Origin of the sequence: Sphingomonas ginkgonis (genome assembly GCF_003970925.1) — a bacterium.
GTDB classification, from domain to species: Bacteria; Pseudomonadota; Alphaproteobacteria; order Sphingomonadales; family Sphingomonadaceae; genus Sphingomicrobium; species Sphingomicrobium ginkgonis.
In genome coordinates this window covers 1-53,964 of the sequence record NZ_RWJF01000002.1, presented here as the reverse complement: position 1 = coordinate 53,964, position 53,964 = coordinate 1, and the positions used below count along the sequence as shown (strand labels likewise).

Genomic DNA, 53,964 nt, shown 5'->3' with positions numbered 1-53,964 from the left:
AGTCATGCTGTACCGCTTCCGCAGCGGTGACGCGAATATGCGCTCGGTTTGGATCTGCTCGCGCAACGATGCGATCGGCAATATCGCCGTGGTGCTGGCCGCAGGCGGCGTCTTTGGTCTCAACAGTGCCTGGCCTGACCTTTTGGTGGCCGCATTGATGGCGGTGCTGGGTCTTTCGGGGGGCTTCCAGATCATGCGACAGGCGCGTGCCGAACTGCGATCCAGTTCCACGCCTGCCCCTTCCACTTACAGGCAGCCGTTACATGGCAATTGGTAAGCTGCTAAGGCGAGGGCCGATGCACCGGCTATCCGCCTTGTTCCTTTGTTTTATGCTTATGCTGTCGCTTGGGCTGGGATCGGTCGCGCACGCGACCGAAGGTGTAAGATGCGTCGATTCTACCTCCGCCAGCTCGCTCGAACATAGCAATGGTGACGGGGACCAGGTGCCGGCCGACGCCGACAAGGCCTACCCGCACCATCATGGCGGATGCCACGGCCATCATATCGGCGTGCCGTTCGAGCCTAATCTTGCTGCCTCTCTGAGTGGGCTCCCTATGGCGCCGGTCGCGTGGAGCCACGACCCGATGGCACCAGTGCCTTCGGACCCCGCCCTGCGACCTCCCCAAGCCTGACGAGCGCCTCACCCGCCGGGAGCTTCCCGAGCGGCTTCCCAGGTTCGTCAGGAGTTCGTCATCATGTCCCGTATTATCGCGGCCGTATTGGCCGTGGCGTCGTGCGCATCGATCGCGCACGCGCAATCATCCGAACCAGCATCGACCAGTTCCCCGCTCACGCTCGAGCGGGCGCTGGCGCTCGCCGGCGCAACTGCGCCTAGCCTTGAAGCAGCCACGGCAGGGGTGCGGGCCGCCGAGGCGGGGCGCACCGTCGCAGGCTACCGCCCCAACCCGTCGATCGTCGCCGAGACCGAGAACATCGCCGGCAGCGGCCAATATCGGGGTCTCCGCAGTGCGGAGACAACAGCCGGCCTGGCGCTCCCGATCGAGCTTGGAGGGAAGCGCTCGGCCCGGATCGCGGTCGCTGACGCGATCGGCAACCGGGCGCGGATCGGAACGGCGCTGGCCGAGGCCGATCTGCGGCTCGCCGTCACGCAGATCTACATCCAGGCAGCATCGGCCGAACGCCGCCTCGTCACAGCCCGCGAACAGGCCGGCATCGCCCGGGAAGCGCTACGTGCAGCCGGTGTACGCGTGCAGGCGGGACGGGCGTCACCGCTCGAACAGCAGCGTGCCGACGTGCTGCGCATCAACGCAGAGACGGCCGTGGAGCGTGCCCAGCGGCTTGCCGAGGTAGCGCGAGACAATCTCGCGCGGCGGATCGGCCAGCCAGTGGCCGGCCCGCTGGACCTCGCATGGTATGATCGCGTCGAGGGCTTCGGACCGGCAAGGCCGATCGAACCCGCCGGCACGCTGGCGCTGGCCGCCGCCCGTGCCGACGCAACGACGGCGGAGGCGCAGGTGCGGCTCGCCCGATCGCAGCGCGTTCCCGATGTGACGTTGAGCGCCAGCGCACGACGGCTCGAGGCGACCAACGACGTCGCCGCGGTGTTCGGCGTGTCCATTCCCTTCCCCGTTTTCAACAACGGCAAGGCAGCCATCGCCCAAGCAAGCGCACAAAGCGATCAGGCGCAGGCCCTGCGGCGTGCCGCCGAGCTGGACGCGGCGCAGGACATCGCAAACGCTCAAGCGGAGGTGGCGAATGCGGCCACCTCCGCACGGAACGCGAGCGGTCCGGTGCTGGCTTCGGCAGCCGAGGCCGCTCGCATTGCGCGGATCGGCTACCGCGAGGGCAAGTTCGGCCAGCTCGATTTGCTCGATGCCGAGCGGACTCTGTCCGAGACGCGGACCGCCGCGATCGACGCGCTCGCCACCTACCATGACGCAAAGGCACGCCTTGAACGGCTCGTTGTCGCCGCGCCCTCTCCTGAGGAAAGCAATCAATGACGAAGATCATCATGCGCGCGCTGGCGCCCGTAACCCTGGCCCTCATCCTTGCCGGATGCGGCGGGACCAGCAGCAGCGGTGAAGCCGGCGAGAAGGCCGGAGCCGAAAAGACGGAAGGTGCCGAAGCCAACGAGGCCAACGAAGGTCCGAAGGATGCCGTCACCCTGTCCGCCCAGCAGATCGCAGACGCCGGTATCGAGGTCACGCGGCCCACGGTAGGTGGCGTCGCCGGTGCGATCGAGCTTTCGGCGACGATCGAGGGCGATCCGCAGGGCGTGCAGGTGGTGTCGGCATCGGTGGGCGGGCGTCTCGTCTCGCTGACACGCAATCTCGGACAACCCGTCGGCCGCGGCGATCCGCTCGCTATCATCGAGAGCCGCGAAGCGGCTTCGCTCAAAGCCGAGGTGGAAGCCGCTCGCGCGCGTGCCGCCCTTGCGCAATCGAACCTCCGTCGCGAGCAACGCCTGTTCGCCGAGCGCGTCTCGCCGGAACAGGATCTCGTAGCGGCGCGGACCGCCGCCACGGAAGCCAGCATCGCGCTTCGCCTGGCGCAGCAGCAACTGTCCGCAACCGGCAGCGGAGGCGGTGCGCTCAACCGCATCGCTGTACGCTCGCCAATTGCCGGCCAAGTCATCGCCCGTTCCGCCACGCTCGGGCAGACGGTCGCAGCCGACGCCGAGCTTTTCCGGGTCGCCAATCTTTCCAAGGTCACGGTCGCGACTTCGCTGGTGCCCAGCGATGCGGGCCGGGTGAAGCCCGGCGCGCGTGTCGAGGTGACAGCCGCAGGACGTCGTCAGGAGGGGCGCGTCACGTTCGTGTCCCCTATTCTGGATGAGACGACGCGCTTGGTGCCGGTGATCGTCACGCTCGATAATGCCGGCAGCACATGGCGCGTCGGCGAGACGGTCAATGTGTCGATCCTGGTGCCCGCAAGCGGAGACCGCACTGTCGCCGTGCCATCGGCCGCGGTCCAGATGATCGATGACAAGTCGTTCGTCTTCGTGCGGACTCCCACAGGCTTCCGGGCAACGCCGGTGACATTGGGCCGCACCAATGGGGGCCAAGTTGTCGTCACGTCCGGGCTGACCGGCTCGGAGCGGATCGCCTCCACCAACAGCTTCACGCTCAAGGCCGAACTCGGCAAGGGCGAAGGCGGGGACGAGGACTGAGCCATGATCGGTCGCATCGTCACCCTCTCCGTCGAGAAGCGCTGGCTTGTTCTGCTTCTCACGATCGCCGCGGCTCTGCTCGGGATCGGCGCGCTGCGCCAGCTGCCGATCGACGCCGTTCCCGACATCACCAACAACCAGGTGCAGATCAACGTCGTCGCCCCTGCCCTCTCACCCGACCAAATCGAGAAGCAGGTCGCGTTCACGGTCGAGACCGCGCTCGCGGGCATCCCCGGCCTCGAATATACCCGCTCGCTCAGCCGCAACGGCTTCGCCCAGGTCACGGCCGTCTTCACCGAGAAGACCGATATCTACTTTGCCCGTAGCCAAGTCGCGGAGCGGCTGCGGACTGCGGAGGAAGACCTTCCCGAAGGCGTGAACCCCGAAATGGGGCCGATCGCGACCGGGCTCGGCGACATCTTCATGTGGACCGTCGAGTACCGCGAACTGGATCAGGTTCATCACCGCAACGGCGAGCCGGGCCTGCAACGCGATGGTAGCTACATCACCCCGGAAGGCGACCACCTCGTCAGCGAGGCCGACAAGGCGACGTACCTGCGAACCGTCCAGGACTGGATCGTCACTCCCCAGCTCAAGAGCACGGAAGGACTGGCGGGGGTCGATTCCCTCGGCGGATATACCAAGGAATATCTCGTCGTCCCCGACGTGCAGCGCATGGCCGCCATGCGGCTCACACTGCAGGACCTCACCACGGCGCTGGAGCGCAACAACACCAGCGCTGGTGCCGGTGTTGTTAATCGCAATGGCGAAGGGCTCGCCGTCCGATCCGATGGACGTGTGCGCAATGCCGACGAGCTTGCCCGCACCGTCGTTGCCACCCGGGAGGGTGTGCCGATCCTGCTCAACCAGATCGCGACCATTCGGATCGGTCAAGCACTCCGCATGGGTTCGGCGTCCGAGAACGGCCACGAAGTGGTGGTCGGGACGGCGGTCATGCGGATCGGTGAGAACAGCCGCACCGTCTCGACCGGGGTCGGCGAGCGACTGACGCAGATCGGGCGCTCGTTGCCGGTCGACGTCGTTGTGAAGCCGGTGATGAACCGGACCGAGTTGGTGAACTCCACGATCTCGACGGTTGCCCGCAACCTCGCCGAAGGCGCGCTGCTGGTCATCGTCGTCCTGTTCGCTCTGCTCGGCAACTTCCGCGCGGCGCTGATCGCGGCGCTCGTCATCCCGATCACGATGCTGCTCACCAGCATCGGCATGTTGAAGGTGGGCGTCTCGGCCAATCTGATGAGCCTCGGCGCGCTCGATTTCGGCCTGATCGTGGACGGTGCCGTCATCATCGTCGAAAACGCATTGCGACGCCTCGCCGAAGCCCAGCATGGGCGCGAGGGCGAGCTGACGATGGAACAGCGGCTTGGGCTGGTTGCGGCGTCCGCCCGCGAGATGATCCGACCGTCCGTTTACGGCCAGGCGATCATCATCCTCGTTTACGCGCCGTTGCTCACCTTCACCGGCGTCGAAGGCAAGATGTTCGAGCCGATGGCGCTCACCGTCATCATCGCGCTCGTGTTCGCCTTCATCCTGTCGTTGACCTTCGTGCCCGCGGCGATCGCCATCTGGCTCAGCAAGCGGGTAGAGGAGAAGGAAAGCCGGGCGGTGACGTTCCTCCGGCAGCGCTACGAACCGGGGCTCGACGCCGCCATGCGTCGGCCGACGCTCACCGTCGGCGTCGCGATCGGCGCGCTGGCGCTTGCCGGCGCCGCCTTCACTACCCTGGGCCAGGAATTTTTGCCCCAGCTCGATGAGGGTAACATCCTCGTGCAGGCCGTGCGTATCCCCGGCACGTCGGTCGACCAGAGCCAGGCCATGCAGTTCCAGGTGGAGAAGGCCTTGGCGAAGGCGCCGGAGGTCCGGTTCGCATTCTCGCGCACAGGAACCTCCGAGATCGCGTCGGACCCGATGCCGCCGAACGCCACAGACACCTTCGTCATTCTGAAGCCGAAAGCGGAGTGGCCGGACCCCGGTCTCTCCAAGGAAGAGCTGGTGGAGCGCCTGGAGAAACGACTCTCCACCCTCCCTGGCAACGCCTACGAGATCACCCAGCCCATCCAGATGCGCTTCAACGAGCTGATCGCGGGCGTCCGCGGCGACATCGCGATCAAGGTGTTCGGCGACGACTTCGGCGAGATGAATGCGACCGCCGATCGGATCGCCGGCATTCTGCGCCGGACGCAAGGTGCTGCAGACGTGCGGGTCGAGCAGACCGAAGGCCTACCGATGCTCGACATCCGGCCGAACCGCACCGCCATGTCGCGGGTCGGAGTAACCGCCGGCGATGTGCAGGACACGGTCGCCGCAGCAATCGGCGGCCGACAGGCCGGCGTGATCTTTGAGGGGGACCGCCGCTTCCCGGTCGTGATCCGGATGGCGGAAAGCACAAGGTCGGACCTGACGGCCGTCGCCCAGGTGCCGGTGCCGACCGCGGGCGGCGGTTTCGTACCGCTGTCGACCGTCGCCGAGATCTCCGTTGTCGACGGGCCCAACCAGATCAGCCGGGAGAACGGGAAGCGGCGTGTGGTGGTGCAGGCCAACGTCCGTGACCGCGATGTTGCCGGCGTGGTGGCCGATGCTCGGGCAGCCATTGATGCTCAAGTGAAGCTACCAGCAGGGACGTACCTTGAGTGGGGCGGTCAGTTCGAGAACCTTGCATCTGCCCGTGACCGGCTCAGCGTCGTTGTCCCCATCTGCTTCATCGTCATCATGTTCCTGCTCTACGGTGCGCTCGGCTCCGTCAGGGACGCGCTGATCGTGTTCACCGGCGTTCCGCTTGCCCTGGTGGGCGGCATTCTCGCGCTGGTGCTGAGAGGCATGCCGTTCTCCATTTCCGCGGCTGTCGGCTTCATTGCGCTGTCCGGCATCGCGGTCCTCAACGGGTTGGTCATGGTGACATCCATCCATGATCTGATGCGGGAAGGTATGGATCGGGCGCTTGCGGCTCACCGGGGCGCGCTGGTTCGGCTCAGGCCAGTCGCGATGACCGCACTCGTGGCATCGCTCGGTTTCGTGCCGATGGCGCTGGGGCATGGTGCGGGAGCGGAGGTGCAAAAGCCGCTGGCGACCGTCGTCATCGGGGGCCTGATCTCCGCGACGCTGCTCACCTTGTTCGTGCTGCCGACACTTTATGCCCGCTTCGGCAGTCGTGAGCTGCCGCCAGCGGGCAATCGGCAGACAGCGCCCGTCGCGGAGGTGCCGGCATGAGTGAAGAGAGCTTCGATCTCGACACGGCCGAAAAGCGCCGGACGCTCTGGATAGTTCTGCTGCTCAATCTTGGGCTGGCGGCAGGCTTCGGCGTGTCCGGCGTGGTGGCGGATTCGAGCGCTCTGATCGCAAACGGCCTCGACAACGCCTCCGATGGGATCGTCTATATCATCAGCTTGCTCGCGCTCTCGCGTTCACAGGTCTGGAAACGAGGGGCGGCACTGACATCGGGCGTGTTGCTGCTGCTCTTTGCCGCCGGTGTGCTGCTCGATGCCGGGCGGCGCTACTTCTCCGGGAGCGAACCGCTCGGCCCCACCATGATCGGGATGGCGATCGTCGCGGCGTTCGTGAACGGTCTCTGCTTGTGGCTGCTGAAGCGGTTGCGCGAGCCCGATGTGAACATGCGGGCGGCAACGACCTTCAGCCTCAACGACTTCGTATCCAATGGCGGAATTATCTTGGCCGGCCTGATCGTGTTGTGGACTGGTCAGAACTGGCCCGACCTCGTCGTCGGCGTTGCTGTCGCCGCGATCGCGGTGAAAGGCGGCCTCGAAATCCTGCGTGATGCCCGCTCCGATGCGGACACAGAAGGAACAGATCAATGAGCGCAGGCCATGACCACGGCGGACACGCCCACGACCACACTGCTGGGGCGAACGCCAAGATGCTGAGCTGGGCGCTGGCGCTCACAACCGCCTACTTGTTCGCCGAGGTTGTCGGTGCCTTCGTCTTCAACAGCCTCGCCCTTCTATCCGACGCAGCGCACATGCTCACCGATGTGGCCGCGCTCATGATCGCGCTGCTCGCGATCCGGTTCGGGCAGAAGCCCGCCGACGACAAGCGGACGTTCGGCTACAAGCGGTTCGAGATCCTGGCCGCAGCCTTCAACGCCCTGCTGCTGTTCGGCGTGGCGATCTACGTGCTGGTCGAGGCGGTGCAGCGCTTCCGCCAGCCTGAGGCGGTCCAGTCGACGGGGATGATGATCGTCGCGGCGATCGGACTCGTGGTGAACCTCATATCGATGAAGTTGCTCACGTCCGGCAAGGACACCAGCATGAACGTCAAGGGCGCTTACCTTGAGGTCTGGGCCGATATGATCGGCTCCGTCGGCGTGATCGCAGGAGCGCTGGCGATCCGGTTCACCGGGTGGACGTGGGTCGATCCGATCGTAGCGGTCGGGATCGGGTTATGGGTGCTGCCCCGGACATGGGTGCTGCTCCGGGACACGACCAACGTGTTGTTGGAGGGCGTCCCCGGAGGGATCAAGTTGCCCGAGTTGCGTGCCGGCATCGCCGAATTGCCCGGAGTTGCCGGGGTCCACGACCTCCATGTCTGGTCGATGGCATCCGACGACATCAACTGCACCGCACACGTCACGCTTGCTGATGGCACCGATGCCGATGCGGTCAGGAAGAGGGTCGCGGACCTGCTCGATAGCCGGTTCGGAATCGAGCATTGTACGATCCAGACTGAGGCAGCAGCCGAGCCTTGCGAGGATACCGGGCACCTGCACCCGTGAGCCCGATGTGACGACAAGGAAGCGATGGCGATGGACGGAGGAAGCCGACGCAGAGCTTCGCCATCGGATTGTCACGAAACAGCCCTTGGCGACGATCGCCAGGGAGATGGGCAGAACCATGGACGGCGTTCGCGGCAGGGCGGCATCGCTACGGGTCGCTCTTCCGTCTCCTGCGCGGCCTTGGCGTGAAACAGTGAAGCGTGGTCCTAAACCGAAGCCGGTGAAAACCCTGCCGACCGGCGAAGAATGAGGCCACGTAGCTGAGGGCCAAACCGGCATGCCGCGTATTGTTCTACGGGCGGGGGGCTTAGCGGAGACGACCGATGCACCACCAGATGAGCGCCGAAATGCAGGCCTGCATGGATGCCTGCCACCACTGCCACATCACCTGCCTGTCGATGACGACCCAGCATTGCCTTCAGGTAGGCGGCGCGCACGCCGCGCCCGACCACATCAAGATCATGCTCGATTGCGCACAGGTTTGCGCCACCTCGCTCGACTTCATGGCCCGCGGCTCCGACCAGCATAAGCTCGTGTGCGGCATCTGTGCCCAAATTTGCCGGGCCTGCGCGGCGAGCTGCAAAGAGCTGGACGGCATGGAGGAATGCGTCGCTGCGTGCGAGCGGTGCGCGGAGGAATGCGAGAAAATGGCCGCGTGAGCGGCAAGGCGGGCGGCGTTCGGCCGCCCGCCCCTCACATCGCCGAAGCGGGTGGTTCGAGTGTTCCCAGCCATGCAACGAGCGCCAGGATCGCCCCTGCGCAGCTCGCCTCGACCGCAAGGCTGCGCCGCAGGGCGCAAAGCGCGCCGTGATGATCGGCCGCGGCGATCGCGCGCTCGAACGCCGGCGTAAGTCTAAAGCGGTTGAACGACGCGAGCGCGAGCATTGCGCCGAAGAGCGCGAGCTTGGCGATCAGAAGCTGGCCGTAGCGCGTAGTCGTGAGGTCCGGCAGATTGGCGAGGCCGACCAGCAGCCACGCGTTGACGACACCCGTGACGACGATCGTGCCGACCAGGATCGTGCCGACCAGCCCGAATCCATGCAGTGCGCGGTGCGTCAGGGTCAGATGGGCGGCGTCGACGCGGCCAACCGGCCGGGCGACGAGAAGCACGAACCCGAGCAGCGCTCCGGCCCAGGCCCCGCCGGCAAGCAGGTGGAGAATGTCGGCGCCCAGATGCACCCAGCCAGTAGCGCCCTCGTCCATCGCGCCGTGTCCCGTCCAGGCAAGTGTTGCGAGCGCCACGGCCGCAGCGAACGCCACCAGGCCGAGCAGAGCCGCGCGACCGGATGCCACGAGGGCCGCGATCAACGCCACCACGAGCGCAGCCATGCGCGCTTCCCACGCGGCGCCCGTCGCGGACCCGGAGAGGAGCATCCCGATCGCCTCCCAATCGATCGGCCAACCCGGCGCCCCGGCCATCGCCGCCGCCAGCAGCGCGAGGGCGATCCCGGAGAACAGGAGGCTGAGCAGGCCGCTTCCGACAAGCCAGGGGCGCAAGGCGAGTGCGTCGGCGCGCTCGCCTGCTTTGAGGCCGTAGAGACTGAAGGCCGACAGGCCGAACAATCCGCTCAGCGTTGCATAGAGCGCGAAGCGAACCGCGATCAGCGGCCAGTCAGTCTCCACCCTTACTTGACCGCGAAGGCGAAGTTTCCGGCTACCCGGTGAGTGTCGACCGAGACCACGTGCCACGCGACGCTGTAGCGCCCCGCGGCGAGCGGCGCCTTGGGCGTGACGATGAGCGTGCGGCCATCATCGGCGACCCCGGCCGCAGCCGCGACCTTCATGGGCGGGTGCGCGGCGCCGCCATGCGCTGTCATCATCAGGTCCGCGCCCGAAAACTTCGGCATCAGCTTTTCGCTGAACCGAAGCGCGAGACGCGCTGGCTTGGCGACAGTCGCGTTCGGCGCCGGTGAGGCGGACAGCAACTTAGGGTGAGCCTGAGCGGCGCTGGCGAGCCCGAGGATGGCAAGGGCGGCAGGGACTAGGTGTTTAGTCCCGGCATCTGGTGGATCGGATTGAGGATGAACCGGTCTGGATCCGAAGTCCAGATTTTGGCGATGTATTCGTAGGGTGTGAGGCCGCTGAGCGTTTTGAGCCGGCGGGCGAAGTTATAGGCAGCCATGAAGTCGGCGAGGTGCGTCCGTAGCTGGTCATGGCTCTCGTAGTGGAAGCGCTTGACGGTCGCCTCTTTGATGGTGCGGTTCATCCGCTCGACCTGACCATTGGTCCAAGGGTGGTTCGGCTTGGTGAGCCGGTGCTCGATATCGTTCGCCTCACAGATCATGTCGAAGCGCATCTGCCGCGACCAGGCGGTGTTACGGTTGCGCGGCTGCTCGGCAAACTGGATGCCATTATCGGTCAGGATTGCGTGGATGCGATAGGGCACGGCTTTCAGCAGGTGTTCGAGGAACTCCCACGCCGTTCGCCGATCAGCCTTGTCGACCAACTGGGTGACGGCGAACTTGCTGGTGCGGTCGATGCCGACGAACAGGTAGAGCTTGCCTTCGGCGGTCTGCACCTCGGCGATATCGATGTGAAAGAAGCCGATCGGGTAGCGCTTGAAGCGCTGTCGTTTCGGCTTGTCGCCCTCAATGTCCGGCAGGCGGGATATCCCGTGTCGCTGGAGACATCGATGCAGCGCGGAACGCGTCAGATGCGGGATCGACGGCTGCAAGGCATAAAGGCAGTCATCCAGCGGCAGTAACGTATGCCGCCGGAACGCCACAACCGCCGCCTCCTCGGCTTCAGTCAGGGTCGTGGAATGAGGGGCCTTCGGCCCGGTCTTCAGATCCTCAACCGTCGCCCGCTTACGCCACTTCGCCACCGTCTTGGGGTTGATCCCAAGCTCTCGGCTCAGCGCCGAGAGCGAAGCTTGCGATCGCTGTATTGCTGCTCTGACGGCGTGCGTGGTCGTGGCGCTCCCGTGACGTACCTGTCCCATACCGCTTCCTTCCATTCCAACGAAAGGATCGCACCATCAAACCGTGGGATCAAACAACTAGGGCGCGACGCATGAGGTTACTCCGTGATGTTCTGTCCATTCTACGCGGCACAGTCGCGCACCCCTCACGCGACCGATGAGGGATGATGGGCAGCGCTGCGTAACCAGTGTTAGAGGGGCGGAGTGGAAAACATGGATGATCTGGACAGAGCGTTGGCGAGATTGGCGGGAGCACCTGTTCCGGCCGCGCTGGACGACGTCGAAGCACGTGTTCTCGCCCGCATCGGCACCCGGCCGGTCGTGCGACAGGCCGGGCTCGGCATCGGTGTGGTGACGGTCGCGGCATTGGCGATCGGCATGATCGGCGCCGAGTTGCCGGCGACCGCGAGCCCCGCGGTGTCGCTCGCACCGCTCGGTGGGGCTTCGCCGCTCGCACCCTCGACTTTGCTGATAGGCGAGCCGTGACCTCGACCAAGCGCGTCGTTCTGTGTGTCGTCCTCGCCTTTGTTGCGGCGATCGGAGGCGTGTTCGTCGGACGTGCGCTGTTGCCCCATCCCAAGCAGCCGGGCACCGCGCTGCACGAGGTATTGCACCACAAGCTCGCGCTCGATGCCGATCAGCAGGCAAAGCTGAAGGTTCTGGAGGACCGGTTCGCAGTGCAACGGCGCGCTCTCGAGCTGGAGTTGCGCGCGACCAATGCCCGGCTCGCCGAGGCGATCGAGGCCGAGCACGGCAACGGTCCGCGGGTCACGGCCGCGGTCGATCAGAGCCATGCCGCGATGGGCGAGCTGCAGAAGGCCACGTTGGCGCATATCTTCGCCATGCGGCAGCTTCTGCGGACCGATCAGACCTCCCAGTTCGACGACGCGGTGGTGAAGGCGCTCACCGACGGCCAGGGGTGAGCCTCGATTGGACCACGCTGTCCGATGGCGAGCTGGCGACGCTCAGCATCGCGGGTCGGCAGGCCGCTTTCGCCGAAATCGTGCGACGCTACCAACAGCCGGTGTTCCGGCTCGCGCGGGCATGCGTCGGCGAACCCGACGAAGCGCTCGATCTGGTGCAGGAGACGTTCGTGGCCGCACACCAGGCCCTCCCGCGCTACGACGGGCAGCGCGCCATGAGAGCGTGGCTTTCGACGATCGCGATCAACAAATGTCGTGACTGGGCGCGAAAGCGCACGGTGCGCCGGTTCTTCTCCTTCGCGGCCCCCATCGATCATCGGGCTGAAGCTGTGGTGGACGATCAGGTGGCGATCGACGACGGCGCAGCCGACCGCCAGGAGCTGGACCGGGTAACAAAAGCCATTTCCGCTCTGCCCATGAATCTAAAAGAGGCTCTGGTGCTGCGCACCATCGAGGGTTTGAGCCAAGCCGAAACCGCCGACGTGCTGGGGATCAGCCAGAAGGCTGTCGAAACCCGCCTCTACCGTGCCCGCTCGCGCCTCCTCGAAAAGTTGAACACCGAACAAGGGATCGGCGTGCGGGACGCGTAGAAGGAGTGAAACGGGCCGGTAGCGGCCCACCTTGGAGGAGCTTTCATGTCGCGCGTTCTCGACCGCCGCCAAGTGCTGCGCGGTGCCACCCTAGCCGGAAGCGGCCTTGCTCTGTCGGCCTATATGCCGGCGTGGGCGCAGCCGGTGTCCGCGGGCATCGCCAAGCCGTTGCCGACAGTTTCGGGCGACGACATTACGCTAAAGATCGCTCACCAGATGATGATGATCGACGGGCGGCAGAGCCACGCGATCGGCATCAACGGCACCGTGCCCGCTCCGCTCATCCGCTTGCGCGAGGGGCAGAACGTGCGCCTCCACGTCGTTAACGATCTGGATGAGGAAACCTCTATTCATTGGCACGGGCTGCTGGTGCCCTTTCAGATGGACGGCGTGCCCGGCATTGCCTTTCCAGGCATCCCGGCAAGATCGACCTTCACCTACGAGTTCCCGATCATCCAGAGCGGCACCTACTGGTATCACAGCCACTCGGGGCTCCAGGAGCAGGAGGGGCACTACGGGCCGATCCTGATCGACCCCAAGGACCCCGACCCGGTGCAGTTCGATCGCGAGCACGTCATCGTGCTGTCCGATCACAGCTTCCAGCACCCGCACTACCTGTTCGACCGCCTCAAGAAGGAGTCGGGCTACTTCAACCGCCAGCGCCAGACCTTAAGCGGGCTGCTGGCGGGCAAGGATCAGCCGCTCAAAGAGCGGCTGATGTGGGGCAAGATGCGGATGGACCCCGCCGACGTCGCCGACGTGACCGCCTCGACCTACACCTATCTGGTCAACGGCCATGGTCCCAAGGACAATTGGACAGCGCTGTTCCGGCCGGGCGAGCGGGTCCGGCTTCGCTTCATCAACGCGTCGTCCATGACCACCTTCAACGTCCGCATCCCCGGCCTGCCGATGACGATCGTCGCGGCCGATGGATTGAACGTGCGCCCCGTTCAGATCGACGAGTTCCAGTTCGGCCCGGCCGAAACCTATGATGCGATCGTCACGCCGCCTGACATGCGCGCCTACACGCTGGTGGGCGAGAGCGTCGATCGCTCCGGCATGGCGCGCGCGACGCTCGCACCCCGCGAGGGCATGGCTGCCGAAGTCCCGCTGCTCCGCAAGCGGCCGCTCGCGACCATGAAGGACATGGGCATGGGCGGTCATGACATGAGTACCATGGATCACGGCTCCATGCAGGGCATGGAGAGCGGTGCGACTGGCGCGCAGGCCGGATCGATGGCGGGCATGGACCACAGCACGATGGACCATGGTGCGGGTGCCGGTTCGATGCAGGGCATGGACCATAGCCAGATGAACCATGGCGAGGCCGGCGCTGCTGCTGGCGCCATGGCCGGGATGACCGCGCCGCAGGCTCAGAGTGGCGCGATGGTCGGGATGGATCACGGATCGGGTGCGATGTCGATGGCGGGCATGGACATGGGCAGCATGAACATGCGCGATTTTTCGAAGGCCCCGGGTGTAAAGAAGGGTCCGGGTGTCCAGACCATTTCGGCCATGCCAGTCGATCGCACCGGCGAGCCAGGTCAGGGACTGGAGAACGTCGGGCACCGCGTGCTGACCTATCGCGATCTTGTTGCCCTAGACCGCAATCCCGACACGCGGGCACCCGAGCGCGAGATCAAGCTCCACCTGACCGGTAACATGGAACGGTACATGTGGGGCTTCGATGGCGAGAAGCTTTCGGAGAACCCAGATCCGATCACCCTGCTGCACGGCGAACGGGTGCGTGTCACCCTCATCAATGACACCATGATGGGCCATCCCATTCACATCCACGGTCACTTCTTCGACCTGGTGACGGGGAAAGGCGCTTACGCGCCCCGAAAACATACCGTGCTCGTCCAGCCAGGTGGCACGGTGAGCTGGGACGTGACAGGCGAGGAAGGCGATTGGGCGTTCCACTGCCACATGCTCTACCACATGCACGCAGGGATGATGCGCGTCGTCCAGGTCCGCAAGGCCGGGGAGGCGGCAGCGTGAACCGGTCGCTCCTTCTCGCCGGCCTCGCCTCGGCAGTCGTCGCCAGCCCAGTGGTCGGGCAAAGCATGGATCATTCCATGCACAACATGCCGGGAATGACCATGCCGGCTAAGCCCGCAGCCAAAGCGCCCCCCAAGCCCGCGCGCAAAGCAGCCGCGAAACCCGCGGCCAAGCGGAAGGCCCCTGTTCGACGTGCGGCCCCCCGTCATGCGCCGACCGCGCCGGCCCGGGCGGCCGATCCGCACGCCGGTCATGACATGAGCGGGATGCAGAGGATGAACATGGGGGGCCGCGGCCAAGCGGAAGGCCCCTGTTCGACGTGCGGCCCCCCGTCATGCGCCGACCGCGCCGGCCCGGGCGGCCGATCCGCACGCCGGTCATGACATGAGCGGGATGCAGAGGATGAACATGGGGGGCAGCAGCCCGCGCCCGCGCAAGATCCGCACGCCGGGCACGACATGTCCGCCATGCCCGGCATGAGTTCCCCGGCAGCAGCCGGGCAGGACCCGCACGCCGGGCATGACATGAGCGCGATGCCCGGTATGGCGATGCAGGGTAGCCAGGCAGGCGCCAAGGTCGGGACCGACCTTCCTCCCGGCAACAAGCCCGCTCCCGCGCCGTCCGACGATCATCTCGCCGATCGCTTCTGGGGTGCGAATGCCATGGCCAGCTCGCGCGAGAACGATCTGCGGCGCGAGCATGGCGGGATGACCTACTATCAGGTGCTCTTCAATCTCGCGGAGTATCAGGCCCGCAAGGGAAGCGATGGCTACCGCTGGGATGGCGAGGCTTGGATCGGAGGCGACATCAACCGGCTCTGGCTGAAGTCGGAGGGTGAAGGCAGCTTCGGTAAGTCACTAGAAAGCGCCGAGGTGCAGGCGCTCTACAGCCACGCCCTCGATCCCTACTGGAACCTTCAGGCCGGCGTCCGCTACGATTTCAAGCCGAACCCGTCGCGCACCTATGCGACGATCGGGATCGAAGGCTTGGCCCCCTACCAGTTCGAAGTGGAGGGTGCGCTGTTCCTCTCCGACAAGGGGGACGTGCTCGCCCGCGCCGAGGGCTATTACGACCAGCGCATCACCAACTACTTCGTTCTCCAGCCCAGGTTGGAGGTCAACTTTGCCGCCCAGGACGTGCGCGAAACCGGGATCGGCTCCGGCCTTACGGACCTGGAAGCCGGTTTGCGGCTTCGCTACGAGGGCCGCCGTGAGTTCGCGCCGTATATCGGCGTATCGTGGGAGCGGCAGTTCGGCGACACCGCCCGCTTCTCGCGGGCACGGGGCGACGACACCGGCGGCTTCAGTTTCGTCGCCGGCGTGAGGACCTGGTTCTGAGTCCCCGCCTTCGCCTCCATCTCGGAGCGAGCAAGATCCACCGCTGGCTTGCTCTCCTGATCGGCGCGCAGGCGATCGTCTGGTTCACCAGCGGGCTTGTGATGAGCCTGCTCTCGATCGACACGGTGCACGGCGATCACCGGATCGAACGGAACGCCGAGCCGGCGCTGTCGAGCACCCAAGGCTTCGCACCGTTACCTGCCTTGCTCGCGTCGGCAGGAGCGCCGGTCCGCCAGCTTCAGCACCGCATGCTGCTCGGGCGGCCGATCGTTGAGGCACAGCTTGTGGATGGTCGCATCCATCTGCTGGACGCTCGCACGGCTGCGCCGATCCCACCATTGGATGCCAGGGTGGCCGGGACGATCGCTCAGAAAGCGTATCGAGGGAGTGGTGTACCCGCGCCTACCATCGAACGGGTCGAACGAGCCAGCACCGAGTATCGCGGGGCGTTGCCGGCCTGGCGGGCCACGTTCGCCGACGATGACGCCACCCGCATCTATGTAGCAGCCGACACGGGACGTCTCACGTCGGTCAGGACAGGAACGTGGCGGCTGTACGACTTCTTCTGGGGCCTTCACATCATGGATTGGACCGAGCACGAGCGGTTCAACACGCCGTGGCTCAACGCCTTTGCCGCAGGCGGTCTCGTCTTCGCGGTGTCGGGCGCGATCCTTCTTTTCATGCGCTGGCCGAGACGGCCGCGCCGCAAAGCCGGGGGGCGTAATTCCAGACAGGGAGTCGCATGATGGACGAGCACAAAGGCAAAATGAACATGGGAATGGGCTACGGTCGCTTCGCGGCGATGGTGGCGACCTCGACCGTCGTCATGTTCGGGCTGATGTACGTGAACGTCTATGCCCTCGGGCATATCGAGTTCAGCCAGACGCGGTTCTGGATGGCCTTCGTGATGGGCGCGACGATGGCAATCATCATGCTCCTTTTCATGTGGTCGATGTACAAGAACAAGCGGACGAATGCCGCGATCATCGGCGGTAGCATCGTGGTGTTCGCACTCGCGCTGTGGCTCGTCCGCAGCCAGGAGACGGTGGACGACGTAAGCTGGATGAAAGCCATGATCCCGCACCACTCGATCGCGATCCTGACGAGCGAGCGCGCGCACATCAAAGACCCCGAGGTGCGCAAGCTGGCGGACGGAATCATCGATGCTCAGGTTCGTGAGATCACGCAGATGAAGCGGGCCATTGCCAGGCTTGAGGCAAATCCTACGCCTGCGAATGCGCCCGACCTGCCTTCCTATCGTGACAAGCAGGTCCCCCCTCTCCCGCCTGAAACTGATGAGAGCGTCGGAGTTAATACCCTTCAGCCGATCCGCTGAATTCGATCACGGGCGTGAGGGATACGGTCCGCGCGCCCGTACCTCTCCTGTGGGCGGGGGCGTTTACCTAGGAGAGACACGATGACGAAGATGACTGTTCTGGCCCTCGCGGCCGCGCTCGGCGCCGCTCCGGCCATCGCCCAGATGCAGGGCATGGATCATTCGGGCATGAACCACGGTCAGATGATGAAGCCGACGCCGGCGAACCCCTATCCGCCCTCTGAAATGCAGATGCATCAGAAGATGATGTCGGCCATGGGCGCCGATGCGACGGAGACCTGGGTCCGCAAAATGGTCGAGCATCATCGCGGTGGCATTGCCATGTCGCAGATAGTGTTGCGCGAAACCAAGGACGCAAAGGTCCGCCAGATGGCGACCAAGACGATCGCCGAGCAGAACAAGGAAGTCGGCGAGCTGAACACCTGGCTGCGGGCGCACGGCAAGGCTGCACAGTGATCGGCCCCCGCCCCACCGCAGGGTTTGCCTGTAGTGGGGCGAGCATCTAGGAATAGACATGACCCGCATCCGCCTTCTCGCCGCTGTTGCAGCGTTCGTAATGCCTGTCGCAGCCGTGGCTGCCGGGCCGGTGCTGATGCACCGCGATCCGGGCTGCCCATGTTGCGAGAAGTGGGCGCAGCAGGTGAAGGCTCAGTTCGGTCGCGCGGTCCGCGTCGTCGATGACGCGAACCGGCCCGCGTTTATGAAGGCCCGGGGCGTACCCGCGGACTTGGCCTCATGCCACACGGCCATCATCGATGGCATGACTTTCGAGGGTCATGTGCCGATCGCCGACATGAAGCGGGCTCTGGCGACGCACCCGAAGGGTGTGACGGGGCTCGCGGTTGCCGGCATGCCGATGGGCTCGCCGGGCATGGAGATGCCGGCCATGAAGGCCCAGCCCTACGACGTCGTTGCGTTCGGACCTGGTGGACGCAAGGTGTTCGCCCACCACTGAAAAGAAGGGAGGCGCAGACGCCTCCCTCCCCGGCTTACTTCTTGGGCATTCCGGACGTGTCGTGACCGGCATGGTCGCCGCCCTTCTTCATGTCCTTGCAGCAATCGCCCTTGCCGTCCTTGCAGCAATCCGAGCCTTCCTTGCAGCACGCCATGTCGGCGCAGCAGGAGCCGGCAGCGAACGCCGCGGTCGGGAGGGCGAGCGCCAACGCGGCGCCAATCAGCTTGAACTTGGTCATCAGTATCTCCGTAAATCGTGTGTGAGCCTGTTGAAGGATCACACGGCTCGCGGAGGCGGAGTGGCGGGCGGTATCGGCCACCCGATCATGATAGAGGCCCGCGACGGCCACGGCGCGATCGGGAATGAGGATAACGGCTCGACCCTCGCCAGGGCTTCCCCCGGGACGGCGATGCAGGGCGTCGCGCAGGCCGGCTGCGGCGCCTTCTTATCCGGTGCCGAAGAGCCTTTTTCCTCGCACCCAGCCATTGCCGAGGCGATCGGAGCTGCTTGAGCACTAGTTTCGCAGATCGGCCCCAACCGGACGAGCAGCATCATCGCAAGCACGGCCAGGACGGCCGTGCGAACGAAGCTGACACGAGGGCGAGATCCGGATTTCATGCCAGCTACCGGCAGCCTTTTGGACCTGAAGTCAACGGCTCAGTGCGGCATCGAGAGCGCAGCCGGGGCGATCACCATCCATAGCGCCATGGCGACCATCATCACGTTCTCAGTCAGCGACAGGAAGCCCAGAGGCACATTGCTGTCCCCGCCCACGCAGGCGCACTTGAGTTCGCGTTTGTCGACATAGACCGCCTTGATGACGGATACCGCACCGATCGTCCCGATAACGAGCGCGATCGGCACCGACAGCCAGGTGAGCACGCCAGCGGCCATCAGCACGCCCGCGGCACCTTCCGCGTATGGATAGACGTAGGAATACGGCACCCAGCGCTTTGCGAGCAGATCATAGTTGAGGAACATGCTTGAGAAGTTCTCGACGTTCTGGAGCTTCAGCATGGCGAGCACGCACATCGAGAAGGCGATGAACCACTCCCCGGCGCGGACCGTGAACGGCGTTCCGAAAGCGGCGTAGCTGGCCGCGAGCGCCATCAGCGCGGTCATGGCAAATACCACAACCACGGGTCGGTATGTGACAGCCTTGGGATCGCGCACCGCCTTGCCGAAGAAGCGACGCAGATCGTCATAGCCTCCTACCCGCTCGCCCCCAATGAAGGTCTGCGGCGTGGTCTTTACCCCGTGCTCCACCTTGAACGCGTCGGTCTCCTCACGCGTGCGCAGCCAATGGTCCTCGACCTCGTAACCACTCCGGCGCAGCAGATCCTTGGCCTTCAAGCCATAGGGGCAGGTGTGCGCCGGCATCACCATGCGATAGATCGTCGCTTTCTTGGGCGCCGCGGTCGCCATCTCACTTCTCCATCCTGTTCGCGGAGCCTATATAGGGTCCGTACTATAGTACGGAGTCAAGGCATGGCGACGCTGACGATTGCGGGTCTCGCGCGTGAAGGGGACGTCGGCGTCGAGACCGTGCGCTACTACCAGCGTCGGGGTTTGCTCGATACGCCGGACCGACCCGACGGCCCCGGTGCGAGCGGCGGTATTCGGCGCTACGGTGTCGATGATGTGCGCCGCCTGCGCTTTATCCGTTCGGCGCAAGCTGCAGGGTTCACGCTGGAGCAGATCGGCGAGTTGTTGGCCCTCGACGCAACCGACGATCGCGCCCGCGCACGCGAGCTTGCCATTGAGCAGATTGAGGCGCTGGACGCCAGGATCCAGGAGCTTGAGCGGGTGCGCGCCTCCCTTCGCCATCTCGCGAGAGAGTGCGGAAGCGGGTCAGCCGGGCCGTGTCCGATCCTTCAAGCGTTCGATCACGCTTGAGCGTCAGGCGCGCGCGATGGCGATGCTCGACAGGTCGGTAGCCACGTCGACCGGCACGCCGGCTTGCTTGCGCTCCGAATAACGATCGACGAGCTGGACCGCATGGGGGCGCAGCAGGACGGTGAAGCGTACCAGCTCCTCCATCACGTCGACAATCCGATCGTAATAGCTCGACGGCTTCATGCGGCCTGCCTCGTCGAACTCCTTGTAAGCCATGGCGACGGACGACTGGTTCGGGATCGTGAACATCCGCATCCAGCGGCCGAGCAGGCGCAGGGTGTTGACCGCGTTGAACGACTGCGATCCGCCCGACACCTGCATCACCGCGAGCGCGCGCCCTTGGGTCGGGCGCATTCCCTTCATTTCGAGCGGCAGATGATCGATCTGTGACTTCATGATGCCGGTGATCTGGCCGTGTCGCTCAGGGCTGCACCAGACCTGTCCCTCCGACCACATCGACAGCTCGCGCAGCTCGTGGACCGCAGGATGATCGTCGTCCTTCACCTGATCGGGAAGCGGCAGCGTCGATGGATCGAAGATGCGCGTTTCGGCTCCGAACAGGTGCAGGAGGCGCGCGGCTTCCTCGACAGCGAGCCGCGAGAACGACCGCTCGCGCAGGCTCCCGTAGAGCAACAGGATGCGTGGCGCCGGATCGAGGGCACCCAAGCCTAGCGCGGGTCGATGGCGAACGAAGGCGGGATCGAGCGCGGGAAAGCTGTCAAAATCGGTCAACGAACGAAGCGGCATCAGAGAGCTTTCACGAGATAGGCGGCCGAGGCGGGGCAGAGCGCGGTGAACTCGTGTGAGGCGGCAATGGTCGCCGGAGCGGACTCGCGGCTTGCATCGGCGAACCCGAGGCTCCGGAAGAACGATGCGGCCGTCGTCGTCAGTAGGTGGAGGTGCCCCACTCCGAATTCGCGAGCTTGCTGCTCGAGGGCGGCAATTATGGCACCGCCGATGCCGCGCCCTATGCGATTGGTGACGACGACGACCGAGCGAAGCAGGCGATCGGCTCCCTCTCCTTCCAGACCACCATATCCGATCAGACCTTCGGCATCGTCGAAGCGGAAGAAGGTGCGGCCGGGTTCGCTCAGGTCCGCGATCGGCAGTTTGGCTGCCGTCAAAGGGCCTGCCATCTCGGCCAGATCGCCGGATCGAAGCATGGTGACGACCATGCTCGTCATGCGAGGCTGATCCTGATCGCGAGCGCCGCGAGCGTGATGACCAGCACCGGCACCGTAAGCGTGACACCGACCCGGAAGTAATAGCCCCACCCGATCCGCACGCCCTTCTGGCCGAGAACATGGAGCCACAGAAGCGTCGCGAGCGAACCGATCGGCGTCAGCTTGGGGCCGAGATCGCAGCCGATCACGTTCGCGTAGATCATCGCTTCCTTGACCGCGCCCGTAGCGTGGGCCGCGTCGATCGAGAGGGCGCCCACCAGCACGGTCGGCATGTTGTTCATCACCGAAGACAGGACGGCCGCGATCACGCCGGTTCCGAGCGCAGCGCCCCACACACCGCCCTGGGCTGTGCGATCGAGCAGCGCGGCGAGATGATCGGTCAGGCCTGCGTTTCGCAAGCCATAGACGACCAGGTACATACCCAGCGAGAAGATCACGACCTGCCACGGTGCGCCGCGCAGCACTTTGCCAGTCTGGATCACGTGACCCCGGCCCGCGATCACCAGCAGCAGGATCGCGCCGGCAGCGGCGACGGCGCTGACGGGCACACCAAGAGGTTCGAGCAGAAAGAAGCCGGCGAGCAGTAGCGCCAGGACGATCCATCCGGCGCGAAAGGTGGCGGCGTCGCGGATCGCCTCACGCGGGGTCCGAAGCGCCCCCACATCGTAGGTCGCTGGGATGTCGCGACGGAAGAACAGCAGGAGCGCGCCGAGAGTCGCCGCGATCGAGACCAGATCAACCGGCACCATCACGCCCGCATATTCACCGAAGCCGATGTTGAAGAAGTCGGCCGACACGATGTTGACGAGATTCGAAACGACGAGCGGCAGGCTCGCGGTGTCGGCGATAAAGCCGGCCGCCATGACGAACGCCAGCGTCGCCTTGTCCTTGAAGCCCAGCGCCCGCAGCATGGCGATGACGATCGGTGTCAGGATCAGCGCCGCGCCGTCATTGGCGAACAACGCGGATACTGCCGCGCCTAGCAGCACGATGAGGACGAACAGCCTTCGGCCATGCCCCCTCCCCCAACGTGCAACATGCAGTGCTGCCCATTCGAAGAACCCGGCTTCATCGAGCAGCAGGCTGATGACGATGATCGCGACGAAAGCAGCGGTCGCGTTCCAGACAATGCCCCAGACCACCGGCACGTCCGAGAGGGTGACGACGCCAGCGAGCAAAGCGAGAACGGCACCGCCCATCGCGCTCCATCCGATGCCGAGCCCTTTCGGTTGCCAGATGACGAGCGCGATCGTGGCGACGAAGATCAAAGCGGCAAGAAGCATCAGGCGACGCGCTGACCCGAGACGTCCACGACTTGCTCGCCATCCTCCTTGGCGAAGGCGGCTAGCTGGCCTGTCGGCAGCAGATCGAGAACCGCTTCTGACGGGCGGCAGAGCTTCACCCCCAGCGGCGAGACGACGAGCGGGCGATTGATGAGGATCGGGTGCCCCATCATCGCGTCCACCAGCGCATCGTCGGAGAGCGCAGTGTCATCCAGCCCCAACTCCGCATAGGGCGTTCCCTTCTCGCGCAGCAGATCGCGCGGGGTGATGCCCGCACGGTCGATCAACTCGACCAGCAGCGCGCGCGATGGCGGGGTCTTAAGATATTCGACCACGTGCGGCTCAATCCCCGCATTGCGGATCAGGCCAAGGACATTGCGGGACGTGCCGCACGCGGGGTTGTGGTAGATGACGATATCGGTAGCCACAGGGCGTCCTTTCAGCAGCAGGGAGTGAGTTCCGCGAGGAGCGGCGCACACAGCTCGGGCGATCCGGCGCAGCAATCCTTGACGAGGAACAGCGTCAGTGCGCGCAAGCCGTTCAGGTCGGCGCGGTAGACGATCGAGCGGCTGTGCCGCTCGGACCGGACCAGGCCGGCACGTGCAAGAATACCGAGGTGCGCCGACATAGTGTTTTGCGGCACGTCCAGCTGTCGGGCGACCTCGCCTGCGGCCATGCCATCGGGTTCGTGTCGCACCAGCAGGCGGAACACGTCCAGACGCGTACCCTGAGCCAAGGCACTCAACGCAACGATTGCTGATTCGCTTTCCATATATCCAGCATAGCGGATATATGGCGGAGTGCTACTCGTTATCTCTCACTGAGATCTTCGCGGTTACGAGCCGCTGACTACGACATCCGTTTCCGCGTTGATGGCCTCCTGCTCCGGAGCAGGCAGATGGCGATAGAGCGTCGCTACCGACACGCCGATCGTCGGCGCGATCTCCCGCGCGGTCATTCCGGAGGCGAGAAGCTTGCGAGCGGCCTGCAGCCGCTTGGGCGTCATAACTGTCTTCCGGCCCCCTACTCTTCCATCGCGCTTGGCGATCAGGAGTGCGGCAGTGGTCCGCTCCCGGATCAGGTCGCGCTCCATCTCGGCCATCGCAGCCATGATGTGGAATACGAGCTTGCCGGCAGTGCCGGCTGTATCGATCCCGTCCGTTACTGAGCGGAGGCCGACCTTGCGCTCGGCCAACTCGGCCGCGAGATCGACCAGCCCTTTCATCGTTCGGCCCAAGCGATCGAGCTTCCAAACCACCAAGATATCGCCACTGCGTGCATGCGATAGCGCGTCGGCCAAGCCGGATCGGTTTGCTTTCGCGCCGCTCGCCTTGTCGGAAAACACCTTTTCGCAACCGGCCTCCCGGAGCGCCTCAAGTTGAGGCGTCAGGTCCTGCTCCGGCGTCGACACGCGCGCATAGCCAATCAGCATGGTTCGTTCTCAAAACTCATGTACGATGCCTATCATGCAGCCAAGCAATCGCGAAAGTGTTTTGAGACACGCGCCTGTCCTGTTACACATTCTCATATGAGGGCGCGTCAAAAACGATCGTTTGCGAGACAGGGGCGCGCCGCTTCCGCCGTTTGCCGCGAAGGTCCGCGAAAGCACGAAAACCGGTGTTTAAAGGGTAGCCTCCCCCTCTGTTACGAGGAGGCACAGCCCCTTCCTCGTGCTTTCACGGACCACGGCTTGCCCGCTTTCGTGCTTTCGCGGACCGGCCGCGCGCGGCTCTTTGTGGAAGTTGCGGCATGACTGGCCGGACCACAGGTCAAGGCGACCTGTTCGTCCTCGACAGTCCGTTGCTGACGGAGATCCGCGGCGAGCAATCGCTGATGGCATACCCATTTTTCGCGCTGACCAAGACGGCGTGGAAGCGGTCGCTCATCTACAAGACCGAATCCGTGTCGATCGAGATCGGCCCCGGTCCCCGTGGTGTGGCAACCATCTACGACAAGGAAGTGCTGCTTTATATCGCCAGCCTTCTGGTAGCGAAGCTCGACGCCGGAGAGACCGTCGCACAGGACTTTTACTTTACGGCCCACGACCTATTCCGCGTCACGGGCGTCAACGGCTCCGCGCGGTCCTATTCGCGGCTGTCGGATGCCCTGGAAAGACTGCAGGGCACGCAGATCAAGACCAACATCGAGGCGGGTGGCGAAGGACAGGCAGGTTTCTTTTCCTGGCTGTCGGAAGCTCAGCTTCATTACCAGAAGAACGCACGCGGCGAGAAGCGCCTGAAGGGCGTCAAGGTTCGCCTGTGCGACTGGCTGTACCGCGCGATCCTGCGCGATCGTCGCGTGCTGGAATATTCTCCCTCCTACTTCCAGCTAGGGCCGGTCGAACGTCGGCTTTACGAAGTCGCGCGATCCACGTGCCAAGACGGCGCGGTTCAGGTGGGGCTAGACGATCTGCGTCTCCAACTAGGCTACCAGAACTCGTTGAAGCACTTCCGCCACGCGATGAAGAGCATCGCGGAGGAGAACTGCATTCCGGACTACCATATCGCCATGGGCGAAGGTCCTTCTGTAGATACAGTCAAAGGAACCCGGCGAACCACTGCCGCTAGTACGGTGACGATCACACCCAAGGCATCGCTGCCAGTTTCCTAAGTGGGCTTACCGAATCGGTTTAGCGGTCGCAGCGTCGCTGGTCCGTCAAAGCACGAAGACTGGTCCGCGATAGCACGAGAGCTGGTCCGCAAAAGCACGAACGCCATTCGCTCGGGTCCGCAAAAGCACGAGCTTTTTCTGGCTTCGGTCCGCCAAAGCACGAATTGTAGTTGTTCGCCGGCGTCGTGATTTCTGCAAAAATCACCATCGTCGATCGCGAACGGCGGGCGGCGGAAAACAGGAAGCGGCCGTGACCACATAAACGAATGCCCGGCACGAAGGCCGGGCACCCTGGAACGTGATGAGCGATGCTTGGCGGCATCGATCGGGACGTAAGACACCCCTCTCATACCCGTTCCCGAGCCTCGGTTCAAGGGAGCGCGCTTCGCGCCACGCTCTAGTTTTGCCTGGTCCCGGCCCTACGGAGGGGACGGAAGATGGGAGCTGTTACACTCGCGCGGGCGAGCTTCATGGCGCTCGACCGCATCGAGCGGGCGCGGCCGAGGTCGCGATCGGGCGCACCAAATCCCACGCGCGCGCACGTCCATCCGAACAGTCGTAGAGCTGGCACTTTCGAGGACGACTTCTTCTACAGCTACGCAAAGGGTGAGACCGACCGGCTCTACAAGAAGGCCGTCGAGCTGCTGAAACGCAAGAACGCCATCCGCCGCCTCGCCCGCTCCGAAGCGCGTCAGCTCACCGAGGACGAACGGCTCGTCACGCTGATTACGCCCGCGGCGGTTCGAGTGTTTGAGCAGCTCACCACACTAGCCCGGACCTGCGCCGGCAAGGTGTTCCCGACCTGGGAGTGGATTGAGGCTGCGACCGGCTTGTCCCGCGCCAGCGTAGGGCGCGGGCTGTCGATTCTTGCCAGAATGGGTTTGCTCGACAAGCAGCGCCGGTGTGTGCCGATTGACCCTCCCGCTGATCGGCCGAAGGCCCGCAACGCACAGACGTCCAATGTCTATCGAATGAGCTTTCCTAACCGCCTCGCTCGTTTCCTTCCGCGCTTTCTCCGGCCCGCCCCGCTGCCTGACGACGTGATGCAGCGCGAGGCCGACCGCATCGAGGAGATCGAGGCGATGCGTCTATGGCGCACGCCCCGACAGGTCGTTGCCGAGGAAATCCAGGACGACGGTCTGCGTCGCGTGCTGGACAGCCTTGCCGCAGCGATCGAGCAACAAGAGTCTCAAAAAAATGGTCAACCGCTCCTAGATTCATATATTCTAGGGACAGATGGAGTTGGCCTAGACGGCCAACGCTTTGACGCCTGACGGCGAGCCCGTTCCGAAACAAACCGACGCATTCCACTCAAACACCAACATCAAGACGAACCGTCGGACGCGCCGCTTCGCGTCGCGGTGCTCCCGGGAGGAGCATGCGTTTTCTGTTGCGCTCAAATAACCGCGTTCGTGCCTGGTGCAGCCGTTTTTCGTCCTTCAATGCGGCCATAGCGCCAGTCCCCAGCGGCGGGTTGCGCGATCAAGCCGGCAGCTTTCCTTATCAAGCGTCTTTTCATCCCTTTTCCCTGCGACCGTGGCGAGCTGGCCGATCATCATGCGTCGCCGCGATCCATGTCCGGGCCGGCGCGAACCCCGCGCGAGTTTCAAGGCCGATCCCTTCCGAACGGCTAATCCTGAACTGATGGGAAAATGGGCGCTGGCCGCCTTCTACGATCAAGCAAATAACCGGCTGCGCCTACGGTTTCCGCTACGCAGACCCTCCGTTTTTTGGCTTGATCGCGGCGTCTGCACTCCCCTTCAATTCCCATCAGGAATGAGCCTGATCGATCGGAAGGACAGGACCATGCAGAACATCGCGGAGTTTCGGATCATCGGCCGGGTCGGGAAGATCACGGAGCACGACAAAGTGACCAAGCTGAACGTCGCCGCCAACTACAACCGCCAGGAGAATGGCGAGTGGGTGACGGACACGCATTGGAATGAGGTGACGCTGTTCGGCAAGCTGACCGAACGCGCCGCCAAGGCGCAGAAGGGCGACCTGGTGCATATCACGGGCCGCGTCCGTCAGAACTCTTACGATACGGCCGAGGGCCGTCGCTATACAGTGGAGCTGATCGCCGACGGCTTCGCGGTTCTCGCCAAGGGTTCGGAGGACCGCGACTAGGCGCGACCGGGGCCGCCTACCGGCGGCCCCTCTCGTCTGCGAAGCTCAAGCTCAACCGCCTCGCGTATGAAGTCGGCCTGGTTCTCACCATCCCGCAGCACCGCCTTCACCCGAACCAGTGTTCCGTCCGGAAAACGCGCCATCGTCTGGTCCGCGTTAATCCGCGGGCGACCGACCGATCCGGATTTGTTAGAGACCATCCTGTGCCACGCGCATTGTTGATACCACCTATTGACGCGATTTCGGATACCACTTATTACAGGATGAGCCTTTCATCAAGGCGACGGAGGCGAAGGCCATGTTGGGTAATCTGCTGACGATCGGACTGTTCGTCCTGATCGCTTGGGCCGTCCTCCGCGGCGGCGGGGGAGCGAACCCCGGCATCTGGAGTGGTGACACTCCCGACGAGGAGGCGCGTCGCAACACCCGCACGGATTCCAACTATCGCGGTTATGAGCACTGGAACAACAACTGCGATCGAGGCTGGTAAGGCGTGAAGACCATCGCCATCAATGTGGAGAAAGGCGGCGCCGGCAAGACCATGATCGCCTGTCATCTGGCGTGGGTACTCGCCGATGGCGGCCATCGTGTGCTGTTCCTTGATCTCGATCGCCAGTGCAATGCCACCGATGCGCTTGCTGAGTTTGAGAGCCTCGGCACGTGCAAGCCCCTATTCGAGCCGAACTATGTTCCCCCCGCTACGTTTCCCCGGCTCGCGATCTACTCCAATCGCATGGGTGGAGAGTATGATGCGAACTATCCGCGTGCACTCTCGGCCCTGAATGCCAATTTTCCGACGCTCGACTCGTATTTCGACTTCTGCGTCATCGATACGCCGCCCTCGTGGTCGTGGATCAACTTTGCGGCCTTGTTGGTGTGCAACCACCTGATCGTCCCAGTCGAGCTTGGACCGTTCGGGCCGGCAGCGACCAAACAGGTTTCAGACTCGATCCAGACCGTGAATCAGCGCCGGAAAACGCCGATCCACGTCGTAGGGCTCGTTCCCAATCGCGTTCGCGCCAACGACACTCACCAGATGAAGATGCTGGCAGCGATCAAGGAAAAAATCGGGAAGAACCTGTTCACGAACTATCTCCCGGAGCGCGCACACTACAGTCAGGCTATTCAAGAGCATGTGCCGGTGTGGCGGTTCGACAAGGACGTGCGAACCTCGCTGCCGCCCATGCGAGCGTTCCTTGAGGAAGCGATGACCCGGATTGGGAGCCATAAATGACCGACTTTTCCGGCTTCGACGTTTTCAGCGAGAAGGCTGCCGTAGCTGACGCTGATCGCGTCCAGCTTCTCGATCCCGAGCTGGTGTATCCCGATCCCGAGAACGTCCGCGGCGAGATTGATCCCGCCAAGATCGACGAAATGGCGGAGACGATCAAGGAGCGCGGTCAGCTTCAACCGATCACCGTTGCTCCGAAAGACGCCGAGGGCCGCTACCGGATCATGTTCGGTGAGCGCCGCTGGCGGGCGTGTCAGAAGCTCGGCGTGCAAGTCCGTGCGATCATCAGCAAGACGGATGACGTCGAGCAGGTCCGGATCGACCAGTTCATAGAGAACGATCAACGCGAGGATCTATCGACGGCCGACATGATCCGGTTTGTCACCGGACAGGTCGCCAACGGGCGCTCGCTTGCCGAGCTGGCACGGGCGACGGGCCGCAACCGTACCTTGCTGACCCGCTATCAAGGTCTCGCGAAGGCGCCCGACTATATCGCTGCGCTGTTTGCGGATATTTCGATGCGAAGTGCGGTCGCCCTCGCCCAGGCCGCGAAGACTGACGACGCGGCAACCCGGACCTTTGTCGCCAACACCGTGGCGGAGGACATGACGGTATTGGCGTGCGAGCGGTTCGCGCGCGAGGTAGGAGCAAAGAAGCCGGCAACGAAGCCTGCCCCTTCCGCGCAAGCCGAGACTTCCCAAACTCCCGCTGAGAGTGAGTCCGAGCCGTCGGTCGAGAGCCCCGCCCCGCTGCCTCCTACCGACACGATCCGCGACGAGGAAGCCGATCGCGCCCTCGACGAAGCGCCGGTGCCCGAAGGTGCGGCGGTGGTGAGTAGCGTCGTGACCGCGACCCCTGCCCCATCCCCTCGCACCCCGTCCAAGCAGAAGACGGGCAAGCAGCGGGTGGAGCGCCCGACGATCGAAATCGAGGGTAAGCGCGCGATGGTTGTCGAGGCACTGTTGCACTTCGATGGTGAAGCGGAACCGCGCATCGTGAGTTGGCGCTGATCGCGCTGGATTGAACGGAGAGCGCCGGCAGCGGGCGACGCTCGCGCCCAGGTCCAATCCTTCCTTCCGCGACTTCCACACTTCCAAGACGGATTGGGTGTGCCACGTGGCACACGTGAAGGCTGATTTTGGTGGGGGTTGTTTTATGGCAGGATAGGTATTGCTGCGTTTGCTGTATTACATTACCCTTGCAGGGTCATGTCGCTTGCGCCGCAATCTTCATCCCCCACCAAAGATTCAGCGATGTTGACGGCGCGCGTCGATCGCGAGCTGCTTGCCGCGTTTGACGCCGTGGCGGAGGGCAGGGGAGGGCGCAGCGCGCTCCTGCGCACCGTGCTTCAGCAAGCCTTGAAGCACGTGGCCGACGCGCCGCGGATCGCGCCACGCGCCGACAGCGCCGGCAATCGTGTGTCGCTCACCTTCACGGACGTTGAAACGGCCGTCCTGGATCATCGTGCGGCCGAGCGGGGCGTAGATCGTGCCGGATGGATCAAGGCGCTCGTGCGCCGGCACATTGCGCTAAAGGGGGGCGTCGACGACGGCCTGCGCGATGCCGTTGCGCCGATCCGGATGCAGCTCCAGCGCATTGGCCGCAACCTCAACCAGGCAATGAAGGCCGGCAACGCCGCCATGATGGCTGACAGCGGGTTGCAGATTGATCGCGAGCTGCGCCGCATTGCGGACATGCGCGCAGAGATCAACGAGCAGGTTACGGCGCTGGCGGACGTGCTGCGTGGTGAGACCACCTTTTGGGAGGTCGCCGACTGATGTCGTTCGGGGGTCGCGAGGACGAGCTTTGGGAGGCGATGAAGCCGAGCTTCAAGCCGCGCCTCGTTAGTGACCCGAACCTTAAATATGCCCGCCACCTGGTCAACGGCTCCGGGCCGTTCGCCAGCAGGTCACTGGCGACTTCGCGCACCCAAGGGGATGCACGGGCCACCTTGGCGCGCGTCGTGCGGCGCGCGCCGGAGGTGCTGGTCAAGGTAACGGGGCGGAAAAAGGGCGCCAAACATCTGGCCGCCCACCTCGATTACATCGGCCGCCATGGCGACATTCCACTCGAGACGCGGGATGGCGAGCAGATCGCGACGAAGGAGGAAGCCCATCGGATCGCGGACGAATGGTCCGATCCGCTTTACTGGCGACAGGGCACGACCGTCTCGGCCGTTGCGATGGTATTTTCGATGCCGGCGGGGACCGACCCCGAGACGGTCAAGCAGTCGGTGCGTGAGGCGGCCGAGAAGATGATCGGCGACAACCACGATTATCTCATGTCGCTCCACACGGACACGCCGCGCCCGCACGTCCACCTGACCGTCCAAGCCGAAGGGGTCGACCGCAAGCGGTTCGATCCGAGGCGCGAGGACCTGTTTCGGTTCCGGGAAGCGTTCGCCGAGGCGCTCCGGAGCCGCGGTATCGAGGCGGAAGCGACGCCGCGCTATACGCGGGGTCAGGGTAGGGCCGGCACGAGCATGGCACTGACGCAGTTGCGCGCGCGGATACGCAGCGGCGCTTCCAGTCAGCCGACCGAGGCCGATCTACGTCAAGCGCGCGAGGCGATGCAGGTCGCGCTTGGTAGGGCCGAGCAGCCCGTGTTCGTCTCCAAGACCCGCGCGAGATGGCAGGACACCATGCGGCGTTACGAAGCCGCAGCCGAACGGCTCGGTCGCAGTCCCGAGCATGATGACCGCGATCTGGCGCGTGACGTCCGGCAGTTCCTCCAGGAGCGGGCCAGCATTGAAACAATTCCTGACAGGATGCTGCGTGAAGCAGAAGCGCGCGTACGAGAAGCGCAGGAGCGAACTAGGAGCGACCCGGCGCAAGATCGGAGTGTGCCACGTGGCACACCTCCGCCCCCGACAAGGCGGCGCTAATTGCCGTGATAAGGTGCGCGCTCCAGCATCGAGCCGGGCTAACGGCAGGCCAGCAAAGCAACCGGGAATGGCGAGGTTTGGGGACTTTCCTGCCAGTCAGCTTTCAGGATCGGAACGGTTGAAAGCCGCCGGGCCGCGATTGCTGAAGCCGTAATGCATGTTCTGCGCGACGGCGTTGATGATGCCGACCGCCTTCGCGGTGCGGATCAGCTCGCGATAGAAAGGTTTCGCACCCAGAAGCGACGTGGGCCGATCTTGTCAGACGGCTTCAAATAGATGCGCAGCATTCCAACCCCGCGGTGCTGGACGGTGAAACGATCAGGCATAACGGGCCTTTCGATAGGAAGCAGGATCAGACGCGCGAGCGTCGGCGGGAAGCACGGTGCGTGCGGGCGTCACGCAGGGTCGCATCGGGTGTGAGGTGCGCAGCAGGCACCTTGGGGACTGCGACGCGCTGCGACAGATAAATGCCGTTATGACCCGAGCAAAGGTAGGCGACGAAGCATGCGACCGCGATCGGCACAGCATAGGCCGCCCCGAACAATTCGATCCCCATGAACGTGCAGGCAAGCGGCGTGTTGGCAGCACCCGCGAACAGCGCAACGAAGCCGATCGCCGCGAAGACCCCCGTCGGCACTCCGAACATGGGCGCGAGCGCATTGCCGAGCGCCGCGCCAATGAAGAACAGCGGCGTCACCTCTCCGCCCTTGAAGCCAGCGCTCAGGGTCACGACGGTAAAGAGCAGCTTCAGCGCCCAGCTCCATGGATGGGTGTCGGGACCAAAGAAGCTGGCGATGGTCAGGCCGTCCGATGTCGCGGCGAGCGTGCCAAGGCCGAGATAGTCGCGCGTTCCGAACAGCCAGACCAGTGCGATCAAGGCCACGCCACCGATGACGGGTCGTAGTGGGCCATAAGGCACCATGCGCTTCAGCCATCCGCCAAGCGCATGATTGGCCTCCGCAAAAGCTAGTCCGACCAACCCGAATACGACGCCCGCGACGCCAGCCTTGATGACGATTAGAGCGTCGACCGGCACTGTCGCATCGACATGGTAGATACCGTGGTGAATGCCCCAGGCAAGACAGGTCCAGTCGCCGACCAGTGCCGCGACCAGGCACGGCACCAGCGCGCGATACTCGACCCGGCCAATCGCCAGCACCTCCAGCGCGAAGACCGCTCCCGCAATCGGCGTCCCGAACACTGCGCCGAACCCTGCCGCGATCCCCGTCATCAGCAGGATGCGCGTAGCTTGCGTATCCAGCTTGAGGGCGCGCCCGAACCCGCCGGAAAGACTGCCGCCCAATTGCACGGCGGTGCCTTCGCGTCCCGCCGATCCACCAAACAGATGTGTCACGACCGTGCCGAAGAAAATGAGCGGGGCCATGCGCAGCGGCACGCCGCCCCCCGGTTCGTGGATCTGCTCGACGATGAGGTTGTTACCGCCTTCGACCGAGCGCCCTGTCAGATGGTAGAGCAGTCCGACCATGAACCCGCCGATCGGCAGCAGGTAGAGCAGCCAGGGAAAGGCAAAGCGAAGCCGGGTCACGGCATCGAGGCTCCACAAGAAGGCCGCGCAGAGCGTTCCCACCGTTGCGGCCATCGGGACCAGGATCAAAGCCCACCGCAGCACCGACATGGCATGGGTGCGGCGATCGCGAATGAACGCTGCCATGTTGAACTGGTCGTAGAGATTGCGAAATGTCGCGCGCACGATTCCTCCTTGCTGCCTTGCGGCGCCTGGTAGGAATCATCGGCCCTTGCGAGGGCGGTTCGGCCGAATGGCCCGGCGGAAATCCATCGCCGTGCCCGACCATATGCTGTCCGACGGCGACCTGGTCAACCAACGGCAGGGTCACGATGAGACCATTGTTTTGCTGAGGATCAATAATTGGCTCACCCATGGAATAAACCCCGACGGGCGTCGTCTACGCTTTCGAGACTGATGCGCCGGAGGCTTATGCGTAGACGAAATTGGATGCTGGGTCTGACTACTTCGGCCATGCTCACCGGCGCAGTCGCGGCCGCCCCCGCCAATGGCTACGCCAGCATGGTATCTGCCGCGATGGACCGGATGATGGCGGGCATGATGGTCAAGCCGTCCGGCGACGTCGACCGCGACTTCGTCGCGATGATGCTTCCGCATCACCAGGGCGCCATTGATATGGCGGTGGCAGAGCTGCGCTACGGCCATAACGAGCAGCTCAAGCGCATTGCGCAGGAGATCATCATCGATCAGCAGCAGGAGATCGCCGCCATGAAGTTGGCGATCGGTCAGCCGCTACCCCCTTCGACGCCAGCCCCGACGCAGGGCGGCGACCACCACAGCCATATGGAGCACTGACATGATCCGGACCATCCTGCGCGCGGCCGCCTTGCTGGTGAGCGCCGCCCCGAGCATCGTGATGGCACAGCAGGCGCCGTGGAACGCCAGAGACGTGCCCGTCAGCCACCGCGACCGCGTCTATGCATCCGAACAATTCTCCAACACGGTGTCGGTGACGGATCCGGCCGACAACAGGTTGCTTGGCGTCATCAAACTCGGCGATCCGCAGCCGATGAACTTCTCCCCGCTCTACAAGGGGCAGGTGCTGGTTCACGGACTCGGCTTTTCGCCGGACGGAAAAACATTGGCGGTCGTGTCGATCGGGTCGAACGCCGTTTCCTGGATCGACACCGCCACCAACACCGTCAAGCATTCGACCTATGTCGGTCGCAGTCCGCACGAGGCGTTCTTCACGCCGGATGGCAAGGAGGTGTGGGTTACGGTACGCGGCGAGGATTACATCGCCGTGCTCGACCCCACGACGTACAAGGAGACCGGTCGCATCAAGACGCCCGGTGGTCCGGGCATGACGATCTTCTCTCCCGATGGCCGATACGGCTATGTCTGTTCCTCGTTCAATCCGGTGCTGGCCGTGTTCGATGTCGCAACCCACGCGCAGGTCGGACAGGTGGCGCAGCCGAGCCCGTTCTGTCCCAACATCGCCGCGACGCCGGACGGCAAGCAGGTGTGGTTCACGCTGAAGGACATCGGCAAGACGGTCGCATTCGATGCCAAGCCGCCTTTCGCGATCCTCAAGGTGCTGGATACCGGGCCGATCACCAATCACGTCAACTTCGCCCGCACGGCGCGCGGGCAGTTCGCCTATGTCACGGTGGGCGGGGAAAACGCGGTGAAGGTGTTCCGCACGTCCGACTTCGCGCCCGTCGCCACCATCCCGGTCGGCAAGATGCCGCACGGCGTCTGGCCATCGGGCGACGGCCAGCGCATCTATGTCGGGCTGGAGAATGCCGATGAACTTGCCGCGGTCGACACCGCCGGCAACAAGGTCGTTGCCACCGTGCCGGTCGGACAGGCACCGCAGGCGATCGCCTATGTGCCGAACGCTGTTCCGACAGGCCCCGGCACCGACAATCTCCAGCCGCTCGGTACGGCAGGCAAGGCGGTGCATCTGACCATGGGGCCGGTTGGCGGCAATGGTGCGGCAAGCAGCATTACCCTCTTCGACCAGGGCATCATTCAGGTCGTGCAGAGTGCCGTTACCGGTCTGCAGCCCAAGAAGCCTTTCATGCTCGTGCTCACCGCCAACGCGGACGGCAGCGGTGCGGTAGAGCCGCTTGCGAACTTCATGAGCAATCCGGCAGGTGCGGCGATCGTCAACGCATCGGGTCCGATCCGGCAGATCGTTCAGGGCAGTGCAGCGGCACCCCGGCGTTTTCTGGCGGTCGCCGAGGTGGTGAACGGCGCTCCGGGCCGCATCGTGCAGGTGCAGCGCGACTGAGATGGACCCGCTTGCCGCCGCGATCGAGCCACTGATCCCCGGTCTGCGCCGCTATGCCCGGTCGTGGTTGCGCGATCAGGCGATGGCGGATGACGTGGTGCAGGATTGCCTTGAGCGTGCGGTCGGGCGCTGGCGGCAACGACGCGGGACGGAGGTTCGCCCATGGGTCTACGCGATCCTGCACAATCTGTTGGTCGACCATCAGCGGCAGCATAGCCGGCGAGGTACGGCGGTTCCGCTCCACCTCGTAGACGACGCTGCGCTCGGCCGCCCGGCCGATCAGGACACGGGTCTGCACCACCGCGACCTGTTGCGCGCCCTTGATGCGTTGCCCGAGGAGCAGCGGACGGTGCTGCTCCTCATTTCCGTCGAAGGTCTGTCATATGGGGAAGTCGCTGCCGTCGTCGGCGTGCCGCTGGGAACGGTGATGTCGCGCATATCGCGGGGGCGCGACCGTCTGGCGACACTCATCCGAGAGGGTGAACGGCCGCGATTGAGGAGTGTGCAATGACCAGCCCGATCGGAGAAGACGATCTGGCCGCGTGGATCGATGGAAGGCTGTCGCCCGAGCGGCAGCGTCTGGTCGACGCCTACCTTGAAGGCCAGCCGGACTTGCATGCCCGTTTGCGGGAGCAGGCGGAGCAGGCGCGAGCCCTTGCATCCCTGTTTGCCCCGATCGCGGATGAACCTATCCCGGCGACGATGCGCGTTGCAGCCATCAGGGGACGGCAACGCCAACCGCGTTGGCAACTCGCCATCGCCGCGTCGCTTCTGTTGACGGTCGGGTTTGGCGGGGGCTGGTCGAGCGCGCGTTGGAGTGGCGAACCCCGCGCGGGTATCGCGGCGCTGGCCAACGAGGCGAGTGACAATTTCCGTGTCTATGCCGCCGACCGGATACGACCAGCGGAGATCGGCCCCGACCAGCGCGCCATGCTGATCCGATGGACCTCCGCTCGATTGGGTGAGCGCGTCACGATCCCGGACCTCAGCGCAGCGGGTTACCGCTATGGCGGGGGGCGATTGGTCGCGACGCCCCACGGCCCTGCGGCGCTGCTCCTCTACGATGGACCGCAAGCGTCGAAGCTCGCGGTGCTGACGAGGCCCATGCAAATCGACAAGAGCGCAAGCATGACCAGCACGTCCAGCGGGACCATGGGCCGGGTCACATGGGCGGTCGACGGGATCGGCTATAGTGTGGTGGGGGAGCGCCCCGCTGCCGAGCTGCATCCGATCGCCAACGAGGTCCGGCGCCAGGCCGATGCGGCGCTTGTGTCCTGATAGCGCCTGGCCGGTTCTCAGCGCCGACAGGCACTGGGCGGACCAGCGGGATCACGGCTTGCGCTCGGCATCCTTCCGGTCGGCCTCTGCCGGAGTCAGCCTGGCCCGCTCGCGAATGCGACGTTCGAGCGGAGCGCCGACGAACAGTACGAGCATCGCAAGGCTCAACCCGCCGATGATGAGCGGCCACACCGCCAACCCTGCTGCCGCGCCGATCGTGGCTGTGACCCAGATGCATGCGGCGGTCGCCAGCCCATGCACTTCCTGACCCTGGCCGACCCGCAGCACAGCGCCGGCACCGATGAAGCCGACGCCGGACAGAATGCCCTGCATCGCCCGTCCTGCGGCATCGGCGTTCACATTTGGCAAGCCACTGTGCACGATCGCCTGCACGGCGATGCAGCTCGCCAGACCGACGAGGCCCAGCGTCCGCAAGCCCATGATCTGCCGGTTCTCGCGCGAGCGTTCCCAGCCGAGCACCATCCCGGCCGCGGTCGCAATCACCAGCCGGCCGATCGCATCGATCCAGAAGGCGATATCCGATGCAGCTGACGCTTCGGTCATTCGACCAGCACGTGTACGTGGTGCCAGGCGGTGCACAGATAGCCGGCGAAGTTCCACATCGTGTCCGGCCGTTCGGGCTGTCCCTGTCCAGCTTCGTCGAAGGCGCGCACGACAAGGTGCTGGCGACCTTTGGGGAGCGTGGCGTCGAGGGTCCAGCGCCGCCAACCCCAGTGCGTCTCCGGATCATCGGCGAACGTCGCCTGTTGCCAGTCACGACCGCCGTTCACCGACACTTCGACCCGGGAGACGCGGCGATCATAGGCGATGGCGTAACCCTCGATCCGCACCTCCCCGGCCGACAGGATTTCACCGGAGCCGGGCGAGCAGATCGCGGCGTTGAGCGGCATGGCATTGATCGTGAGACCCTGGTCCCACTCGACGGTGTCGCTCGTCACATCGGCGGGAAAGAGCTTGTAGTCGTGCGCCTGGATGGGTGCGTCGGAGGGCGTGTCGCGCACCTCGATCCGTGTCAGCCATTTGGCGCTGCGCACCCCGGCATAGCCCGGCACCACCATGCGGAGCGGTGCGCCGTGTTCGGGCGTCAGCGGCTCGCCGTTCATCGCCCAAGCAATGAGGACGTCGGGTTGCCGCGCCTTGCTCATGGCGATCGAGACCCCGAACAATGCTTCCTCGCCTTCGACGTCCACCTCGTCCGCCCCGGTGAACGCCACGAACAGGTCGGACGCATCCGGCGCACCGACGGCATCCAGTACGTCGGACAGTCGTACGCCGGTCCATTCCGCATTGCCGATCGCTCCCACGTCCCAGGGGTCGCCGGACGTCCGGGCGACCTGCTGAAAATCCGTGCGCCGGTTGCCGGCGCACTGGAGAACCGCCGTCACCGTCCGCTTGGGAAACGCGCTCTTCAGATCCTCCACTGAGAAGAAGCGGCTTTCGTTACTCGTTCCGCTCACCTCGATTCGGTGATCGGCGGGCAGATCGGGCACCGCGCCATGGCTGCGCACGTAGAACAGCGCCTGCGGCGTCAGGAACCGCTCGATCAGCGCGCCGGGCGTCGGCTCGGCGTTGTAGGGATCGGAGTTGCGCTCGATCATATCATTCATGGACGAACCAACGCCGCAAGCGCGCGGATCGCTTCAAGCCTTCAAGACTATCGCAGACGAAGGATTACCGATCGTTCCCATATCCAGATTGGAACAAACAGATCAAACGGTTGGTCGTATCGATCAGTTTGCGCGATACAAGCTGCATGACCCTGGAGCAGCTCAGAATCTTCGTCGGTGTCGCCGAGCGCGAACACGTCACCAAGGCAGCAGAGGTGCTGAACGTCACGCAGTCCGCTGCCTCCGGCGCGGTCGCGGCCCTCGAAGCGCGCTACGGGGTTCCTCTGTTTCACCGTGTCGGGCGTGGCATCCAGCTGACCGAAGCAGGCCGCGGCTTTCTGGAGGAAGCGCGCGCGGTGCTGGGGCGGGCAGCGCATGCCGAGACGATGCTGGCGGACTATGCCGGGCTTGCCCGTGGTTCGTTGCGGATCGTCGCCAGCCAGACGATCGCAAGCTACTGGTTGCCCGCAAGGCTTGCCGCCTTTCACGAGCGCCACCCGCAGATTGCGGTCGAGCTGGCGATCGACAACACTGAGGGCGCGGCAGCGCAAGTCCTCAGCGGTGCCGCGGAACTTGGGTTCGTCGAGGGCGAGGTGAACGAACCGGCGCTCGCCCACTGGATCGTCGGGCGTGACCCGATGGTACTGGTCGGCCGCGAGGACGTCGGGCATGTCGACGAGGACTGGCTTCGCACTGCACGCTGGATTGTCCGCGAGCAGGGATCAGGCACGCGTTCGACCTTCGAAGACGTGCTGCGAACGCGCGGGTTCGATCCGATGCAACTGACGGTAGCGATGACGCTGCCGTCCAACGAAGCAGTGCGCACCGCGGTCGAGGCAGGTGCCGGCGTCTCCGTATTGTCGCGATTGGTCGTCGCACGCGCGCTCAAGGCCGGCGATCTGGTCGAGCTGCCGCTTGGGTTGCCCGATCGCGCCTTCCACGCGCTGCGCCACAAGGAACGCTATCGCACCCGCGCGGCCGACGCGCTGACGGACCTCATCAAGGAGCAGGTCGCATGAATGCCGACACGCACTCCGTTCTAAGCGGCCTCAAGCCGCTCAGCCGGCTCGATCACCCCCGCGAGATGATCCGCCAGTTCACACCCAACTGGTTCGCCGCAACGATGGGCACGGGCATCCTCGCGCTCGCGCTGCCACAGGTGCCCGGCATCGGACCTGCGCTGAAGCCGGTCGGCGAGGTGTTGTGGTTCTTCAACATCGCGCTCTTCATCCTGTTCGCCGCTCTCTATGGCGCGCGCTGGGCGATGTTCGGGCACGAGGCGCGGCGCATCTTCGGGCATAACACCGTATCGATGTTCATCGGGACGATCCCTATGGGCCTCGCAACGATCATCAACGGCTGTCTAGCCTTCGGCATCGCGCGGTTCGGGGACGGCATTGTGCCGGTTGCTCATGTCCTGTGGTGGATCGACGTCGCCATGTCGCTCGCCTGCGGTGTGCTCATCCCGTACCTGATGTTCACCCGCCACGAGCACAGCCTGGACGGCATGACCGCGGTGTGGCTGCTGCCGGTCGTCGCAGCCGAAGTGGCGGGTGCCAGCGGCGGGCTACTCGCTCCGCATTTGGCCGATCCCCACGCGCAGATCGTGACGCTCGCGACTTCCTATGTGCTGTGGGCCTATTCGGTGCCGGTCGCGTTAGGCATCCTCGCCATCCTGATCCTGCGGATGGCGCTCCATAAGCTCCCGCACGAGAGCATGGCAGCATCCTCCTGGCTGGCGCTGGGGCCGATCGGCACCGGGGCGCTGGGTATGCTGGTGCTCGGGGCGGATGCGCCGGCGATCCTCGCCGCACACGGGCTGGCCGGAGTCGGTACCGTTGCGCAAGGGATCGGCGTTGTCGCCGGGCTCTGCCTGTGGGGCTTCGGCCTGTGGTGGCTGGCGCTCGCGACGCTTATCACCATCCGCTACTGGCGCGCCGGCGTACCGTTTAACCTTGGCTGGTGGGGCTATACCTTCCCGCTCGGCGTCTACACCGTCGCCACCTTCCGTCTCGGCACGACGCTGAACCTTGGGTTTTTCGGTATCGTCGGCACGGTGTTGACGATAGCGCTCGCGGCCATGTGGCTGCTGGTCGGCGCCAAGACGCTCGCCGGAGCATGGCGTGGCAACCTGTTCGTCTCGCCCTGCATCGCTACCCCGAACTGATCCGCTGTGGTGATCGGATCAGTTGATCCGATCACTTGCGCATCGACCCGTCTATCCGCCAGCCTGGCTGGCCACAGGAGAGCCTTGTCATGGACAATTTTGACGCCGCGCTGGCGAGTGAAACCAGTCGTCGCCGCTTTCTCAGGCGTACGGCGCTCGGCACCGCCGGCCTTGCCGCAGCACCTGCGCTGGCGCAGCAGCTCGTCGACCTGAAGCTGCCCGGCGGCAATGCCGAGCGGCCGATGACCAGCGCCTTTCCCGGCAAGGGCAGCATGATCCTCCAGCGTGTCCATCCGCCCTTGCTGGAAACGCCGATGGACGTGTTCGACAAGTCGGTGTTCACGCCCAACGACCAGTTCTTCGTCCGCTGGCATTGGGCCGACATCCCGACCTCGATCGACGTCGAGAGCTTCCGCCTCAACGTCTTCGGCCACGTCAACCGACCGCTGTCGATCAGCCTTGCCCAGCTGCTGCGCCTGCCGCGGGTCGAGATGGCAGCGGTCAATCAGTGCTCGGGCAACAGCCGTGGGTTGTTCCAGCCCCGGGTCGCCGGCGCGCAATGGGGCAACGGCGCGATGGGCAATGCCAAATGGCTCGGCGTGCGCCTGCGCGACGTGCTGGACCTCGCGGGGATCAAGGCAGGCGCGGTACAGGTGCGCTTCGGCGCGCTCGATCAGCCGGTCGTCGCTGGCGCCCCTGACTTCGAGAAGGCGCTCGACATCGACCATGCCCGCGACGGCGAGGTGATGATCGCCTTCGGCATGAACGGCGAGCAGCTGCCGCTCCTCAACGGCTTTCCCTGCCGGCTGATCGTCCCGGGCTGGTATTCGACCTACTGGGTCAAGATGCTGAATGCGATCGAGGTACTGCCCGGCCCTGACGACCAATATTGGATGGCCAAGGCTTACAAGATCCCGGCGACGCCGGGCGCCAACGTGATGCCGGGACAGAAAGACTTCCCGACCGTCCCGATTAACCGCATGATCCCGCGTAGCTGGATGACCAGCCTGCCGGATGGCCAGACGATCGCCTATGAGGCGTCCATCCCGGTTGGCGGGATCGCGATGGGCGGCGACTGCGGCGTCGCCAAGGTCGATGTCTCATCCGATGGTGGCCACACCTGGTACAGGACGACGCTCGGAGCGGACGAGGGCAAGTACAGCTTCCGTCGGTGGGATGGTCGCGTGCCGCTTAGGCGCGGTCCCAACCCGATCATGGTGCGCTGCTGGAACGCCAACGGTGTCGCTCAGCCGATGAAGCCGATCTGGAACCCCGGCGGGTTCATGCGCGGCAACATCGAAACCACCACCATCATTGCGGCCTGAGGAGCGAGCATTCCATGAAGACCCCGTCTCCCGGCGTAATGGCCGCTGGCTTGATTGGCCTGACCGGTATCATCCTCGTCTCGATAGGTGCGCCGAGCAGCCGCAAGGCGTCTGCCCCGATCTCCGAGACGTCCGAGCCGGCGCCCCCCGTCAGCGTGTCGGCCCGCGGCTTCTCGCTTGCCTCGACCAGCGTCGACCTGCCGATCGACGACGCGACCTATCCCGATGGTCCGCACGCCGACGTCATCAACGCCAACTGCACCTCGTGCCACTCGGCCAGTATGGCGCTGACCCAGCCTGCGCTATCGGCGGATCAGTGGAAGGCGACCGTCACCAAGATGCGCGAAGTGTACAAGGCGCCGGTGGCCGAGAAGGATGTCGACGCAATCGTCGCCTATCTCACCGCCATGCCGCATCAGAAGGCGGCACCCGCAACCGGTAAGGCGCAGGACCCCGACCCCAAGGTGGCTCCCGATGTTTCAGGTGGAACCGGCTAACCGCGCCATAATCCCAAAATACCATCTCAATCGGGAAAGTCGTCATAACCGGTCGGTTGTGACGCTGTGGAACCTACCACGGCCTCTCAAGGGTTTGCGTGTGTCAGAACCGTGGTTCAGAATGTCCGCTCCGGAGGTCGGCAACGTGCCTCGGCTACGACCGACTTTGGGTCGTTAGCTGCCCTGCCGATGGTGTGCCACGTGGCACACCTCGGCCTGCTTGTAGGGGAAGGGCCGCCCCACTTTACCGCGACCGGGACTTCTGCAAGACCTGATCCTGCGCCATCTCGCGCACCCGCTGTTCCTGCCTAGCCTTGACCTCAATGCCAGCAACGGCTTCTCCGCGGCCGATCCGCGCCGCGACCTCTTCCTTGCGCTCTGCCACGAACTCGCGTCGCTTCTCGTGGTCGTTGGGGAAGCGTTCGGCCGCGACCGCCATCGCAAGCGCGACATGGCTTTGCGCCTTGCGCAGCACGGGGTCTTTCGCGTTCTGGACGTCTGACTGCCGGCGAAAACGCTCGGCCAGATCAGTGCGCGGCTCGGCCTGCTCCTTGGTGTCGCGAGCTTGATTGGCAGTCCGCGTCGATCGAGCCTGGTTGTCGGGAACGCCCGCCTGTCGCGCCTGCTCGCGCTCGGCTGCGGCTTGCGTCTTATCGTCGGGCTTGTAGCCGTCGACCTTGATGCCCTGCGCGGAGGCGGCAAGGTAAGCGGCGCGTTGGAACTCGGCATCGCCGCTGACCTTGATCGACGTCCACCCGTTTTCCTTCGCGAGCCGGATCAGATCGGGGAGGGAGTCGCGGTCCCTTGCCTTGATGCGATCCGGCGTGATGGTCGCAACCGGCTGTTTGTCGTGCGCGCTGCGATAGAGCTTGTTGCCGACCCGGAGGAATCGGGAGTCCAGCTCGGCAGGCACTTCCATCGGCCGCTTGCGTCGGCTCTCGCCTTCCTTGCCAGCGCCAGCAACCTCGACATACTCAGCCATGTCATCGCTCCTGTTCGATTACACCAACGACCTCATTTCCACGTTGCTCGGCCGACACGTCGATGAGCATGTCGGGATGATCCTGAGTGACGACGCAATCCATTGCGAACGTGAACGGGTCCGGGTCCGTGAGCTGATCGAATGTCGGCATTGCGCACTCGGGCAGGTCTTCATCGTCGCGAAGCGTGCGCGGAATTGGGGGGACCTCCGGCGCCGGCTCAACTCGCGCCCGAAAGAGCCCGTCCGCATAGTAGCGTATCTTCTCGCCGTGGATCGGCGGGATGCCTCCCCGGAGGAGGAGCAATTCGCTGTCGGGAAACTGCATCAGCTCTTGTGGGAGCAAGAGGGCGCGGCGCTGGTCCGACATGGATTTGGAGCGGTTCGCCAGAACGCCATGGATCGTCAGAGACTTGGTGACGGACTCCTGCCCGACGTAGCCGATCCGCTCCGACAGTTCGTTCGCCACACGCAGCTCTTTCGGCGTGAAGGCTACCTCGACGCCGCAGTTGGCGACGATCTCGTTGGCGACATGCTCACCATAGACAGCTCGGAGCTGCGATCGGGACTGGATGACAGGGAGGAGGCGTATGCCGTAGCCGGCGACGTAGGAAAACGCACTCGCGATGACCTGCGCCCGGCCGATGCGCGCGAACTCGTCGAGGATGACGAGGATCTTCAGCGGCGTGGCCGTGTCGGGCAGATCGCGCACATTGAGATCGACGAGCTGCTGAAACAGGAGGTTGTAGAGTGGGGCCACCCGATCAAGCTCGTCGGGCGATACGCCAAGATAGATCGACATGCGCCTGCTGCGCAGCTCGCGCAGATCGAAGTCGGACGCCTCCGTCGCCGCGTCGACGCGCGGGTTGAGCCACAGGCTCAGCTTCGACGTGACGGTCTGGACGATGCTGGCGAACGTGTTGTCCGCCCCCGACGTGAAGTCGGCGAGCGCGTTGCGACACCCTTGCGACAGATCAAGCGAGCGATCGTCGAGGACGCGGCGGAAGAACCCGCGCGTGTCACCCGTTGTCATCAGCCGATAGATCGAGCCGATGGTGAAGGGCTGATCGGCGACCGCGAGGTAAGCCCCGACGCCGACAAAGGCAGTTCGCGCCGAATCCGTCCAGAACGGTTCCCCGCGTTCCGGAGGCACGAACAGCATCGTAGCAATCTTCTGCAGCTCGATCACCACCTGATCGGGATCGGTGCGATCGATGTAGCCGAGCGGGTTGTAGCGGGCGGTCTGGCCTTCGGGATCGGTCGGGTTGAACAGGTAAACCGCCTGTCCGTATTTCTTGCGAAAGCCCGCCGTCGCGTCCCAATTTTCGCGCTTCACATCGAGGACGACGACCGACTCCTGCCACGACAGGAGGTTCGGGATGACGATGCCGACGCCCTTGCCCGAGCGGGTAGGGGCCTCAACGATGCAATGTTCGCTCCCGCCGAAGGTCAGGAACTTGCCGCCCTTCTTGCCGAGGACAATGCCGTCACCGGCGCGGAAGCCGGCGCGGCGGATTTCGCCTTCCTTCGCGAAGCGGGCGGCGCCGTGCAGGGGCGGCTTTTGCTTGGCGACCCACCACAGCATCAGGCCTGCGATGATGGTGCCGACTAGCGCGCCCCCGGCGAGGGCTTTCAGCACCACCGGATCATGCCGGTAATACCAGAAGAACGCCGGCATTTTGAAAATGTCGAACTTCGCGCTGGGGAGGCCCAGGTATATCCACGCAACAACCGACGTGATGAGGAACGCGACGACGATCCCGACCGGGATGCCGAGCGCGAGGATGGTGCCCCGCTTAGGCGGCATGACGCCCTGCCGGGTCATAGTAGATCTCGGTCATCCGGAATTTACCGTCAACCTTCTTCATCTGGACCACGACATCGACGAGAATCTTGAGCAGCGAGCGTATGTCATCGCGCGCCAGGTCCGCGCCGCCCTCGCTTTCCTTCACGAGCAGAGTCAATTGCTCGAACGCCAGCTCGGCCGAGTCCGCATGTATCGTCGTTATCGAACCGGGATGACCGCTGTTGACGTTGCGCAGGTAGAAGAACGCCGTCCCGTCGCGCAGCTCTTGGAGCAGGATGCGATCGGGTCTCATGCGCAAGGCGCTTTCCAGCAGCTCCTTGGCTGTCACCTTGGCGGTGCCGGTGCCATCCTTGCTGTAGATCATGTGGACGACGTTCTTGTGGGGCACCACCAGCTCGCGCGTGTCCTCGATCGTCAGCAGTCTCTCATTCTCCGGTATCAGCTTAATAAGCCCCTTGGAGAAGGTCGTCTTTCCCGAGCCCGTGGCGCCGGAAATCAGAATGTTGAGTCGGCTGCGCACCGCCAGCTCGAAAAACTCCACATGCCGACCCGCGTGAAGCAGGCCGAGCAGTCGTTCCTCGACCGAGCTGACCCGCTTGGTGGCGACCTTCGTTTCCGCGAAGAGCCCGCTCGCCTCGAAATCCGCCATTGTCATCGTCTTCGTCGACGGCTTGCGAACCGTGATCGACACGGTGCCATCGGGCACGATAGGCGGAAGGACGAGTTGGACGCGCTCACCCGTCGGGAAGATCGTCGAGCAGATCGGGTTCTCGCGCGTTACGTCCTGCGAGGTGAACGCGGCCGCAGCGCGGGCCAGTTGGTTGAGCGCGTCGAGCGTCAGATCGTCCTCACGCTCCCAGGTCCAGCCACCATGTCGCTCGACGCCGATGATCGCCGGCTCGTTGATGACGACTTCGGTTACGCCATCATCATCGAGATACTGGCGAAGTGGCCGAACAGCATGATCGAGGATCGCCGTGTTACGAAAGGGGGCGTTCACTTGAGCCCTAGCCCATAGACTTGCGAGAAGTCGAAATCCTTGGCGACGGTGATCGCCATCTGGGTCCCCTGATTCACGCGGACGATGGGGCGAATGTTCTGTGTGTCTTGCAGGATTTGCGACGTCGTGTCGCCGGGGGTGCGGAACACCGTCGAGCCTTCCGGGCTGACGGCCTGGCCCGCGATCTGACCGCCCGCATCGAGGACGCTGAACAGCATGGCGGCGCCGAACCGCTGCCAGAAGAACCGATCGATCTTGCCCGTGACGCCGGCACGGCCGAGCGGGTCCGAAGCCGGCGAGCCAATGTCGATCGCGACCCCGCGGGGCGTGACGGCCCGCGTCCACATCGCGAACAGGCGATTTTGCCCGCGTTGCAATCCGCCCTGATATTCGCCGAAGACGCGCGTACCTTTCTCGAGCAGCACGACGCGGCCGTTATCCGAATACACATCCCGAGGAATGATGCAGGTCGCATAGCCCGGCACGGTGCTGTCCATCGCGGTCTGAAGCGTGCAGGGGATGATCGCGCCAGCGGTAACGAGGTAGTTGCGGTCGCCGATCATGCGCGCCGTGGCGGTGCCGATCGCCGAGGTTTGCTTGAGGTTGTCCAGGTTGGTCCGCGACGGGGCGCTCTCGCCGTCGTCTTGAGCGTTGCCGGCGCTGGCAACATCGCCGAGCGCGCGCCTGACGCCCTGGTCGCCATTGTACGCGATCAGCGTCGATCGCCGCGCATTGTCGCGCAGCTCGCGGGCCTCGTTGGCACGCCGCTCCGCCTCGCTAACGCCGCGGCTCTGTTGCTGCCCTCCCGCCGTTCCATAGGGCGTGATCGGCTGACCATCTGGGCCGATCGCCGGCACCTGTTCGCCGGTGAGCTGAACCGGCGCGTTCGGATCGCGAGGCGCGCTCGCGAGCGTAGGCGCGATAACCGAGTTGGGATCGTAGGGCGCTTCTACAGCCGGAGGCGGCGCTTTCCTCGCCTCCAAGGCCTTGTTGTCGCTACCTGACCCGGAGACGAGCGACAACACGCCGAAGGCAATGGCACCGGCTAGGGCCGCGCCCACGACCATCTTCTTGTTGTCCCACTGGACGGCATTGAGCGCCGGCATCTTGCTCGGGCGATCGACCGCAGGCGTGCGGTCAATCTCATTCACGTCGGGCGTCGCATCGACGTCGAATCTCTTGTCGGACACGTCAGTTCTCCGTCGTGCGCTCGACCGCTTCCGAGGCCGTGTCCGTCTTGGGATCGCGGCCGTAGAAGCTCGGGCTTTCGTTATAGATGCACAGCACCACCTTGCCCCGGCGCAGGCGCATTTCCTTGTAAACGCCGTGAACGACCACGAACTCGTCGCGGACGTCGAACGAGGCCGTGGCCTCGCTGCCGTCGGGGTTGACGGTGAAAATCGCAGGTATCTCGCGCTGGTTCGGGAAGCGCATGACAGTAAACTGCCCGTTGTCGCTGACTTCGGACGGTTGCAGCTCGGGTGAGCCCTGGACCTTGTAGCTGAGGTTCCGCGTCCCTTCGAGGACGCCGATATCGAGCGCTGCCTTGATCGCGCCGTTCTGCGCGGCGAGCGCCGCGGCGAGCTGCGCGCGCTGTTGCGTCAATCGGGCCTGCGCTGCCTCATATTCCGGGTAGCGGAGCCGAACTTTGAAGAAGGTGCCCGGCGAGCGCGCCGTAGCCACAGCCGACAGCTCGAACGTATAATTGCGCTTGGTCCCCTGGAAGTCCGTCACCACGATCAGATTCGTGGCGCCGGCGCGCTCGCGGGGCTTCACGAAGAGCGAATTGTCTGCCGGGGCGACCTCCCAAGAGACTGTGTCTCCCATAGCCACGAACTTGATGATCTCGCCGGGGGCGAACTCAATTTGCGTCGCGGTTCGGAACGCGCTGCGAACGCGGATCACGTTCCCGTCGGTATAGACGACCTCCCGGATACGGGCATCGGGACCGCTTTGCGTGGGGGTCTGCGCCAGCGCCGGCGCTGCCGCCCCGGCGCCAATCGCCGCGGCCAGGAGCAGGATCGTCCTCATCGTGTCGGAACCTCCACGTCGGCCCGGTATGTCTTCACCTGAAACCCGAGCGGATTGGCGTATCGGCCGGACTCCGTTTCCGGCTTCGACAGAACGTCGAAAGTGATGGTCGCGATGGCCGGCGTCTCAATCACCTGCTGGTCGCGCTGGAGCCGCTTTATGAAGCGAACCTGCGCCACATTGGGCGAGATGAAGGCGACGGAGCGGATCGCCACGAAGACCGCATCGTTCGCGGTGAATTGGTTTTGCGGGGAGTCCGGGTTGTCCTTCTTGTAGAAGGCCGTCCAACGGTTCTGTTCCTCCCGCGCCGACAGCGACAGCACCTTGCGGAAGAACTCCTCCCGCGCTTGGGGAATCCAACCCTCGCGAGCGCGCACATAGTCGGCGAGGAAATACTTACGGATCGCCTCGTCATAGGTGATCGTCTTATCGCCGCGCAGCTCCTGGGTGACTTCCGTCGCTCCCGTCGAGCGGTCGACGGTGACGACATAGGGAACGACCGTCTTGAGCGGCGAAAGCGCCAACACCGCGCCCGCGCAGATAGCGGCGAACACGATGGCGATGGCGGCAACGATCCAAGCGATGCGCCGCGAGCGGACCGCCGCCACGAACCGATCCCGATCCCAGCTTTCCGCTTCCGCGAAATATGCCTTCAGATCTTCGGCCTTGTCCTTCACGCCGATAGCCATTTCAGCAGCTCGCATTTGTGGTTGGCAGCGCGGCAGTCGGGCCAGCGCTCGGAGTGAGCGCGCCGATTGCCGGCACCTTGCTCGACGTGTTGGCCCCTTGCGGCCCCGGCGCTGTATCCTCGGGCGGAAACAGGTTCGTCGCTGGCGCAGGGGCCGAATGGGGTGTGCCACGTGGCACACCCCCCACAGGAGGCGCCGCAGCGGCTGTCGGTGCAGTCCGCGACGGGATCGAGGGCAGAACCGTCCCGTAGAGGTTGGCGGGCCGCTTCTGGCGTCCATTGCAGCGCGGCAGCTTCTCGTCCTTCGCGGCGACTGCTGGCACCAGGGGAGTGAGAGCCGCGAGGGCGAGAAAGGCCAGGGCCGAACCGAGCTTCATGCCGGGTCTCCGATTAGCTGTTGTTGTAGAGGGTGCCGCCACCAGTCCGCGCCGCGCGGGCGGACCGACCAAGCCTCGCCGGCAAGCTGGCGATGCTCCCCGGAGCGGAGGACAATGCGCGACCCGCAGAGGGGACGACGTTGCCGGTAGAGGCGTTCGCGAATTGCGTTGCGAGCGACGCACCACCACCACCGAGTCCCGCAGCAAGGCCCGGTATCTGGAGGAAGAAGAAGAACCCCAACACGTAGAACGCGATCGCGCGGATCGCGATGACGGCAATGTTTGTGTCGCCCGCGAAGGCTTGGCCCATAAAGTCCTCACCCGTGTTCCGGATGAAGATCGTCAGCAGAAGCGCGAACGCGACGAGCATGACGTAGCTGATCGCGGAGCCCAGCCAGGCAAAGAAGAAAGCCCTCGTGGAGTCGAATAGCAAAGCAGCTACGAAGATCGGACCCACGGCTGCAAGCAAGGCCAAGGCGAACAGCGCGAAGGCGCAGATGGTGAAGCCGAGGGCGGCTGACAAAATTGCCATCACCATCAGGACTAGGCAGTAGATACCCGTAAAGAATATTTCGACGATGTTGTTGGGGAGACCGACGAGGTTCTTGCCGGCAGCGGCAGTTCTGGCGTCCTGTATCTCAGTGATCTTCGCGACCGTGGTGGACGCGCCTTTCACAATCTGATCGAAGAAGTCGCCGAGCCCGCTGACGTCCGACCCGCCTACGGCCTGCGCAACGTCTCGCGGCAGACCGTTCATTGCGAACAAAGCGGCGACCGTGCCGTATAGCGTCGTAACCGCGAACACGAGTGCGGCCAGCTTCATTCCGCGATAGACAAGCTCTCGGAATGGATACTCGACAGCCCCTCGCAAGATCGCGAAGCCGAGGAGTATAATGTAGATCGTCACTCCCACCCGGAGCGGGCCGGAGATCCACCCTATCACCCCGGTATAGACAGTGATGATGGCGGCCAGAGCATCGTTGAGGTAGGTGAACATCGTTTGAAAAAGATTACCCATTCTACCTACTCTCTACGTCAAAACAGGTTGAGGAGTTGCAAGACTAAATACCCATACCCTTCTTGAACTCGTCGCGGTCCTTCTTCGACTGTACGAGTTGGTTAGCTGTATCCACATTGTTGCAGTTATTCACGACAACAGAGGGCCAGCTTGCCGGGGGGCGTTGCGACCCTTTCCACTTCTCGCAAGTCCCGGCCATTTCCACGCGCTCTTGTTCGTGCTGCGTGTAATAGGTGGCATCGCGGAGCGGCATGTCGGACCGAAGATCATCCCCAGTCTGCTGGCGCTCCGATGGCGAGCAGGAAGTGAGTGCAACGATCGCGAGGCCGAGGGTTGCGGCTTGCACGGGCCCCAGCATCAATCGATCCCCATACCAGCTTTGAAGCTGGCGCGGTCCGCCTGCTGCATGGCGACGTATCGCTGGTAATCAGCTTCGGCCTTCGCCCTGCGCTGAAGCTCGATCGCCTGTAGCGCCATCTGATCGTTCATCATCTGCGCCTGCTCGAGCTGGAGCCGCGCTGACATATCGGCCCGCTCCGCAGCCGAGTTGGCGCTGGCGAGGCGGCTGCGGAGCTGTTCGAGGCCTTGGCGCCGGCTCGTCACCGCATCGCCGACGTTGCTCGCGAGACCCGTCGATACGGCCGCTTCGCGCGCGCCTTGCTCGTAAGCGGTGCGCTGCTCGGCCGTCATCGTTTGCGAGCCGCGCCCGATCAGATCCTGGTAGACGTCGTTCGCCTTGCCGCGCAGGCCGCCGACGACGTTCAGATCGCCGTTGGTGTAGCCGTCGAGCGAGGTGGACGACACGTTGCTGGTGCGCAGCACGTCGTTCTTGAGCTGTTGGGCGACGTTGCCAATGTCCGTCATCTTGTTGAGGTCTTGGTAGAGCTTCTGCGCCTCACGGATCTGATCGGCGCCCTGCTGGATGACCTGAACGCCTTGTTTCACCTGCTCGATCTGCTGGAGGATCGAGCCGACGTCGTGGACCGGGATGCCCTGCGCGTGCGCCGAGCCGGCCAGCATGAGCGCTGATCCTGACAGCGCGAGTGCGATTGCCTTCATTCTACGCATGTCCCTCTCCTTCAGCTTGGACGACGACGTTGGTGGAATACGGGGAGCCAGTTGGCGGGATCGGGGCCGAACTCGGCCGCGGCCTGGACGGCGATCGGCGTGGTCTCGGCGCGACCCGACAGCACGGCCAGCTCGTTATCGAGGCCGGTCAAATCCAGCTCGACCACAACGCTGTCATGCCCCTGCTTCACGAGGAACTTGCGCGACTCCGGGGACAATTCCTCTCGGATGAGCTGATATTCGGCATCGGTAAGCGAGAAGCCCTCCACATAGTCGCGCCGTGACCCCTTGGGATTGGGAAGCATCACCTGGGTTGCGACCTGTTCGAGGATCGAGTGCGCAATGTCGCTCTTGAGGGCGTCCGCAGGCGACTGCGTGGCAAACACCATCATCGCGTTGCGCTTCCGGTATGTCTTCAAGCCGTCCTGCGCGAAGCTCCGGAACGCATCGTCGCCGAGCGCCTTCCAGAACTCGTCGACGGCGATGATCGTGCGCTCGCCGGTCAACAGCTTGTCGATCCGGTGGAACAGGTAGAGCATCAACGGCGTGCGGACGTCGGCGTTGTCGAGGAAATCCGTCATGTCGAACCCGATGAACCGGGCATCGAGCGTCATCTCGTCCGCGGCGTTATCGAACACCCAGCCCATCGACCCCCGCGAGGTCCATTTTTCGAGGCGGGCGCCGATGCCGCCCGCGTCCGCCATGCCGAGCATCGTGCGCAGCGCATCCAGCGATCGATCTTCGCGCGGGAGTCGCATCACCGCGGCGATCCCTTCGTCGATCATCCGCTCTTCCTGAACCGCAATCGGGCGGCTTTCGGCGCGAACGAGCTGGCGCACCCACAGCGACAGCCAGGCCCGGTCCTCCGGCTTGTTCTCCAGTGCCTTCAAGGGCGCGAAGCCGGTCGGCTTGCCGTTCTCGAGCGTCAGGTAGGTGCCGCCCGAGGCCAGCACGAAAATCTGCGCGCCGCGATCCTTGTCGATGAAAATTTGGCGCGCGCCCGTCTTCTCGGCCTGCGCCATGAGGAAGTTGACGATGACCGTCTTCCCGCCCCCGGTCGGCCCGACGATCAGCGTGTGACCGATATCGCGCTTGTGGAAGCTGAAGAAATAGGGGCTGCGCGCGCTGGTCTTCATCAGCGCGACCGCGTCACCCCAATGGTTTCCGGTCGCGAGGCCGGCGGGATAGGTGTGGAAGGGTGAGAAGGCCGCGAAGTTGAGCGACGTGATCGGCGCCGGCCTCGCGCGCCACGCGAAATTGCCGACGAGCTGGCTCCAATAGGCAGCTTCCAGCGCCGCCCCCTCGCGCGCCGCGACCATGCCAGTATCGGCAAGCGCCGCGCGCGCGATCGACATGTTGTCGCGCAGGCCCTTAAGGCTGTCCGAATACACCGCGAGCGTGAAGTGATGATCGCCCAGGACGAAGCGGTTGGACATGAGATCGTCCGCCGCGTCGACGAGATCGAGCATCTGGCTGACCGCCCGATCGTCGGCGTTTTCCATCTGCTTCTGCCGCAGCCGGAACCGCTCCGAGGCCGCAGCGCGGCCGAGGAAGGTGAAAGACTGCGTCAGCACGAACGCGAAATCGACAGCGAGCAGTGATTGGAACTGCGTCGGCGTCGTGGTCGCCGGATATTCCCGAATGCCGAAAATGCCCCCGAAGGCGCTGCGATCGGCATCACGGACCTCCACCGTCTCGCCGCCGAAGACGACGCGCTGGCGATAGAGGGCGCTGCCGAGGTGCCCCCGGATGATCGGGACACGGCGATGCCGGCCCGTCATCACCATTTCCGCGACTTCCATCGTCTCGGAGAATTTGAGCCCGTTGTGCCCGTAGATCGACAGCCGGCGCGGGGAGCAGCGGTCCATCAGCTTTTCGAAATCGCGGGCCTTGTCCTCCAGCGCCTCCAGCAGATCGGCGTCGACCGTATCGGCCTCCGCTTCGGCCCGCGCTTTGTTCTTGAAGAGCTGGACGAGCTTGTCGGCGCCATGGACCGAGGGACGGAGCACCAGGGTCACGAAGAAGCGGTTGATGAACAATCGCTCCCTGTTCATTCGCGCAAAGTAGGCGGCATCGAGATCCCGTGCGAAGCGGGACCGAAAGTTGCCGCCCGGATATTGCTCGACGCGCGCGCGGACGAGGTGCGTCCAGATCGACAGGCGATCGTCGTGCAGGTTGCGCAGCATCCCGTTGAGCTTTGCGTGCCAGTCGTTCAGGTCGCGCACGTCGGCCGTCTCGAAGGCCCTCCCCTGAAGCTCGAACGTCAGCATGATCGCGCCGGAATCGAGCATCACGACTTCGTCGGTGACGTGCCGGGCATACGGCAGGAACTTGGTCGGCATCACTTCCTTGAGCGCGACCTTCATCGGCACCTGTTCCGAGAGGCGACTGGCCCTAGCCATTGCGGCCGAACCCCTTCCGCTTGATGCCCTTCAGAGGAAGCGGCGTGTAGCTCGACCCGCCCCAGAAGACGCGGTTGCGGTTGGCTGCCTTTGTGCGGCCCCAAAGGAAGATCAGCCGGAAAGCGTTGACGTCGTGGCGCACCACGAGGCGGGAGATGCCGAACATCACCGCGGCGACGACCAGGCCGTAGATGGGGTTCGTCGTGCCGATCAGGGTGATCACCGAGGCCAACAGGATCACCACGGCCGCCTCGATCGGAATGCCGGCGAACAGCGCAGGCCGCGTCACCGCTAGGAACAGCGTGTTGCGCGCCATCACTTCCCGTTCTTCGTCCACGCTACGCCCCTTCACGAAAACACAGGCGGAAGCGGGGTATGGGGGACCCCGCTTCCATGAACATCAGCCCTGGAGCTGATCGACGATCCACGGCGCCGAGAAGATGATCGCGATGCCGATGATGACGGTGACGAGCGCCCCGGTGTTGACCCGACCCGTGAGCCATCCGAACCCGGCCGCGATCAGCGCGAGGATCGCGACGATGCGCAGCAGCCCGTTGCTCAGCAGTCCGAGGACCGCGTTGCCGAAGCTCTCCAGATTGGTTTGCGCAAATGCCGGTTCGGCCGACAGCAGCGATGTCAGCGCCACCAGGCCGAACATCGACAGCAGACGGGAGACCTTGCGCTGGCGCGGCGTCATCGCCTCGACGCGAGCGGTGACACGGGTTCGGAGGGCGAGCGCCGGCCCACCGAAAGATGCGAGGTTCAT

At 64.5% G+C, this 53,964-nt stretch carries 61 protein-coding genes and 1 riboswitch (1 of these 62 only partly in view); of the genes, 34 read left to right on the top strand and 27 right to left on the bottom strand.

Annotated features, from left to right (window positions below):
• The 7 genes from HMF7854_RS15445 to HMF7854_RS15415 form a co-directional block, all read left to right on the top strand.
• Window positions 1-277, top strand: the 3' portion of a protein-coding gene (locus tag HMF7854_RS15445) for a cation efflux transmembrane domain-containing protein (RefSeq protein WP_126720345.1). 386 nt of this gene lie to the left of the window's left edge; only the last 277 of its 663 coding nucleotides appear in the window; the start codon falls outside the window, past its left edge; it ends in the stop codon at window positions 275-277.
• A 418-nt stretch (window positions 278-695) separates the two neighbouring features.
• Window positions 696-1,961: a TolC family protein gene (locus HMF7854_RS15440; protein ID WP_126720316.1), complete on the top strand. Its 1,266-nt coding sequence runs from the start codon at window positions 696-698 to the stop codon at window positions 1,959-1,961.
• Entirely contained in the window at window positions 1,958-3,130 is a 1,173-nt protein-coding gene (locus HMF7854_RS15435) for an efflux RND transporter periplasmic adaptor subunit (protein ID WP_126720315.1), read from the top strand. Before HMF7854_RS15440 ends, HMF7854_RS15435 begins: the two co-directional genes overlap by 4 nt.
• A 3-nt stretch (window positions 3,131-3,133) precedes the next feature.
• Entirely contained in the window at window positions 3,134-6,355 is a 3,222-nt protein-coding gene (locus HMF7854_RS15430; protein ID WP_126720314.1) for an efflux RND transporter permease subunit, read from the top strand.
• Complete coding sequence (locus HMF7854_RS15425; RefSeq protein ID WP_126720313.1) at window positions 6,352-6,960, top strand: cation diffusion facilitator family transporter; 609 nt, start codon at window positions 6,352-6,354, stop codon at window positions 6,958-6,960. The genes HMF7854_RS15430 and HMF7854_RS15425 overlap by 4 nt, the downstream gene beginning before the upstream one ends.
• Window positions 6,957-7,874 (top strand): cation diffusion facilitator family transporter, encoded by a 918-nt coding sequence (locus HMF7854_RS15420; protein ID WP_126720312.1) that lies wholly within the window; start codon window positions 6,957-6,959, stop codon window positions 7,872-7,874. Before HMF7854_RS15425 ends, HMF7854_RS15420 begins: the two co-directional genes overlap by 4 nt.
• 323 nt (window positions 7,875-8,197) lie before the next feature.
• Window positions 8,198-8,533, top strand: a complete 336-nt coding sequence (locus tag HMF7854_RS15415) for a four-helix bundle copper-binding protein (protein ID WP_126720311.1) — start codon at window positions 8,198-8,200, stop codon at window positions 8,531-8,533.
• 34 nt (window positions 8,534-8,567) lie between these two features.
• On the opposite strand, the gene copD is transcribed toward HMF7854_RS15415, so the two are convergent.
• Genes copD through HMF7854_RS15400 form a run of 3 tightly spaced genes read right to left on the bottom strand, consistent with a single transcriptional unit; the run spans window position 8,568 to window position 10,815 of the window.
• The gene (gene copD, locus HMF7854_RS15410) at window positions 8,568-9,497 is read right to left on the bottom strand and encodes a copper homeostasis membrane protein CopD (protein WP_126720310.1); all 930 of its coding nucleotides are present in this window, start codon (window positions 9,495-9,497) and stop codon (window positions 8,568-8,570) included.
• Window positions 9,498-9,499: 2 nt separating this feature from the next.
• Window positions 9,500-9,838, bottom strand: coding sequence for a copper homeostasis periplasmic binding protein CopC (gene copC / locus HMF7854_RS15405; protein WP_239017070.1), 339 nt, complete (start codon window positions 9,836-9,838; stop codon window positions 9,500-9,502).
• Between the two features lie 17 nt (window positions 9,839-9,855).
• Window positions 9,856-10,815: an IS481 family transposase gene (locus tag HMF7854_RS15400; protein WP_126720308.1), complete on the bottom strand. Its 960-nt coding sequence runs from the start codon at window positions 10,813-10,815 to the stop codon at window positions 9,856-9,858.
• Window positions 10,816-11,007: 192 nt separating this feature from the next.
• Here HMF7854_RS15400 and HMF7854_RS15390 point away from each other — a divergent pair, with 192 nt between their 5' ends.
• The 9 genes from HMF7854_RS15390 (at window position 11,008) to HMF7854_RS15350 (ending at window position 17,936) form a co-directional block, all read left to right on the top strand.
• Window positions 11,008-11,280, top strand: coding sequence for a hypothetical protein (locus tag HMF7854_RS15390; RefSeq protein ID WP_093330861.1), 273 nt, complete (start codon window positions 11,008-11,010; stop codon window positions 11,278-11,280).
• A complete protein-coding gene (locus tag HMF7854_RS15385) occupies window positions 11,277-11,717 on the top strand; it encodes a periplasmic heavy metal sensor (protein ID WP_126720307.1) in 441 nt (146 codons plus the stop codon). The genes HMF7854_RS15390 and HMF7854_RS15385 overlap by 4 nt, the downstream gene beginning before the upstream one ends.
• Window positions 11,714-12,307: an RNA polymerase sigma factor gene (locus HMF7854_RS15380; RefSeq protein WP_126720306.1), complete on the top strand. Its 594-nt coding sequence runs from the start codon at window positions 11,714-11,716 to the stop codon at window positions 12,305-12,307. Before HMF7854_RS15385 ends, HMF7854_RS15380 begins: the two co-directional genes overlap by 4 nt.
• 45 nt (window positions 12,308-12,352) lie before the next feature.
• A complete protein-coding gene (locus HMF7854_RS15375) occupies window positions 12,353-14,308 on the top strand; it encodes a copper resistance system multicopper oxidase (RefSeq protein ID WP_126720305.1) in 1,956 nt (651 codons plus the stop codon).
• A gap of 458 nt (window positions 14,309-14,766) precedes the next feature.
• The gene (locus HMF7854_RS15370) at window positions 14,767-15,645 is read left to right on the top strand and encodes a copper resistance protein B (protein WP_126720304.1); all 879 of its coding nucleotides are present in this window, start codon (window positions 14,767-14,769) and stop codon (window positions 15,643-15,645) included.
• Window positions 15,636-16,391 carry a PepSY domain-containing protein gene (locus tag HMF7854_RS15365; protein WP_126720344.1) on the top strand — a complete coding sequence of 252 codons (756 nt, stop codon included), beginning with the start codon at window positions 15,636-15,638 and terminating at the stop codon, window positions 16,389-16,391. The genes HMF7854_RS15370 and HMF7854_RS15365 overlap by 10 nt, the downstream gene beginning before the upstream one ends.
• Window positions 16,391-16,981 (top strand): DUF305 domain-containing protein, encoded by a 591-nt coding sequence (locus tag HMF7854_RS15360; RefSeq protein WP_221766479.1) that lies wholly within the window; start codon window positions 16,391-16,393, stop codon window positions 16,979-16,981. The genes HMF7854_RS15365 and HMF7854_RS15360 overlap by 1 nt, the downstream gene beginning before the upstream one ends.
• Window positions 16,982-17,062: 81 nt before the next feature.
• The gene (locus HMF7854_RS15355; RefSeq protein WP_126720303.1) at window positions 17,063-17,437 is read left to right on the top strand and encodes a DUF305 domain-containing protein; all 375 of its coding nucleotides are present in this window, start codon (window positions 17,063-17,065) and stop codon (window positions 17,435-17,437) included.
• A 58-nt stretch (window positions 17,438-17,495) separates the two neighbouring features.
• A complete protein-coding gene (locus tag HMF7854_RS15350) occupies window positions 17,496-17,936 on the top strand; it encodes a DUF411 domain-containing protein (protein ID WP_239017065.1) in 441 nt (146 codons plus the stop codon).
• Between the two features lie 34 nt (window positions 17,937-17,970).
• On the opposite strand, the gene HMF7854_RS15345 is transcribed toward HMF7854_RS15350, so the two are convergent.
• A complete protein-coding gene (locus tag HMF7854_RS15345) occupies window positions 17,971-18,174 on the bottom strand; it encodes a hypothetical protein (protein WP_126720302.1) in 204 nt (67 codons plus the stop codon).
• Between the two features lie 21 nt (window positions 18,175-18,195).
• On the opposite strand from HMF7854_RS15345, the gene HMF7854_RS15340 reads away from it, so the two are divergent.
• Window positions 18,196-18,447, top strand: a complete 252-nt coding sequence (locus tag HMF7854_RS15340) for a hypothetical protein (protein ID WP_126720301.1) — start codon at window positions 18,196-18,198, stop codon at window positions 18,445-18,447.
• A 146-nt stretch (window positions 18,448-18,593) separates the two neighbouring features.
• On the opposite strand, the gene HMF7854_RS15335 is transcribed toward HMF7854_RS15340, so the two are convergent.
• Window positions 18,594-19,361: a MauE/DoxX family redox-associated membrane protein gene (locus tag HMF7854_RS15335; RefSeq protein WP_126720300.1), complete on the bottom strand. Its 768-nt coding sequence runs from the start codon at window positions 19,359-19,361 to the stop codon at window positions 18,594-18,596.
• Between the two features lie 63 nt (window positions 19,362-19,424).
• On the opposite strand from HMF7854_RS15335, the gene HMF7854_RS15330 reads away from it, so the two are divergent.
• Window positions 19,425-19,832 (top strand): MerR family transcriptional regulator, encoded by a 408-nt coding sequence (locus HMF7854_RS15330; RefSeq protein WP_126720299.1) that lies wholly within the window; start codon window positions 19,425-19,427, stop codon window positions 19,830-19,832.
• Between the two features lie 3 nt (window positions 19,833-19,835).
• Here HMF7854_RS15330 and arsH read toward each other — a convergent pair whose 3' ends face one another.
• The 6 genes from arsH to HMF7854_RS15300 form a co-directional block, all read right to left on the bottom strand.
• Window positions 19,836-20,579, bottom strand: a complete 744-nt coding sequence (arsH, locus tag HMF7854_RS15325) for an arsenical resistance protein ArsH (protein ID WP_126720298.1) — start codon at window positions 20,577-20,579, stop codon at window positions 19,836-19,838.
• Window positions 20,579-21,016 (bottom strand): arsenic resistance N-acetyltransferase ArsN2, encoded by a 438-nt coding sequence (gene arsN2 / locus HMF7854_RS15320; protein WP_239017064.1) that lies wholly within the window; start codon window positions 21,014-21,016, stop codon window positions 20,579-20,581. The genes arsH and arsN2 overlap by 1 nt, the downstream gene beginning before the upstream one ends.
• On the bottom strand, window positions 21,013-22,299 hold the full coding sequence (locus HMF7854_RS15315; protein ID WP_126720297.1) for an arsenic transporter: 1,287 nt from the start codon (window positions 22,297-22,299) through the stop codon (window positions 21,013-21,015). The genes arsN2 and HMF7854_RS15315 overlap by 4 nt, the downstream gene beginning before the upstream one ends.
• Window positions 22,299-22,727 carry an arsenate reductase (glutaredoxin) gene (arsC, locus tag HMF7854_RS15310; protein WP_126720296.1) on the bottom strand — a complete coding sequence of 143 codons (429 nt, stop codon included), beginning with the start codon at window positions 22,725-22,727 and terminating at the stop codon, window positions 22,299-22,301. Before arsC ends, HMF7854_RS15315 begins: the two co-directional genes overlap by 1 nt.
• 11 nt (window positions 22,728-22,738) lie before the next feature.
• A complete protein-coding gene (locus HMF7854_RS15305) occupies window positions 22,739-23,071 on the bottom strand; it encodes an ArsR/SmtB family transcription factor (RefSeq protein ID WP_126720295.1) in 333 nt (110 codons plus the stop codon).
• A 63-nt stretch (window positions 23,072-23,134) separates the two neighbouring features.
• The gene (locus tag HMF7854_RS15300) at window positions 23,135-23,731 is read right to left on the bottom strand and encodes a recombinase family protein (RefSeq protein WP_126720294.1); all 597 of its coding nucleotides are present in this window, start codon (window positions 23,729-23,731) and stop codon (window positions 23,135-23,137) included.
• 317 nt (window positions 23,732-24,048) lie between these two features.
• Between HMF7854_RS15300 and HMF7854_RS15295 the strand changes: the two genes are divergently transcribed.
• From HMF7854_RS15295 to HMF7854_RS15285, 3 genes are all read left to right on the top strand, one after another.
• On the top strand, window positions 24,049-24,909 hold the full coding sequence (locus tag HMF7854_RS15295) for a replication initiator protein A (RefSeq protein WP_126720293.1): 861 nt from the start codon (window positions 24,049-24,051) through the stop codon (window positions 24,907-24,909).
• Between the two features lie 470 nt (window positions 24,910-25,379).
• Window positions 25,380-26,183, top strand: a complete 804-nt coding sequence (locus HMF7854_RS15290) for an RNA replicase (RefSeq protein ID WP_239017063.1) — start codon at window positions 25,380-25,382, stop codon at window positions 26,181-26,183.
• A 532-nt stretch (window positions 26,184-26,715) separates the two neighbouring features.
• Window positions 26,716-27,036 (top strand): single-stranded DNA-binding protein, encoded by a 321-nt coding sequence (locus tag HMF7854_RS15285; protein WP_126720340.1) that lies wholly within the window; start codon window positions 26,716-26,718, stop codon window positions 27,034-27,036.
• Here the strand turns inward: HMF7854_RS15285 and HMF7854_RS16300 are convergent.
• Entirely contained in the window at window positions 27,033-27,179 is a 147-nt protein-coding gene (locus HMF7854_RS16300) for a YlcI/YnfO family protein (RefSeq protein ID WP_420822382.1), read from the bottom strand. The two genes, HMF7854_RS15285 and HMF7854_RS16300, sit on opposite strands and share 4 nt — an antisense overlap.
• A gap of 155 nt (window positions 27,180-27,334) precedes the next feature.
• On the opposite strand from HMF7854_RS16300, the gene HMF7854_RS15280 reads away from it, so the two are divergent.
• The 5 genes from HMF7854_RS15280 to HMF7854_RS15260 all read left to right on the top strand — a co-directional run bounded on the left by HMF7854_RS15280 (window position 27,335) and on the right by HMF7854_RS15260 (window position 31,151).
• Window positions 27,335-27,526 (top strand): hypothetical protein, encoded by a 192-nt coding sequence (locus HMF7854_RS15280; RefSeq protein WP_126720291.1) that lies wholly within the window; start codon window positions 27,335-27,337, stop codon window positions 27,524-27,526.
• Between the two features lie 3 nt (window positions 27,527-27,529).
• The gene (locus tag HMF7854_RS15275; protein ID WP_126720290.1) at window positions 27,530-28,270 is read left to right on the top strand and encodes a ParA family protein; all 741 of its coding nucleotides are present in this window, start codon (window positions 27,530-27,532) and stop codon (window positions 28,268-28,270) included.
• The gene (locus HMF7854_RS15270) at window positions 28,267-29,277 is read left to right on the top strand and encodes a ParB/RepB/Spo0J family partition protein (protein ID WP_126720289.1); all 1,011 of its coding nucleotides are present in this window, start codon (window positions 28,267-28,269) and stop codon (window positions 29,275-29,277) included. The genes HMF7854_RS15275 and HMF7854_RS15270 overlap by 4 nt, the downstream gene beginning before the upstream one ends.
• A 198-nt stretch (window positions 29,278-29,475) precedes the next feature.
• Window positions 29,476-30,045 (top strand): hypothetical protein, encoded by a 570-nt coding sequence (locus HMF7854_RS15265; RefSeq protein WP_239017062.1) that lies wholly within the window; start codon window positions 29,476-29,478, stop codon window positions 30,043-30,045.
• A complete protein-coding gene (locus tag HMF7854_RS15260) occupies window positions 30,045-31,151 on the top strand; it encodes a relaxase/mobilization nuclease domain-containing protein (RefSeq protein WP_126720288.1) in 1,107 nt (368 codons plus the stop codon). Before HMF7854_RS15265 ends, HMF7854_RS15260 begins: the two co-directional genes overlap by 1 nt.
• Window positions 31,152-31,503: 352 nt before the next feature.
• Here HMF7854_RS15260 and HMF7854_RS15250 read toward each other — a convergent pair whose 3' ends face one another.
• On the bottom strand, window positions 31,504-32,862 hold the full coding sequence (locus tag HMF7854_RS15250; RefSeq protein WP_126720287.1) for a voltage-gated chloride channel family protein: 1,359 nt from the start codon (window positions 32,860-32,862) through the stop codon (window positions 31,504-31,506).
• Between the two features lie 23 nt (window positions 32,863-32,885).
• Window positions 32,886-32,962: riboswitch (Fluoride riboswitch) on the bottom strand.
• A gap of 164 nt (window positions 32,963-33,126) precedes the next feature.
• Here HMF7854_RS15250 and HMF7854_RS15245 point away from each other — a divergent pair.
• Genes HMF7854_RS15245 through HMF7854_RS15230 form a run of 4 tightly spaced genes read left to right on the top strand, consistent with a single transcriptional unit; the run spans window position 33,127 to window position 36,211 of the window.
• Window positions 33,127-33,492 (top strand): DUF305 domain-containing protein, encoded by a 366-nt coding sequence (locus HMF7854_RS15245; protein WP_239017061.1) that lies wholly within the window; start codon window positions 33,127-33,129, stop codon window positions 33,490-33,492.
• Window position 33,493: 1 nt separating this feature from the next.
• Window positions 33,494-34,933, top strand: coding sequence for a YncE family protein (locus HMF7854_RS15240; RefSeq protein WP_126720286.1), 1,440 nt, complete (start codon window positions 33,494-33,496; stop codon window positions 34,931-34,933).
• A gap of 1 nt (window position 34,934) precedes the next feature.
• Complete coding sequence (locus tag HMF7854_RS15235) at window positions 34,935-35,444, top strand: RNA polymerase sigma factor (RefSeq protein ID WP_126720285.1); 510 nt, start codon at window positions 34,935-34,937, stop codon at window positions 35,442-35,444.
• Window positions 35,441-36,211, top strand: a complete 771-nt coding sequence (locus HMF7854_RS15230) for an anti-sigma factor family protein (protein ID WP_126720284.1) — start codon at window positions 35,441-35,443, stop codon at window positions 36,209-36,211. The genes HMF7854_RS15235 and HMF7854_RS15230 overlap by 4 nt, the downstream gene beginning before the upstream one ends.
• Window positions 36,212-36,262: 51 nt before the next feature.
• Here the strand turns inward: HMF7854_RS15230 and HMF7854_RS15225 are convergent, their stop codons facing one another.
• Together HMF7854_RS15225 and HMF7854_RS15220 are read right to left on the bottom strand one after the other, a co-directional pair.
• Window positions 36,263-36,775, bottom strand: a complete 513-nt coding sequence (locus tag HMF7854_RS15225) for an MgtC/SapB family protein (RefSeq protein ID WP_126720283.1) — start codon at window positions 36,773-36,775, stop codon at window positions 36,263-36,265.
• Complete coding sequence (locus HMF7854_RS15220) at window positions 36,772-37,830, bottom strand: sulfite oxidase (protein ID WP_239017060.1); 1,059 nt, start codon at window positions 37,828-37,830, stop codon at window positions 36,772-36,774. Before HMF7854_RS15220 ends, HMF7854_RS15225 begins: the two co-directional genes overlap by 4 nt.
• A 155-nt stretch (window positions 37,831-37,985) precedes the next feature.
• Here HMF7854_RS15220 and HMF7854_RS15215 point away from each other — a divergent pair, with 155 nt between their 5' ends.
• The 4 genes from HMF7854_RS15215 (at window position 37,986) to HMF7854_RS15200 (ending at window position 41,828) form a co-directional block, all read left to right on the top strand.
• Window positions 37,986-38,858 (top strand): LysR family transcriptional regulator, encoded by an 873-nt coding sequence (locus tag HMF7854_RS15215; RefSeq protein ID WP_126720337.1) that lies wholly within the window; start codon window positions 37,986-37,988, stop codon window positions 38,856-38,858.
• On the top strand, window positions 38,855-40,006 hold the full coding sequence (locus HMF7854_RS15210; RefSeq protein WP_126720281.1) for a TDT family transporter: 1,152 nt from the start codon (window positions 38,855-38,857) through the stop codon (window positions 40,004-40,006). The genes HMF7854_RS15215 and HMF7854_RS15210 overlap by 4 nt, the downstream gene beginning before the upstream one ends.
• Window positions 40,007-40,095: 89 nt before the next feature.
• On the top strand, window positions 40,096-41,331 hold the full coding sequence (locus HMF7854_RS15205) for a molybdopterin-dependent oxidoreductase (RefSeq protein ID WP_126720280.1): 1,236 nt from the start codon (window positions 40,096-40,098) through the stop codon (window positions 41,329-41,331).
• A 14-nt stretch (window positions 41,332-41,345) separates the two neighbouring features.
• A complete protein-coding gene (locus HMF7854_RS15200) occupies window positions 41,346-41,828 on the top strand; it encodes a c-type cytochrome (protein WP_126720279.1) in 483 nt (160 codons plus the stop codon).
• Between the two features lie 244 nt (window positions 41,829-42,072).
• Here HMF7854_RS15200 and HMF7854_RS15195 read toward each other — a convergent pair whose 3' ends face one another.
• The 12 genes from HMF7854_RS15195 to HMF7854_RS15140 form a co-directional block, all read right to left on the bottom strand.
• Window positions 42,073-42,810, bottom strand: a complete 738-nt coding sequence (locus tag HMF7854_RS15195) for an LPD7 domain-containing protein (RefSeq protein WP_126720278.1) — start codon at window positions 42,808-42,810, stop codon at window positions 42,073-42,075.
• Between the two features lies 1 nt (window position 42,811).
• A complete protein-coding gene (locus HMF7854_RS15190; protein WP_420822383.1) occupies window positions 42,812-44,614 on the bottom strand; it encodes a type IV secretory system conjugative DNA transfer family protein in 1,803 nt (600 codons plus the stop codon).
• Window positions 44,604-45,614 carry a P-type DNA transfer ATPase VirB11 gene (gene virB11, locus HMF7854_RS15185; RefSeq protein WP_126720276.1) on the bottom strand — a complete coding sequence of 337 codons (1,011 nt, stop codon included), beginning with the start codon at window positions 45,612-45,614 and terminating at the stop codon, window positions 44,604-44,606. The genes HMF7854_RS15190 and virB11 overlap by 11 nt, the downstream gene beginning before the upstream one ends.
• Window positions 45,611-46,804: a type IV secretion system protein VirB10 gene (gene virB10 / locus HMF7854_RS15180; protein WP_239017059.1), complete on the bottom strand. Its 1,194-nt coding sequence runs from the start codon at window positions 46,802-46,804 to the stop codon at window positions 45,611-45,613. Before virB10 ends, virB11 begins: the two co-directional genes overlap by 4 nt.
• A 1-nt stretch (window position 46,805) precedes the next feature.
• A complete protein-coding gene (locus HMF7854_RS15175) occupies window positions 46,806-47,645 on the bottom strand; it encodes a TrbG/VirB9 family P-type conjugative transfer protein (protein WP_126720275.1) in 840 nt (279 codons plus the stop codon).
• Window positions 47,642-48,334 (bottom strand): VirB8 family type IV secretion system protein, encoded by a 693-nt coding sequence (locus tag HMF7854_RS15170; protein ID WP_126720335.1) that lies wholly within the window; start codon window positions 48,332-48,334, stop codon window positions 47,642-47,644. Before HMF7854_RS15170 ends, HMF7854_RS15175 begins: the two co-directional genes overlap by 4 nt.
• A gap of 389 nt (window positions 48,335-48,723) precedes the next feature.
• On the bottom strand, window positions 48,724-49,707 hold the full coding sequence (locus HMF7854_RS15165; protein ID WP_239017057.1) for a TrbL/VirB6 family protein: 984 nt from the start codon (window positions 49,705-49,707) through the stop codon (window positions 48,724-48,726).
• 64 nt (window positions 49,708-49,771) lie between these two features.
• Entirely contained in the window at window positions 49,772-50,086 is a 315-nt protein-coding gene (locus HMF7854_RS15160; protein ID WP_126720273.1) for a hypothetical protein, read from the bottom strand.
• Entirely contained in the window at window positions 50,086-50,748 is a 663-nt protein-coding gene (locus HMF7854_RS15155; RefSeq protein ID WP_239017056.1) for a type IV secretion system protein, read from the bottom strand. Before HMF7854_RS15155 ends, HMF7854_RS15160 begins: the two co-directional genes overlap by 1 nt.
• 59 nt (window positions 50,749-50,807) lie before the next feature.
• Window positions 50,808-53,198 carry a VirB4 family type IV secretion/conjugal transfer ATPase gene (locus HMF7854_RS15150; protein ID WP_126720271.1) on the bottom strand — a complete coding sequence of 797 codons (2,391 nt, stop codon included), beginning with the start codon at window positions 53,196-53,198 and terminating at the stop codon, window positions 50,808-50,810.
• Complete coding sequence (locus HMF7854_RS15145; RefSeq protein ID WP_239017055.1) at window positions 53,191-53,535, bottom strand: VirB3 family type IV secretion system protein; 345 nt, start codon at window positions 53,533-53,535, stop codon at window positions 53,191-53,193. Before HMF7854_RS15145 ends, HMF7854_RS15150 begins: the two co-directional genes overlap by 8 nt.
• 63 nt (window positions 53,536-53,598) lie before the next feature.
• Window positions 53,599-53,964: TrbC/VirB2 family protein (locus HMF7854_RS15140; RefSeq protein ID WP_239017054.1), on the bottom strand; the 366-nt coding region annotated here is incomplete at its 5' end.

Excerpts from the sequence above, each read along its gene's own strand:
- HMF7854_RS15345 (WP_126720302.1), bottom strand. The coding sequence starts at position 18,174 with ATGACCAAGTTCAAGCTGATTGGCGCCGCGTTGGCGCTCGCCCTCCCG.
- HMF7854_RS15315 (WP_126720297.1), bottom strand. The coding sequence starts at position 22,299 with ATGCTTCTTGCCGCTTTGATCTTCGTCGCCACGATCGCGCTCGTCATC.
- HMF7854_RS15280 (WP_126720291.1), top strand. The coding sequence starts at position 27,335 with ATGTTGGGTAATCTGCTGACGATCGGACTGTTCGTCCTGATCGCTTGG.
- arsH (WP_126720298.1), bottom strand. The coding sequence starts at position 20,579 with ATGCCGCTTCGTTCGTTGACCGATTTTGACAGCTTTCCCGCGCTCGAT.
- HMF7854_RS15300 (WP_126720294.1), bottom strand. The coding sequence starts at position 23,731 with ATGCTGATTGGCTATGCGCGCGTGTCGACGCCGGAGCAGGACCTGACG.
- HMF7854_RS15175 (WP_126720275.1), bottom strand. The coding sequence starts at position 47,645 with ATGAGGACGATCCTGCTCCTGGCCGCGGCGATTGGCGCCGGGGCGGCA.
- HMF7854_RS15195 (WP_126720278.1), bottom strand. The coding sequence starts at position 42,810 with ATGGCTGAGTATGTCGAGGTTGCTGGCGCTGGCAAGGAAGGCGAGAGC.
- HMF7854_RS15330 (WP_126720299.1), top strand. The coding sequence starts at position 19,425 with ATGGCGACGCTGACGATTGCGGGTCTCGCGCGTGAAGGGGACGTCGGC.
- HMF7854_RS15350 (WP_239017065.1), top strand. The coding sequence starts at position 17,496 with ATGACCCGCATCCGCCTTCTCGCCGCTGTTGCAGCGTTCGTAATGCCT.
- HMF7854_RS15260 (WP_126720288.1), top strand. The coding sequence starts at position 30,045 with ATGTCGTTCGGGGGTCGCGAGGACGAGCTTTGGGAGGCGATGAAGCCG.
- HMF7854_RS15390 (WP_093330861.1), top strand. The coding sequence starts at position 11,008 with ATGGATGATCTGGACAGAGCGTTGGCGAGATTGGCGGGAGCACCTGTT.
- HMF7854_RS15420 (WP_126720312.1), top strand. The coding sequence starts at position 6,957 with ATGAGCGCAGGCCATGACCACGGCGGACACGCCCACGACCACACTGCT.
- HMF7854_RS15270 (WP_126720289.1), top strand. The coding sequence starts at position 28,267 with ATGACCGACTTTTCCGGCTTCGACGTTTTCAGCGAGAAGGCTGCCGTA.
- HMF7854_RS16300 (WP_420822382.1), bottom strand. The coding sequence starts at position 27,179 with ATGGCGCGTTTTCCGGACGGAACACTGGTTCGGGTGAAGGCGGTGCTG.
- HMF7854_RS15435 (WP_126720315.1), top strand. The coding sequence starts at position 1,958 with ATGACGAAGATCATCATGCGCGCGCTGGCGCCCGTAACCCTGGCCCTC.
- HMF7854_RS15210 (WP_126720281.1), top strand. The coding sequence starts at position 38,855 with ATGAATGCCGACACGCACTCCGTTCTAAGCGGCCTCAAGCCGCTCAGC.
- HMF7854_RS15220 (WP_239017060.1), bottom strand. The coding sequence starts at position 37,830 with ATGATCGAGCGCAACTCCGATCCCTACAACGCCGAGCCGACGCCCGGC.
- HMF7854_RS15245 (WP_239017061.1), top strand. The coding sequence starts at position 33,127 with ATGCTGGGTCTGACTACTTCGGCCATGCTCACCGGCGCAGTCGCGGCC.
- HMF7854_RS15425 (WP_126720313.1), top strand. The coding sequence starts at position 6,352 with ATGAGTGAAGAGAGCTTCGATCTCGACACGGCCGAAAAGCGCCGGACG.
- HMF7854_RS15215 (WP_126720337.1), top strand. The coding sequence starts at position 37,986 with ATGACCCTGGAGCAGCTCAGAATCTTCGTCGGTGTCGCCGAGCGCGAA.
- HMF7854_RS15290 (WP_239017063.1), top strand. The coding sequence starts at position 25,380 with ATGGCGCTCGACCGCATCGAGCGGGCGCGGCCGAGGTCGCGATCGGGC.
- HMF7854_RS15240 (WP_126720286.1), top strand. The coding sequence starts at position 33,494 with ATGATCCGGACCATCCTGCGCGCGGCCGCCTTGCTGGTGAGCGCCGCC.
- HMF7854_RS15235 (WP_126720285.1), top strand. The coding sequence starts at position 34,935 with ATGGACCCGCTTGCCGCCGCGATCGAGCCACTGATCCCCGGTCTGCGC.
- HMF7854_RS15440 (WP_126720316.1), top strand. The coding sequence starts at position 696 with ATGTCCCGTATTATCGCGGCCGTATTGGCCGTGGCGTCGTGCGCATCG.
- HMF7854_RS15375 (WP_126720305.1), top strand. The coding sequence starts at position 12,353 with ATGTCGCGCGTTCTCGACCGCCGCCAAGTGCTGCGCGGTGCCACCCTA.
- arsN2 (WP_239017064.1), bottom strand. The coding sequence starts at position 21,016 with ATGACGAGCATGGTCGTCACCATGCTTCGATCCGGCGATCTGGCCGAG.
- HMF7854_RS15150 (WP_126720271.1), bottom strand. The coding sequence starts at position 53,198 with ATGGCTAGGGCCAGTCGCCTCTCGGAACAGGTGCCGATGAAGGTCGCG.
- HMF7854_RS15265 (WP_239017062.1), top strand. The coding sequence starts at position 29,476 with ATGTCGCTTGCGCCGCAATCTTCATCCCCCACCAAAGATTCAGCGATG.
- HMF7854_RS15155 (WP_239017056.1), bottom strand. The coding sequence starts at position 50,748 with ATGCTGGCCGGCTCGGCGCACGCGCAGGGCATCCCGGTCCACGACGTC.
- HMF7854_RS15160 (WP_126720273.1), bottom strand. The coding sequence starts at position 50,086 with ATGCTGGGGCCCGTGCAAGCCGCAACCCTCGGCCTCGCGATCGTTGCA.
- HMF7854_RS15230 (WP_126720284.1), top strand. The coding sequence starts at position 35,441 with ATGACCAGCCCGATCGGAGAAGACGATCTGGCCGCGTGGATCGATGGA.
- HMF7854_RS15165 (WP_239017057.1), bottom strand. The coding sequence starts at position 49,707 with ATGTTCACCTACCTCAACGATGCTCTGGCCGCCATCATCACTGTCTAT.
- HMF7854_RS15415 (WP_126720311.1), top strand. The coding sequence starts at position 8,198 with ATGCACCACCAGATGAGCGCCGAAATGCAGGCCTGCATGGATGCCTGC.
- HMF7854_RS15430 (WP_126720314.1), top strand. The coding sequence starts at position 3,134 with ATGATCGGTCGCATCGTCACCCTCTCCGTCGAGAAGCGCTGGCTTGTT.
- HMF7854_RS15400 (WP_126720308.1), bottom strand. The coding sequence starts at position 10,815 with ATGGGACAGGTACGTCACGGGAGCGCCACGACCACGCACGCCGTCAGA.
- HMF7854_RS15295 (WP_126720293.1), top strand. The coding sequence starts at position 24,049 with ATGACTGGCCGGACCACAGGTCAAGGCGACCTGTTCGTCCTCGACAGT.
- HMF7854_RS15360 (WP_221766479.1), top strand. The coding sequence starts at position 16,391 with ATGGACGAGCACAAAGGCAAAATGAACATGGGAATGGGCTACGGTCGC.
- HMF7854_RS15355 (WP_126720303.1), top strand. The coding sequence starts at position 17,063 with ATGACGAAGATGACTGTTCTGGCCCTCGCGGCCGCGCTCGGCGCCGCT.
- HMF7854_RS15370 (WP_126720304.1), top strand. The coding sequence starts at position 14,767 with ATGTCCGCCATGCCCGGCATGAGTTCCCCGGCAGCAGCCGGGCAGGAC.
- HMF7854_RS15205 (WP_126720280.1), top strand. The coding sequence starts at position 40,096 with ATGGACAATTTTGACGCCGCGCTGGCGAGTGAAACCAGTCGTCGCCGC.
- HMF7854_RS15335 (WP_126720300.1), bottom strand. The coding sequence starts at position 19,361 with ATGGCGACCGCGGCGCCCAAGAAAGCGACGATCTATCGCATGGTGATG.
- HMF7854_RS15200 (WP_126720279.1), top strand. The coding sequence starts at position 41,346 with ATGAAGACCCCGTCTCCCGGCGTAATGGCCGCTGGCTTGATTGGCCTG.
- HMF7854_RS15170 (WP_126720335.1), bottom strand. The coding sequence starts at position 48,334 with ATGGCTATCGGCGTGAAGGACAAGGCCGAAGATCTGAAGGCATATTTC.
- HMF7854_RS15190 (WP_420822383.1), bottom strand. The coding sequence starts at position 44,614 with ATGCCGCCTAAGCGGGGCACCATCCTCGCGCTCGGCATCCCGGTCGGG.
- HMF7854_RS15305 (WP_126720295.1), bottom strand. The coding sequence starts at position 23,071 with ATGGAAAGCGAATCAGCAATCGTTGCGTTGAGTGCCTTGGCTCAGGGT.
- HMF7854_RS15225 (WP_126720283.1), bottom strand. The coding sequence starts at position 36,775 with ATGACCGAAGCGTCAGCTGCATCGGATATCGCCTTCTGGATCGATGCG.
- HMF7854_RS15285 (WP_126720340.1), top strand. The coding sequence starts at position 26,716 with ATGCAGAACATCGCGGAGTTTCGGATCATCGGCCGGGTCGGGAAGATC.